At 39.3% G+C, this 57,671-nt stretch carries 48 protein-coding genes and 1 pseudogene (2 of these 49 running past the window's edge); 10 read left to right on the forward strand and 39 right to left on the reverse strand.

Annotated elements, in window-relative coordinates:
* Window positions 1–21 carry the 5' portion of a sucrose phosphorylase gene (gene gtfA, locus KQP93_RS18025; RefSeq protein ID WP_217877218.1) on the reverse strand. 1,452 nt of this gene lie to the left of the window's left edge, so only the first 21 of its 1,473 coding nucleotides appear in the window; it begins with the start codon at window positions 19–21; the stop codon falls past the left edge of the window.
* 138 nt (window positions 22–159) lie between these two features.
* Between gtfA and KQP93_RS18030 the strand changes: the two genes are divergently transcribed.
* From KQP93_RS18030 to KQP93_RS18040, 3 genes are all read left to right on the forward strand, one after another.
* Window positions 160–1,380, forward strand: a complete 1,221-nt coding sequence (locus tag KQP93_RS18030; RefSeq protein ID WP_217877219.1) for an MFS transporter — start codon at window positions 160–162, stop codon at window positions 1,378–1,380.
* Window positions 1,381–1,532: 152 nt separating this feature from the next.
* Window positions 1,533–3,932, forward strand: a complete 2,400-nt coding sequence (locus KQP93_RS18035) for a TonB-dependent siderophore receptor (protein ID WP_217877220.1) — start codon at window positions 1,533–1,535, stop codon at window positions 3,930–3,932.
* A gap of 188 nt (window positions 3,933–4,120) precedes the next feature.
* Window positions 4,121–5,206 carry a methyl-accepting chemotaxis protein gene (locus KQP93_RS18040; RefSeq protein WP_175081686.1) on the forward strand — a complete coding sequence of 362 codons (1,086 nt, stop codon included), beginning with the start codon at window positions 4,121–4,123 and terminating at the stop codon, window positions 5,204–5,206.
* Window positions 5,207–5,262: 56 nt separating this feature from the next.
* On the opposite strand, the gene KQP93_RS18045 is transcribed toward KQP93_RS18040, so the two are convergent.
* Entirely contained in the window at window positions 5,263–6,474 is a 1,212-nt protein-coding gene (locus KQP93_RS18045) for a sugar efflux transporter (protein ID WP_254907773.1), read from the reverse strand.
* A gap of 222 nt (window positions 6,475–6,696) precedes the next feature.
* Between KQP93_RS18045 and KQP93_RS18050 the strand changes: the two are divergent.
* Window positions 6,697–6,882: pseudogene (locus KQP93_RS18050) on the forward strand (catalase); the annotation flags it as partial.
* Between the two features lie 110 nt (window positions 6,883–6,992).
* On the forward strand, window positions 6,993–7,379 hold the full coding sequence (locus KQP93_RS18055) for a hypothetical protein (RefSeq protein WP_217877221.1): 387 nt from the start codon (window positions 6,993–6,995) through the stop codon (window positions 7,377–7,379).
* 83 nt (window positions 7,380–7,462) lie between these two features.
* On the opposite strand, the gene KQP93_RS18060 is transcribed toward KQP93_RS18055, so the two are convergent.
* From KQP93_RS18060 to KQP93_RS18070, 3 genes are all read right to left on the reverse strand, one after another.
* Entirely contained in the window at window positions 7,463–8,971 is a 1,509-nt protein-coding gene (locus KQP93_RS18060; RefSeq protein ID WP_217877222.1) for a trehalase family glycosidase, read from the reverse strand.
* Window positions 8,972–8,980: 9 nt separating this feature from the next.
* On the reverse strand, window positions 8,981–10,231 hold the full coding sequence (locus KQP93_RS18065) for an MFS transporter (protein ID WP_217877223.1): 1,251 nt from the start codon (window positions 10,229–10,231) through the stop codon (window positions 8,981–8,983).
* Between the two features lie 101 nt (window positions 10,232–10,332).
* Window positions 10,333–11,340 carry a LacI family DNA-binding transcriptional regulator gene (locus tag KQP93_RS18070; RefSeq protein ID WP_217877224.1) on the reverse strand — a complete coding sequence of 336 codons (1,008 nt, stop codon included), beginning with the start codon at window positions 11,338–11,340 and terminating at the stop codon, window positions 10,333–10,335.
* Between the two features lie 267 nt (window positions 11,341–11,607).
* Between KQP93_RS18070 and KQP93_RS18075 the strand changes: the two genes are divergently transcribed.
* A complete protein-coding gene (locus tag KQP93_RS18075; protein ID WP_217877460.1) occupies window positions 11,608–13,866 on the forward strand; it encodes a TonB-dependent receptor in 2,259 nt (752 codons plus the stop codon).
* Window positions 13,867–13,942: 76 nt separating this feature from the next.
* Here the strand turns inward: KQP93_RS18075 and KQP93_RS18080 are convergent, their stop codons facing one another.
* On the reverse strand, window positions 13,943–17,095 hold the full coding sequence (locus KQP93_RS18080; RefSeq protein WP_217877225.1) for a M1 family aminopeptidase: 3,153 nt from the start codon (window positions 17,093–17,095) through the stop codon (window positions 13,943–13,945).
* Window positions 17,089–17,958, reverse strand: a complete 870-nt coding sequence (locus KQP93_RS18085; protein WP_217877226.1) for an ABC transporter ATP-binding protein — start codon at window positions 17,956–17,958, stop codon at window positions 17,089–17,091. Before KQP93_RS18085 ends, KQP93_RS18080 begins: the two co-directional genes overlap by 7 nt.
* A gap of 592 nt (window positions 17,959–18,550) precedes the next feature.
* On the opposite strand from KQP93_RS18085, the gene KQP93_RS18090 reads away from it, so the two are divergent.
* Complete coding sequence (locus tag KQP93_RS18090) at window positions 18,551–19,774, forward strand: sensor histidine kinase (RefSeq protein WP_254907774.1); 1,224 nt, start codon at window positions 18,551–18,553, stop codon at window positions 19,772–19,774.
* Window positions 19,767–20,435, forward strand: a complete 669-nt coding sequence (locus KQP93_RS18095; RefSeq protein WP_217877227.1) for a LytR/AlgR family response regulator transcription factor — start codon at window positions 19,767–19,769, stop codon at window positions 20,433–20,435. Before KQP93_RS18090 ends, KQP93_RS18095 begins: the two co-directional genes overlap by 8 nt.
* On the opposite strand, the gene KQP93_RS18100 is transcribed toward KQP93_RS18095, so the two are convergent.
* From KQP93_RS18100 to KQP93_RS18110, 3 genes are all read right to left on the reverse strand, one after another.
* Window positions 20,432–21,031: an SGNH/GDSL hydrolase family protein gene (locus KQP93_RS18100; RefSeq protein ID WP_217877228.1), complete on the reverse strand. Its 600-nt coding sequence runs from the start codon at window positions 21,029–21,031 to the stop codon at window positions 20,432–20,434. The two genes, KQP93_RS18095 and KQP93_RS18100, sit on opposite strands and share 4 nt — an antisense overlap.
* Window positions 21,031–21,555 carry a DsrE family protein gene (locus KQP93_RS18105; protein WP_138624998.1) on the reverse strand — a complete coding sequence of 175 codons (525 nt, stop codon included), beginning with the start codon at window positions 21,553–21,555 and terminating at the stop codon, window positions 21,031–21,033. Before KQP93_RS18105 ends, KQP93_RS18100 begins: the two co-directional genes overlap by 1 nt.
* Before the next feature lie 209 nt (window positions 21,556–21,764).
* The gene (locus KQP93_RS18110) at window positions 21,765–22,229 is read right to left on the reverse strand and encodes a flavodoxin family protein (RefSeq protein WP_217877229.1); all 465 of its coding nucleotides are present in this window, start codon (window positions 22,227–22,229) and stop codon (window positions 21,765–21,767) included.
* Window positions 22,230–22,305: 76 nt separating this feature from the next.
* Here KQP93_RS18110 and soxR point away from each other — a divergent pair, with 76 nt between their 5' ends.
* Together soxR and KQP93_RS18120 are read left to right on the forward strand one after the other, a co-directional pair.
* Complete coding sequence (gene soxR, locus KQP93_RS18115; protein ID WP_217877230.1) at window positions 22,306–22,761, forward strand: redox-sensitive transcriptional activator SoxR; 456 nt, start codon at window positions 22,306–22,308, stop codon at window positions 22,759–22,761.
* A 57-nt stretch (window positions 22,762–22,818) separates the two neighbouring features.
* A complete protein-coding gene (locus KQP93_RS18120) occupies window positions 22,819–23,421 on the forward strand; it encodes a hypothetical protein (protein WP_254907775.1) in 603 nt (200 codons plus the stop codon).
* A gap of 36 nt (window positions 23,422–23,457) precedes the next feature.
* Here KQP93_RS18120 and KQP93_RS18125 read toward each other — a convergent pair whose 3' ends face one another.
* From KQP93_RS18125 to tssL, 29 genes are all read right to left on the reverse strand, one after another.
* Entirely contained in the window at window positions 23,458–24,624 is a 1,167-nt protein-coding gene (locus tag KQP93_RS18125) for a lipase family protein (RefSeq protein WP_105181749.1), read from the reverse strand.
* Window positions 24,625–24,654: 30 nt separating this feature from the next.
* The gene (locus KQP93_RS18130; RefSeq protein WP_217877231.1) at window positions 24,655–25,170 is read right to left on the reverse strand and encodes a DUF6795 domain-containing protein; all 516 of its coding nucleotides are present in this window, start codon (window positions 25,168–25,170) and stop codon (window positions 24,655–24,657) included.
* Between the two features lie 140 nt (window positions 25,171–25,310).
* Window positions 25,311–26,069 carry a hypothetical protein gene (locus KQP93_RS18135; RefSeq protein WP_217877232.1) on the reverse strand — a complete coding sequence of 253 codons (759 nt, stop codon included), beginning with the start codon at window positions 26,067–26,069 and terminating at the stop codon, window positions 25,311–25,313.
* 44 nt (window positions 26,070–26,113) lie between these two features.
* On the reverse strand, window positions 26,114–26,380 hold the full coding sequence (locus KQP93_RS18140; RefSeq protein ID WP_217877233.1) for a hypothetical protein: 267 nt from the start codon (window positions 26,378–26,380) through the stop codon (window positions 26,114–26,116).
* Between the two features lie 82 nt (window positions 26,381–26,462).
* Window positions 26,463–27,062, reverse strand: coding sequence for a hypothetical protein (locus KQP93_RS18145; protein WP_217877234.1), 600 nt, complete (start codon window positions 27,060–27,062; stop codon window positions 26,463–26,465).
* Window positions 27,056–27,829: a ChaN family lipoprotein gene (locus tag KQP93_RS18150; RefSeq protein ID WP_217877235.1), complete on the reverse strand. Its 774-nt coding sequence runs from the start codon at window positions 27,827–27,829 to the stop codon at window positions 27,056–27,058. The genes KQP93_RS18145 and KQP93_RS18150 overlap by 7 nt, the downstream gene beginning before the upstream one ends.
* Window positions 27,830–27,956: 127 nt before the next feature.
* Window positions 27,957–28,403, reverse strand: a complete 447-nt coding sequence (locus KQP93_RS18155; protein ID WP_217877236.1) for a hypothetical protein — start codon at window positions 28,401–28,403, stop codon at window positions 27,957–27,959.
* Window positions 28,404–28,410: 7 nt separating this feature from the next.
* Window positions 28,411–29,283, reverse strand: a complete 873-nt coding sequence (locus KQP93_RS18160) for a hypothetical protein (protein WP_217877237.1) — start codon at window positions 29,281–29,283, stop codon at window positions 28,411–28,413.
* A 147-nt stretch (window positions 29,284–29,430) separates the two neighbouring features.
* Window positions 29,431–30,279: an immunity 49 family protein gene (locus KQP93_RS18165; protein WP_254907776.1), complete on the reverse strand. Its 849-nt coding sequence runs from the start codon at window positions 30,277–30,279 to the stop codon at window positions 29,431–29,433.
* A 21-nt stretch (window positions 30,280–30,300) separates the two neighbouring features.
* The gene (locus tag KQP93_RS18170) at window positions 30,301–34,911 is read right to left on the reverse strand and encodes an RHS repeat-associated core domain-containing protein (protein ID WP_217877238.1); all 4,611 of its coding nucleotides are present in this window, start codon (window positions 34,909–34,911) and stop codon (window positions 30,301–30,303) included.
* Window positions 34,911–35,753 carry a hypothetical protein gene (locus tag KQP93_RS18175; protein ID WP_217877239.1) on the reverse strand — a complete coding sequence of 281 codons (843 nt, stop codon included), beginning with the start codon at window positions 35,751–35,753 and terminating at the stop codon, window positions 34,911–34,913. The genes KQP93_RS18170 and KQP93_RS18175 overlap by 1 nt, the downstream gene beginning before the upstream one ends.
* 2 nt (window positions 35,754–35,755) lie before the next feature.
* On the reverse strand, window positions 35,756–36,745 hold the full coding sequence (locus KQP93_RS18180; protein ID WP_217877240.1) for a hypothetical protein: 990 nt from the start codon (window positions 36,743–36,745) through the stop codon (window positions 35,756–35,758).
* Between the two features lies 1 nt (window position 36,746).
* Complete coding sequence (locus tag KQP93_RS18185; protein WP_217877241.1) at window positions 36,747–37,037, reverse strand: PAAR domain-containing protein; 291 nt, start codon at window positions 37,035–37,037, stop codon at window positions 36,747–36,749.
* Window positions 37,038–37,057: 20 nt separating this feature from the next.
* Entirely contained in the window at window positions 37,058–37,414 is a 357-nt protein-coding gene (locus KQP93_RS18190) for a hypothetical protein (RefSeq protein ID WP_105181736.1), read from the reverse strand.
* A 1-nt stretch (window position 37,415) separates the two neighbouring features.
* Window positions 37,416–39,269: a type VI secretion system Vgr family protein gene (locus KQP93_RS18195; RefSeq protein ID WP_217877242.1), complete on the reverse strand. Its 1,854-nt coding sequence runs from the start codon at window positions 39,267–39,269 to the stop codon at window positions 37,416–37,418.
* A 71-nt stretch (window positions 39,270–39,340) separates the two neighbouring features.
* A complete protein-coding gene (locus tag KQP93_RS18200; RefSeq protein WP_105181734.1) occupies window positions 39,341–39,820 on the reverse strand; it encodes an Hcp family type VI secretion system effector in 480 nt (159 codons plus the stop codon).
* Between the two features lie 224 nt (window positions 39,821–40,044).
* Complete coding sequence (tssH, locus tag KQP93_RS18205; protein ID WP_217877243.1) at window positions 40,045–42,648, reverse strand: type VI secretion system ATPase TssH; 2,604 nt, start codon at window positions 42,646–42,648, stop codon at window positions 40,045–40,047.
* 19 nt (window positions 42,649–42,667) lie between these two features.
* The gene (gene tssG / locus KQP93_RS18210) at window positions 42,668–43,648 is read right to left on the reverse strand and encodes a type VI secretion system baseplate subunit TssG (protein ID WP_217877244.1); all 981 of its coding nucleotides are present in this window, start codon (window positions 43,646–43,648) and stop codon (window positions 42,668–42,670) included.
* A complete protein-coding gene (gene tssF, locus KQP93_RS18215) occupies window positions 43,645–45,471 on the reverse strand; it encodes a type VI secretion system baseplate subunit TssF (protein ID WP_217877245.1) in 1,827 nt (608 codons plus the stop codon). Before tssF ends, tssG begins: the two co-directional genes overlap by 4 nt.
* A complete protein-coding gene (gene tssE / locus KQP93_RS18220; protein ID WP_105181921.1) occupies window positions 45,468–45,953 on the reverse strand; it encodes a type VI secretion system baseplate subunit TssE in 486 nt (161 codons plus the stop codon). Before tssE ends, tssF begins: the two co-directional genes overlap by 4 nt.
* 13 nt (window positions 45,954–45,966) lie before the next feature.
* Window positions 45,967–46,734 (reverse strand): type VI secretion system accessory protein TagJ, encoded by a 768-nt coding sequence (locus KQP93_RS18225; protein ID WP_217877246.1) that lies wholly within the window; start codon window positions 46,732–46,734, stop codon window positions 45,967–45,969.
* Window positions 46,735–46,736: 2 nt separating this feature from the next.
* Window positions 46,737–48,263: a type VI secretion system contractile sheath large subunit gene (gene tssC / locus KQP93_RS18230; RefSeq protein ID WP_217877247.1), complete on the reverse strand. Its 1,527-nt coding sequence runs from the start codon at window positions 48,261–48,263 to the stop codon at window positions 46,737–46,739.
* A 27-nt stretch (window positions 48,264–48,290) separates the two neighbouring features.
* Window positions 48,291–49,784, reverse strand: coding sequence for a type VI secretion system contractile sheath large subunit (tssC, locus tag KQP93_RS18235; RefSeq protein ID WP_217877248.1), 1,494 nt, complete (start codon window positions 49,782–49,784; stop codon window positions 48,291–48,293).
* Entirely contained in the window at window positions 49,781–50,284 is a 504-nt protein-coding gene (gene tssB, locus KQP93_RS18240) for a type VI secretion system contractile sheath small subunit (protein ID WP_217877249.1), read from the reverse strand. Before tssB ends, tssC (KQP93_RS18235) begins: the two co-directional genes overlap by 4 nt.
* A gap of 12 nt (window positions 50,285–50,296) precedes the next feature.
* Window positions 50,297–51,403, reverse strand: a complete 1,107-nt coding sequence (gene tssA, locus KQP93_RS18245; RefSeq protein ID WP_217877250.1) for a type VI secretion system protein TssA — start codon at window positions 51,401–51,403, stop codon at window positions 50,297–50,299.
* 159 nt (window positions 51,404–51,562) lie between these two features.
* Complete coding sequence (locus KQP93_RS18250) at window positions 51,563–52,354, reverse strand: PP2C family protein-serine/threonine phosphatase (protein ID WP_217877251.1); 792 nt, start codon at window positions 52,352–52,354, stop codon at window positions 51,563–51,565.
* Window positions 52,347–53,075, reverse strand: coding sequence for a type VI secretion system-associated protein TagF (gene tagF, locus KQP93_RS18255; protein WP_217877252.1), 729 nt, complete (start codon window positions 53,073–53,075; stop codon window positions 52,347–52,349). The genes KQP93_RS18250 and tagF overlap by 8 nt, the downstream gene beginning before the upstream one ends.
* A complete protein-coding gene (gene tssM, locus KQP93_RS18260) occupies window positions 53,057–56,557 on the reverse strand; it encodes a type VI secretion system membrane subunit TssM (protein ID WP_217877253.1) in 3,501 nt (1,166 codons plus the stop codon). The genes tagF and tssM overlap by 19 nt, the downstream gene beginning before the upstream one ends.
* A gap of 10 nt (window positions 56,558–56,567) precedes the next feature.
* Window positions 56,568–57,671, reverse strand: the 3' portion of a protein-coding gene (tssL, locus tag KQP93_RS18265; RefSeq protein WP_217877254.1) for a type VI secretion system protein TssL, long form. The gene runs 174 nt beyond the window's last position; only the last 1,104 of its 1,278 coding nucleotides appear in the window; its start codon lies beyond the right edge, outside the window; the stop codon is at window positions 56,568–56,570.

Here is a 57,671-nt window from a genome sequence, read left to right on the forward strand (position 1 = left end):
TTGCACTTTATTGTTGATCATAATTGTTAATACCAAGTTGAAACTTAATCGATTAAGATATATCTTTAACCACGACAGCAAATTATTCAAGCAGTTTTTATAGTTTTTATACACTAATATACATAGTAAAGGCGCAGACCTTTAGGTGGGGATACAACAATGAATAGAACACACGATCCTTTGCAAACCATTAGATGGCTGACATACATGATGTTTTTTATGTTTGCGATGACCTCTGATGCGGTTGGTATGATCATTCCTGAGCTTATCAATGAATTTAATTTAACTATGACCCAAGCCAGTGCATTCCATTATGCACCGATGGCACTCATTGCATTCAGCGGCCTATTTTTAGGTTTTTTGGCCGACAGTTTTGGGCGCAAGCAAACCATCATGCTGGGACTCGGCATATTCACCATTTGCTGTTTTCTGTTCGCCGTTAGCAGTAGTTTTAGCATATTTGTAGTGTTACTTAGCTGTATTGGTCTTGCAATTGGGTTATTTAAAACCGGTGCTTTGGCGCTGTTAGGTGATATTTCTAAAAACAATTTAGAGCACACCAAAACCATGAATTTGGTCGAAGGCTTTTTTGGTGTTGGCGCCATTGTAGGCCCTGCCCTTGTCAGCTTTTTAATCACCCAACAGGTAAGCTGGACCTACCTTTACGTTATCGCTGGGGTTTTATGTTTAATTTTAACCTTAATTGCTTGGCGTGCAGATTACCCTAAACCTAAAAAGCTTGAAGAGCACGCAAAACCAGCCTCTCTTGCAACCACAATGAGTATGATGAAAAACCCTTATGCACTGGGTTTTTCGTTAGCGATTGCCCTTTATGTTGCAACCGAAGTGGCTATTTATGTATGGATGCCTACTCTACTTGGCGATTACAACGGCCCATGGCAATTACTGGCAACTTATGCACTGACTTTATTTTTCATATTACGCGCTGCTGGGCGTTTCTTAGCGGTGTGGCTGTTAAATCACTTCAGCTGGCAAGCGGCGATGCTGTATTTAAGCTTAGGAATTGCACTGTGTTATCTTGGTTTAATCTTCGGCGGCGTTGATTGGGCGGTATTCTTACTCCCTTTATCTGGGCTATTCATGTCGATGATCTACCCAACTTTAAACTCAAAAGGTATTTCTTGCTTCGCGGTGCAACAGCACGGTGCAGTTGCTGGGGTTATTTTGTTTTTTACCGCCCTTTCTGCGGCAGCAGGCCCATTATTAATGGGTGTGATCAGCGACTACTTTGGACACATTCGTTACGGCTTTTATCTAGCAACAGGTTTCGCATGTTTACTGTTTTTAGCCATGCTATATAACTACTTACGAAACCCTGCTGAGCAAGCTTTAGCGCAGCACAGTGCATTGAGCCACTAAATAAAAATCGTTAAAAATCAATTATCGAACATAAATCGTGCAAGTTTTTCGCTAAAAAGACTTGCACTGTGTAAAATTATTGTTATCTTTACTTAATCGATTAAGATAACAATTTAGACAACAAACCATCTGGGATTGAGACGAGGCACATTATGACAACACACAAACATGCCCTTTATACATTAAGCGCGCTTGCATTAGCAGTAAGCCAAAACTTACACGCAGAAGAGCAAGCACAACCTGAGGCTAAAAAAAGCGGCCTTGAAACAATCGTTGTAACCGGTGTACCACGCCGTACAACCATTATGGCATCAAGCTCATCGGTTAGCAGTGTTACATTAGCTGAAATTGAAGTATCAACACCTCGTTCTACTGCAGAAGCCTTCAGAACAATTCCGGGTGTACGTTCAGAATCTACGGGCGGTGAAGGTAACGCGAATATCGCGGTACGTGGTTTACCGGTTGCATCGGGCGGTGCTAAATTCTTGCAACTACAAGAAGATGGCTTACCAGTTATGCAGTTTGGCGATATTGCCTTTGGTAACGCAGATATTTTTATGCGCTTAGATTCAACAGTGCAAAGTGTTGAATCAATCCGTGGTGGCTCAGCATCAACAGCAGCAAGTGACGCCCCAGGTGGTATCATCAACTTTATTTCAAAAACGGGTGAGAACGAATCAGGCAGTGTATCAACCACTGTAGGCCTTGATTATGACTCTATTCGCACAGATTTTGAGTATGGTACGTATTTAAACGACAGTGTGCGCTATCACATTGGTGGCTTCGTTCGCCAAGGTGAAGGTCCACGTGAAACCGGTTATACATCAAATAAAGGTGGCCAAATTAAGGCAAACCTAACTAAAGAGTTTGATGCCGGTTATGTTCGTGTTTACTTTAAACACCTCGATGATAAAAGCGTAGGTTACCTACCTATGCCAATGTACTCAGATGGTGATTCAATTCCAGGTTTCGATGCGCAATCTGATACGCCGCATTCAGCGCTTTTCACACAAACTCTGCGTTTAAACGGTGATAACCAAATCAGCACAGGTGATATGACCGACGGTATGAACCCAGTTGTTACTTCAGTAGGTTTTGAAGCGGCATTTGATTTAGAAAACGACTGGCGTATCGAAAACCGCTTTAGAACATCATCAGTAAGCGGTAACTTTATTTCTCTTATTCCTGCTGAAGTTGCAAGCGCAAGCTCTATTGCTTCTAGTATTGCTGGTGATGGTGCATCGCTTGTTTATGCAAATGGTGGCTCAGCAGGCGAAGCCTATGGCGATGACGATTTAGCAATGCGTATTCACACATTCGATGTAACGCTCAATGACATGGGTTCAATCGTTAATGACCTTAAGCTAACTAAGTCGTTCTCTGATGAGACCAGTGTTACATTTGGTTACTTTGCATCAAGCCAATCAATTGATATGTCGTGGCTTTGGAACTCATACGTTATGGAGTTAGAGGGCGACAATGCAGCTTTACTTGACGTTTACGCTGCGAATGGCGACAGCTACTCAGATAATGGCTTGTACGCTTATGGTACACCTTACTGGGGTAACTGCTGTCAACGTAACTACGATACAGAATACGAAACACGCGCACCTTACATTAACTTAGCCACTAAGTTTGGCGATTTAAGCATTGATGCAAGTGCTCGCTATGATTCAGGTGAAGCGCGCGGTAACTACGCAGGTGCCGTAACATCAACAGTTGATATGAATGGCGACGGTACTATCTCAATTCCTGAGCAAAGTGTTGTTGGTATTGATAACGCAAATCCAAGCATTGTTAACTACGACTGGCACTACAGCTCATACTCAATTGGTGCGAACTACCAAATTGATCCAAGCTTTGCGACTTTTGCCCGTTTAAGTAAAGGCGGCCGCGCAAATGCAGACCGCTTACTATTCGGTAAAGTAGAAGCAGATGGCTCGGTTGCAGAAGCGGATGCAATTGATGAAGTAAACCAATACGAAATCGGTGTGAAAAAACGTTTTGATTCACTATCAGTATTTGCAACAGCATTCTACGCAGAAACTGAAGAGCAAAACTTCGAAGCAACATCACAAAAATTCTTTGACCGCGAGTACGAAGCAAAAGGTATTGAGGTTGAATCAACCTACTACGTAGGTGATTGGGATTTCCGTGGTAACTTTACTTGGACAGACGCAGAAATTGCTAAAGATGCGTTATCGCCTGAGTTAGTCGGTAATACACCACGTCGTCAAGCTGACCTTATTTACTCACTAATGGCAACTTACAACTTTGACAAAGGTGCTGCTGGCCTAAGCTTTATTGGTACAACGGATGCTTACGCACAAGACAGTAACGACCTTGAGTTTGATGGCTATACGCAAGTGAATGGCTTTGTAAGTTACAATCTGTCTGAAAACTTAAGTCTATCGCTTAACGTGAACAACCTGTTCGACACCGTAGGTATCACAGAAGCAGAAGAAGGCTCTGTACCAGATAACGACATTATCCGCGCCCGTACTATTAACGGCCGTACAACGTCGCTTACTTTAAAATACTCTTTTTATTAATTACTCTCCTCCCTCGTTTTAGCCCAGTTTTTACTGGGCTTTTTCGGCTTTAATAACCAATTTTTTCTACTACACTTAATCAAATAGTCGTAATTAACCTCTCTCTAATAAAAAACACTGATAATAAGTTAATACTTTGATCTATAATCAGCATGGGTAGGTATTAACCATATAAATTAGGAACATACATGTTTGTCTCTAGCAAAAGCCACTCTTTACTCCAAGATCAATACAACGCGCTATTAGCTGAAGTTGAGGCACTTAAAGCCGACAATCACGTATTACGTGACGAAAACGAACGCTTAGAAGCAAAATTACATCAGCAAGCTGATGATGCAGACCAACTGTTCCTTGCCAACTTATTGAATAGTTCGATTGAATGTATCACGCAAATTGAGGGCGTACGCCAAACTGTACTCGACTCATACCTTGTTATCGAAGAAGAAAGCCAAGTTACTTTACAAATAAGCCAACTATTAAATGACTCAAATAACGCCCTGCAACATATTGTCAGTGAAATGGCGAGTATGGCAGGCAAAATGGGCAGCATGACCAGTAACATTACGGGTCTGTCTGATATGGCCGATAGCATCAACACCTTTGTATCAACCATCTCTAAAATCTCTGATCAAACCAACTTACTTGCGCTAAATGCCGCAATCGAAGCTGCCCGTGCTGGTGAGGCTGGTCGTGGGTTTAGCGTTGTTGCCGACGAAGTTCGTACACTTGCAACCAACACCAATAAATCAGCCCAAGAAGTATCTGATCTGGTAAAAGAGATCATCAATAAAACTGGCGAAACGGTGACCTCGGTTGAAGATATCCAGCAAAATAACACTCAGCTTTCAACCAGTTTTGATACGCTAAACAATGACTATGGTTCTATCATGAATCACTGTAGCTCAATGAAAGAAACCATTATTAATGCAGCCACACGCTCATTTGTGCAAACCGTAAAACTAGACCACATTGTTTGGAAAGGTGAAGTTTACTCAGTTGCCAATGGCACAAGTAATAAGTCGATTGATGACTTTTCAGATCACACCATGTGCCGATTAGGTAAATGGTATAATTCAGAGCAATCAAATGGCTTCAAACAACATAACGCATTTCGTCAATTAGAAGAGCCACATCGTGAAGTTCATCGCAATGGGGTTGAAGCTTTAGTCATGCTGCAAACTGGCAATAAAGACGCGGCTATTAATCACATTAATAAGATGGAAGCAGCCAGTGAACGAGTCATGCATTTACTGGATCAAATCGCTAATGGCTAATACCTAATTACTAAATGTAATAAAACCGAGCTACGATGCTCGGTTTTTTTATCAAGTTACTCAACTAAGCCTTCTTGCAGCACTGGCATAACAGCTCCTTGCTGCTCTTGGCGCTTTACATAGCTAAACAACATTAAGAATCCAAGAGCTAAACTTGCAGCTAGCATAGAGCCAAGGGTTGCAAACCTAAAACTATAAAACTGTGCAACAACCCCTGTTGCCCCTGCCCCGCACATAACACCCAGTTTAATGGCGTTCGTGTAAAACGCAGAGGTAAACCCTATTCGCTCGGGGAGCTGATCTTGTAATACGGTTAAGCCAATTCCTGCAAATATACCGTAAAACAGGCCGTTCAATACTTGCAGAGCGATTAAATGCCATACTTGAGTGGCAAAAAACACTCCTAAATAAAATACAATGGCACAACAAAATGCCACCGCAAGCATCGCGACTTTACTGTATTTTTTAGCAAGCTTTGCCCCATACAGCATGATAGGTATTTCTAACAGTGCCACTACACCCATAAACAGCCCGGGCGTATGTTCAGCAAATCCTAGTTCAGTAATGCTATAAAGCGGCAGTGCCGATGAATACATAATATTACCCGTTGAACCAAGCATAATAGCTAAGCCCAACAACCAAAATGATAAACTCGCTGCGGCTACAGGCTCTCTGCCGTTTTGCGACTTTTTAGCGCTGTAGTCAGGAATAAACTTAAATGCAAAGATAAGTGCAACCAAGGCACACACCGCAGCAAAGTAAAACGAGCGACTAAACTCGCCTCCAGCGGCTAACAAATAACCAAGCGGCGGGCCGCCCACCCAAGCAAAGGAAATAGCAGCACGTAAACGGGAATTAAAACTGGTAATGTCGATGTTCTGTTGACGCCCCGCCCATTGCCTTGCCACGGTCATCATTTGCGGAATTGCCGCATTGCCCATCGCAAGAAACAACACACCTGCGAGCAAGACTTGCCAAAATGCAGTGGCATTCGCAAAGGTCACTAACGCACACACCATACCTGATACAGCCACCATAAATAATTTTCGCGCACTGGTGCCTTTATCAGCCATGCCACCTAACCACTGACTAATAACTAACCCAGTAATGGTGACCGCCACCATATAAACACCTAAATACACGGGCGGTGTTTGCAGCCCTTCGACAATGAATAAGCTCATTAACGGGTTAACAAATGCTCCCATTAACCCTGTTAGCATACTTAGAAGAATAAAAATTACACCATGCTGTTTAAGCAATGCTTTCACTCACAACCCCACATTAATACGACACGTGAATAGATATTTAAAGGGCGCAAATTATACACAGTTTTAGCGAAAACTTCATTTTGTAATACAAATTAAATTAAGCCCATAACTGATTGTTTCTATCATCATGATAGAAACAATCAGTTTTACCAAACCAAAACACCTTCATATAATGGCTGCAACAAAACGCCAATGCCTTGGTGACTTTTGAAGAGGTTTATTATGAAATTTAATCGCACACTGACTTTAAGCGCACTTGCTCTTGTAATCAGCCTTCCTGCATCCGCTGCTACACTTACCAAAGACAATGGTGCAGCTGTAGGTGATAACCAAAACTCTATTACAGCTGGCCCGCGTGGCAGCGTTTTACTTGAAGACGTTCATCTAATTCAAAAACTGCAACGCTTTACTTACGCAATATAAAAAAGCGAAACAATGAGAAGGCACTGAGTTGAACTTTCGGCTAAATTACCCATCAAAATAAATACTTATAGCATTCAGTTAATTAAGTATTATTTATGAAATGGATTACTTTCTCCAAATGCGCTTATTCTCTTATTGTTTTAGCTGCAATGATTACCCCCGTTATCACTATTGATAATTTTGACAGTTCAAAAAGTCTGCCAATTGGCTTTGTTTTATGGGGTATTTCGCCCTATTTATTAATGGCGTGGATGGTTGAACAGAGTAAAACAAGACTGACACAAATCGCTTCGTTTATTGTCACTATAATGTGTGTCTTATTTGGTACTGTGACCTTAAGTTCAATCTATTTTTCTCATGATGCACAATCAGCGCTGGTGTTTCTTTTTGCTCCATTATGGCAATGGCTGGGATTATTAATACTTTGTATTCCATTATATTTTATGAATAAATACACTCAACAGTCTCAAGAAACGAAATGAATAAAAAGAACACTATAATAGTATGTATGGACTCAGCCACACTTACTAATAGTTTAAAGTAATATACGAATATCTGGCAAAGCTCAAAGTTTATCATTGAGTAGTTTGTAAAAACGTGATGTTACGCCATTCGTCCAGCCAAACCCTTGTTGTACAGTGTATTCGCCACCACCGGCACGGCTGACTAATTCACACACATTGTACTTTTCAAGTAGGCACTTATCCTCTGCAAAGCGCATTTCGATCATACTCAGCCAGTTTTTCATGATCGCCTGTGCCTCGCTGACAAAGCCATATTCAATTAAACCTTTTACAGCGAACCATTGCAGCGGCGCCCAGCCGTTAGGGCTATCCCATTGCTGCGGTGTACTACACAATGTTGTCACTAAACCACCGGGCTTTAAGAACTCACTCATCAGCTTTTGCTTTACTTGCATGGCCTGTTGTACAGATGCAGCGCCTACAAACAAAGGAACAGCCATTGCCATTGAGTCAACACTGCTTTGCTGATTGAGTCGAATGTTGTAATCACGATAAACGCCCTTCTCAGAATTCCAACAGTAGGTATTAATTGCATCTAAGCGAAGTGTAGCCAGCTCAGCGATTGACTGACTCTTTTGTTCTTCACCAAGTAAACGGTAAAATCGAGATAACGTATGCTCTAAGTTATACAGTAAGCTATTCAAATCTACCGGTATAATATTGGTTGTTTCAATGCTTTTTAGGTCACTATGATCGCTCAGCCAACGGCTACTGAAATCCCAGCCAGACTCGCATGCAGCGCGAATATGTTGAAAATAACTTTGTTGCTGCTCAGTTGTTAGCCCCTCAGCGTCATGTAAATCTTCTTTTAATGACTCAGGGCGAGGTGTTACCGCACTATCCCAATAGCGGTTTAAAATAGACTTATTGGGCATTTTAACAACACGCCTAATGGCTGGTGTTTCACCACTAAGGTCGTTACAGCCTTGCATCCAAAATTGATACTCAGCTTCAAGTGCTTTTACGGCGTTTGCCAGCCAAGTTAAGTCAGCTACATGTTTATATTTAGCATCCCATAGCAACGCTAACATTAACGCCAAAACAGGTGGTTGCGAGCGAGAGCTATAATAAACACGGTTACCATTTGGAATACAGCCATTACGTTCTTGTAGATCTATAAAGTTATTAACCATGGCTTCAATTGTCGTCAAGTCGCCACTATCTTCTAAACCCAAGGCTGTAAAATAACTATCCCAGTAATAAATTTCTTGGAAACGACCACCCGGCACAATGTAATCAAATTCAAGTGGCATCAGTGAGCTTGCTAAATCAGTATCAGCATTGCGATGCAAATGCGGCCATAAATCAACAATATATTGCTTAACTGATGTGGTATCTAATTTAGCTGTTGGGATAGTCTGGTCAGCAAACACAAAGTTCGACATAACAAATTCACGCAGCTCATCACCTCTTAAAGGGCCGACGAGTTGATACAACTCACAAGCACTTTGCCAAGATAAATTTGGCACTGCATCGGCAAACATTTTTGAATCAGCAAACACTTCTGCAAGCTGTACGTCTTTAAATAATTGGCTATTAACGAAGTTCATGATAATCCCTTATTCTGCGCTTGAGGTCACTTGATACTGTGGATTTAGACTGATTTTCTTAAAAATTGAAACAGTGATTAATAGCAAGGCTATTGGCACTAATGTGAGATAAAACGCATGCTGACCGCTAAATTTATCGAATACAAAGCCCGTAATAATTGAGCCTGTTGTTCCACCTAATGCTGAAAAAACCACAATTAAACCTGTCATAGCCGCATGCTTGTGCTTAGCAAGTGAACTCAGCATCACAGAGTTAAGTAACGGGTAAATCGGTGCCATAAAAAAGCCAATCAACGGCAGCATGTATGCTGCAAAAGGCACATCAAACACACTTTTCACTTGGCTACCATCAACATCATGAGTCAAAGGCAGCACCAATAATACGAGCACACCCATGGCGACCAAACAGCCCATTAATAAACTAAACCAACTAATAAATCTAAGTACTTGCCCTGCTACCAAACGACCAAGCGCTAACGCAGCGGCAAACAAACTAGCCAGTTGAATACTGACATCAACAGGTAATTTTAAAACTTGGTTATTAAAGGTCGGTAACCAGGTGCCCACGCCTTGCTCTATAAGTACATACATAAATGCACTAACAACAAAAATAAGCACCAGGGGTTGGTAAGTCAGCTTTAACATGTCAATAAAGTCACGTAGCTGAGATTGCTGATTAGTTTTTAGTTCTGGCGATTTTATAGGTGCCGCAATCACAGAAACAAACGCTACCGCAACAATCGCTGCAAGCAAGTAATAAACATTCAACCAGTGGCTACTTTGCGGGTTGTCAGCGTCAATAAATAACGCAAAAATCCAGTAACCTGATAACACCCCAAGCATAAACACCCCTTCAATGGTGTTTAATAACGCTGAGTGTTTATTAGCATTATCAGTCACTTGACCAATAACAGAATAAACAGAGATTTTCATTACAGCAAAGCTGCAACCAATTGCTGCAAAGAGCGCTTTTAATACCCAAAAATCGGCAATACTCGGAACAACCAAGCACATCACTGTAACCAGTAATAAAGCGCCAAGCATGGCAATTTTATAGCCTAAGCGAGGGATAAATGACGCCACTAAAAATGACACTATGGCAATACTTAGATCCTTAAATCCTTCAAGAACAGACGCCTGAGTTTTGCTTACATCTAAGCTATTGATTGCTTGTAAAATAACAGTGCCCACACTATTGAGCATAATAGCAAATACAAAATAGCTGCATGCCAACGCGATAGTTATTCTTATAGGATTCATTCACTTCAACCTATGATTATTTTTATTCAGTCTAGTTTAGGGCAAAATAAAATGCAAACGTTTGCATTTAAAATTACACATATTGCTAACATTCGATAGGCTTAGCGCTGACTCGACTGCCTATTTACTAGTTCTATTTCAACAACTTGAGACTCTGTAGACTGCCCTGCTAACTGGGCTAACAATTTTTCAACAAGAATAACTGAAGCACGTTGGGTATTTTGTTTAATACTCGACAAAGACGGATGACTGATATCTGCCATGGCAATATCATCAAAGCCCACAAGGGCAACGTCATTTGGAATACTAATGTAACGTTCTTTCAAGGCTTTCATCGCACCAAAAGCCACCATATCACTACACGCCATAATGCCATCAAAGCACAGCCCTTTTTCTACCAATAATTGGTTAATTCCTTTGTAAGCTGCGCTACTAGTAATATCGATAGAAAGCACGTGAGGCGTGACTTTCGCTTCAGAAACAGCATCTAAGTAACCACGGTGGCGTTCACTAATTTCAGCGTGCCCAGGGTCGCCTAAAAACAATATGTTTTTAGCGCCATTTGCCAATAAGTGCTCAGTTGCAAGCCGACCACCAAAATAATTATCGCTGCCAACAATTGGGTAGCGACTGGGTGTTTTTGGGTCGCCCCATACAACTAAAGGGACGCCAGCATCCGCTGCTGCTTCAATATTTGCTTGGCTTTTACCTTGACCGACCACAATAATGCCATCGGCGCGGCGGCTATTGATAAAGTAATTAGCCCAATCATCACTGGCCATAAATGAGTTAGAAAGTAATAACTCTAAGCCGAATTTATTTAATGCTAAATTTATTTCACCAACAATTTTAAGTAAGAAAGGATCGTTAATAGACTGTTCTGTATCACCGTCAAGGTTAATAATAACCGCGATAACATTAGTTTTTTGGGTGCGAAGGCGGCTAGCAGCTGTGTTTAAACTAAAGTTATGTTTTTTTGCCAATTGTTGAAGCTTGTCTCTAGTTTCCTTTTTTATCAAAGGGTTATCATTGAGTGCACGGGATGCTGTCGACGTAGAAACACCGGCTAATTTAGCAAGATCGGCTAACTTTAATTTTCTATCGTTCATGATACTGAAACACTGCCTTCCTTTAAAACATATGCTGGCAATATACCATCATTTTGGCTAAATCGCTGCGCCAATGAGCATAATATTTTTTCAGTAAGTAAAAACTGGCCACCTCATCCTGTGTATAAAAAAAGGACAAAAAGTTCAAAAAACAAATTGCAAACGTTTGCATAAATCTTTATGGTTTAAAAAAGCAAGGCATTAACAATTGCAAAAATCGTTTCAATAACTTGCTTTACACACAAAAGGAAATGGGAACACACAATGATGACAACAACATATACTCGCAGTGCACTAGCCTCTGCAATCCTGCTAGCAATCAGCGGCCAAACTGCAATGGCCGAAGAACAGCCGCAAAAATCAGCAAATGAAAAAGTAGAACGAATTGTCGTATCGGGCACACCTGCCGGTATCGGTGTTCGTAAAATCGACGCTGGTTACGCCGTGACAAACATTGATGCCGATCAAATAGTTAAACTATCGCCAAAAAGTACAGCTGACTTGTTTAAAGCCGTACCAGGTGTGTGGGTAGAAAGTTCAGGTGGTGAATCTGGCGCAAACGTGTTTGTGCGTGGTTTTCCCGGTGGTGGCGATGCGCCATTTTTAACATTGAGTCTTGAAGGCTCACCAATTTACCCTGCGCCAACTTTATCATTTTTAGAAAACTCGTCGTTATTCCGTTTAGATGAAACCATTGAAACGATGGAAGCACTGCGCGGTGGTCCAAACCCTGTTGTATCAAACGGCCAGCCTGGTTTAACAACGAATTTCCGTTTAAAGCGTGGTGGTGAATACACCGAGGGTGTTTTCAAATACACGACCTCAGATTATGACTTGCAGCGACTTGATGCTGTGGTAAGTGGTGAGATTTCTGATGATCTATACTTTATGGTGGGTGGTTATGTTAAAAGCTCACCAGGTATTCGTGATGCGGGTTTCACATCAGAAAAAGGCAGCCAGTTCACAATTAATATCACCAAAGAATTAGAAAACGGCACCATTAATTTATACACCCGTCAAACAGATGACCACGGTGCTTGGTACTTACCAACACCACTGAATGTTGACGGTATTGATGCTGAATACACGCAACTAGGTACTTTAAATCGCCAAGCAACTATTTACACAGGCCCAAATAATGACGAACGACAAATCGACTTAGGTGAAGGCCGTGGTTGGAAAGGTCATGTTTCTGGCGGTAGCATCAAACTTGAATTTGATAACGGCTGGAGCTTTACAGATCGCTTTAACTTCACCAAAGGTGATGCAAACACGTACGGCTTAGTACCGGCAGGCTCTGCAACAACAGTGGGTGCAGTGGCTGCTAACGGTGAGACAGCAACAGGTGCTGTAACTGGCACAGAGTACGATGCAGACACTGCGGTTCAACAACTTGGCCGTTGGGTAGTATTAAAAGAAATTAGCGCATTCACCAATGATTTAGCATTCGCTAAAAAGCTTGATAACTTATCACTGGCCTTTGGTTATTACACAGCCAGCACATCAGCAAATGACTGGTGGAGCTTAGGTAACACTGCGTACCACGTGCTTGAAGCAGGTGGCGAAATGCTAGACGGCATCGAGTGTAATGCAAGTGTTGATGGTTGTGGCTTTAACTACGATATCAATTCAACAGGTGATGCACGCACCAATGCGTTTTACACAACGGCTCAATATAAATTCAACGATGACTTTACACTTGATGCAGGTATTCGTTTTGAAAACCACGAGGTGGAATACTCAGTTGATGAAGATCTAGATGGTGTGATCACTCAGTCTGTTCAATATGATGAAAGTAAAACATCATGGACAACGGGTATTAACTACTCAATTACCGATGATATGGGGGTATTTGCTCGCGTAAACCGCGGTTATAAAATGCCTTACTTCGACGACTTCCGCGATAACTTTAGTGCATATGAAGGTGGCGAAAAGCTAATTAAAGAGGTAACACAAGCCGAGTTTGGTTATAAACTATTAACTGATAGCACCGACTTTTACGCAACACTCTTCACTAATGAAGTAAAAGGTGACACCTTTGTTCGTCGCCCTGGTGTACCAGCTGAAATCTTAACCAACGAAGCATACGGTATTGAGCTTGATTATAACTACAACCACGAATCTGGTTTCTCCGTTAACTTAAACTCAACACTTCAAGAAACTGAAATCACAGAAAGCCCAGGCAATGAAGGTAACGAAAGCCAACGTCAGCCAAAATGGCAAGTACGTGTAACACCAAGCTATGACTTTGAAGTAAGCGACATGTATGCAACCTTATACGGCACAATCTCAGCAGTTGATGATCGTTGGGGTGACAACGAAAACACAGTTGTGTTAGAAGGTTACGAAAAAGTAGACATAGGTTTAATTGTTGAGCCTATGGAAGGTATTAAAGTACAGTTAGCGGTTGATAACTTAACTGACGAGCAAGGTATCACTGAAGGTGACCCTCGTAATGCTGATGCACCAAATGGTCGTTACATTATGCCTCGTACTACACGCTTAAGCATTAGCTATGAATTTTAGTAATAACTCCCTAATCCCTTGATTGTAAAATCAATACCCAAGCCACAGTGTTTTATAACCTGTGGCTTTTTTGTTTTTATACTTCCAAAAAAAGTTTATTAATTAAGCCTTTATCTTGATCATTAAGCTGTTCTTGTAAAGCTCTAATAAAATCCATTGACGTTGCTGGTCGATTAGGAAATGCGTATTTTTGCCATACTGACTTTAAAGCAGCCACAATCACTGCATCCCCAAGTTCATTCCTAAGCTTTGCAAATACAAGAGTGGCTTTGGAATACTGATCGTAACTTTTTGATGAATCTACCAACGCTTGCTTTGTCGAAATATCTAGCCTAGAAGCTTGTTGATATCGCTGAGTTTCATATTTGACTAATGCATCGACAGCCTTTTTTCCATAACGCTTTTCAATCACCACTAGCTCTATATATTTAGCTAATGATTCAATCAAAAAAGCACTATCTTCAGAAACACTATTGCCAATATCATGACCAAACCATTGATGAGCCGTTTCATGTACTGCACGGCGGTAACGTTGATCAAAACCTGCGCCCTCAATTGGTTTAGATCTAAAACCGACTTTATTATCAATCAAAATAATTTCAGGTAATGCGTACCCTGTCCCACCAAAACCTGTTGCGTCAATCAAACTAAGCTTTGAACCTTTGTACGCACTAAGATTATTCTTAAACCAATAAAGCGTGTCACTCATAGCTTGTAAGTTTACTTTTACAGCATCTTGATTAGCTTCTGTTGCATTTGATTTAGTATAAACCTGTAACTTCACCCCCTCATAAATTAACTCAGTTGCTGCAAATGGAAACGATAACCAAGCAGGTAAGTTGTTAATTGGCACTGTCGTCTTAAACTTAAAAACGGCTCTATGCCCTTCAACAATATGCTCTGTATTTTTACCTTGTGAAACGACTTGATAACCTACTGCGGTGGTAACTTTGCTTTTCATGGTAATACGTTCATAACTACCTGGTACTTGATATGTAGCATTAAAAAGCTTTGAAGGCGGTGTTTTAACATACAGTGGAAGACCATAATCCATCCTTAACTGCTCATCATTTAGTTCATAGTTTCTTTGATATCCAAGCGTCGGTAATAGCGGTACTGAACGAATATAGCTAAACTCAGGCGTTATGATTTGATGCCCTTGTGTGGGCCATAATTTGGCCTGCTTTACTCCAAATTGCGTTTTAAGTTGTCTTGTTTCGAATGGCTGAAGTGCGGGTTTAAACTCGTAAATAGCTTGATTCATTGATGGATAAAATGCGACTTGCTCAGCTCCTTCTATCTTAATATCTGCCCATTGATAAAAGCCTGCGCGACCTATCAACACCTGTTTTATTGGTTTTTTGTGAGGGTTAGTAAAAGAGTAAGTTAAGTTAAATTGGGCTGTTTGCTTATAAGGATAGAAATCTATTTCTGCATCAATATGACTCACTTTTGGCTGAGCTTTATGTTTCCAATCAGCAAACATTTTTTCATAATTTGATTTAAATGTTTCTCGTTTATAAGAGTTACTTAGTGGCTTTTCTGAAATTAAATTAGTATGTAGCTGCCAAAATAAACTGATAGCCAAAACTGCAGGTGTTAACAGCCAAGCATCTTTATTTTTAAAAGCCCTACTCCCCATTCCTGTGCCACGGTGATTAAAAGCCTGACTAACAAGCATTACACTAAGTAATAATACTAGCCACGCGCGGACATAAGGCCAGTAACTACTTAAACTTGCGCGATAGCCCCAAAATTCATTAGCTGGCTGCAATGGTGTCCAAGCTACACTCCAAAACGTGTGTGTTAGCCCAAAGTAAGTCATTACTGGAGTAAATTTAAGTAACAAAATGGCAAAAACCACTAAAGATGCAATGAGATCTGAACGCATTAAATTGAAAATACATACAAATATCGAAGCAATAATAGCTAGCGGCAGTCCCATTAAAGCTAAGGTATAAATATGTTGATAAGCGTCAAAGTCACTACCAATAAAAAACTCAGCTAATGATGCGCCAACAAAGCCAACAAACGAAAAAACAAACACCAAACTCATTATTGCCAAGAGTTGGCTATGCAAAATCGAAGCTGTCTTAATAGGCGCTGCCGCAATTATCTCTGCTACATTATAGTGCCTAGCATTACAGCTAAGTTGCCAACTCCATAGAGCCACCAGTAAACACCCTAGCAATATATACATATCAAAGGCATATTGATTAACAGCATCAATGCTGGTTGCTTTTATAGCACTCATTGGTTCTGCATACTGAGAAGAGGATGCAACACTATTAAACACCAACCCTAGCCATAAAAGTAACAGAATGAGCGTTATTGGTTGTTTTAAAATATTTAAAATTGCAGCTTTATATAGCTCAAATAGAATAGAGCTTTGACGAAATGTAGGCTTTACCGTTTGATATTGAGTGTTAGGCCTAAGGTCAGACTCAAGACACCGTTGTTTAGGTCGCTTTGGCTGTGAATATGCTTGGGGATGCGAGCTAACAGCATAAGTAAAAATAACAAATGCCAGAGTAAAACAAATAAATCGATTAGTATAAAAGGGTGTATTTTGTGACTCGCTAAAACTTGCTATTACCGTTGTATAAGCAAATGGATCTAACCAGATAAATAGTTGATAGAACGTTTCGTTTAGTACATTACTTCCTGCCAAAATTGGATTACCCGTTATACTCGCAACGAACAAATAAGCTATCCAAATGCTTGCAAAAACGGCATAGATAATCATTGAGCTTCGAAACCTTTGACAAAGCCAAAATGCCAAAGCAATAAGTAAAAAACAGTTTATAAGTAGAACAAAGCTACTATAAAAAATTGTATAACCAAGTATTTGCCAACTAAATCCATTATTTTGAAAATCTACGTAACTCATAACCAACGTACTGCTTAATGAAACCATCACTAATAGACTTACAAAACCACCTATTCGAACATAGTTTTTTTGTCTTGAACTTACTGATGCAACAGCAATAATTTCGTCCATATGAAAGAGGTGATCACGTAAGAAAATTGCTGGCGATAATGCTCCAACCAATAAAACCAATTGCATCATGTGTAATGACACTAAATGCAATTGATACTGCTGTAGCGGGTCAACATTACTTGTTGCAAGCCCTGAAGAAAGTGAAAATGCAAAACTTGGCGCAATAAGCAAGCACACCCAAACTGTTGGTTGACGAAAAAGATACTTTAACTCATTAATTATTAACATAATTCGCCTCTTCGAAATTTTAGTTCAAAGAAGTACTTATCTTGTAATGATTCTGTCGCCAAAACAGCTCCTATAGTTGGGCGTTCTGCGGCATAAACTCGAAAGACGGGCTCACCATATCGATAACTTTGGCTCAGTACTAAAGCATCTTTTGGCAGTACGCTTGGCAAAGTTTTTAATACCCATACTTTACCTTTGAGTTGGCTTACTAAGTTATCAATATGGCCACTTTGGATCAGTTGACCACCTTTAATCATCGCCACAAAGTGACATTGGTTTTCTATGTCTTCCACTATGTGTGTAGAGAGCAAGATCAGTCGATTCTTACTCATTGATACTAATAAGTTATTGAGACTCTCTCGCTCAGCCGGATCAAGCCCTGCTGTAGGCTCATCTAAAATAATTAATCTAGGATCACCCAACAATGCTTGAGCAATACCAAAGCGTTGTTTCATTCCCCCAGAAAAGTGACTGACTCTTTTATTTGCATGTTGAGTTAAGTTTAACGCAGTAAGCAGCTCATCAATCTGTTGCTTTGTCTTTTTAATTTCAAGCCCTTTTAAAATGGCTATGTGTTCAAGTAGTGCTCTACACCCCATATGTGGGTAAACACCAAATTGTTGTGGTAGATAGCCAAGTTGCCTACGTAACTTGTCAGGTTCTTTTAATATATCTAAGCCACTAAACTGTATACGGCCAGAATTAATGGTTTGCAGGCATGCAAGTGTTCTCATCAAACTAGACTTACCAGCGCCATTTGGCCCCAGCAACCCTACCATGCCACTGGGTAACTCAATGGTTATATCGTTAAGTGCTTGAGTTCCATCAGGGTATGTTTTCGAAATATGCTCAAGTGTTAGCATTTATTGGCTCCTTAATTAGCACAAATCTAGATTAAGGAATGGCAAAGCTCGCTGCTATGAAGTAATGATCAATGAGCCAAGTTTGATGATGAAAGCAAAAATTCTTATTTCGTCATCAAAAAAAGAACTTTCATCAAAATGTGGGTGAAGAAAGAAATAAAAACGTTAAGCTAAATCTATCATAACGCTTAATCAGTCTGTTAAGCCCTCAGTTTCCACATTATTTAGAAATTAGGGTAATATATAAATATTATAAAAAACAACAGTGTAACGTAGCAAAAATAAAAAATGAACGGAGTAGATTTTGCTGGCAACTATTAGCTATTTATCATCACCTAAAAACATAAAAAGCATGGTTGCTCTACTACCATTAATCGCTGCGATACTACTTGAAAGCCATATTCGTTATCTTTCGCTGAGAATTGATTCACCAAGTACTTATCTAACTGTAAATTTACAGCTAATTTTTGAGTGTATCCCTTTCTTAATCGCTCACTGGGTGGCATCTCAGCATTCTTTAAAGCAAGCTTCATTGTGGTGGTTGTCTGGGTTTATTGGTTACCCAATACTCACTTATCTGTTAAGCAACAGCTTGCCAACTTATGATAAATGGCATTACTTACAAGAACAATGTTGGTTACTTTGCAGTCTAGCAAGTTTACTTTGGCTTTCATCCCAACGTTTTAAGAAAAACCAAAACTCTAAATTAACCAGTTGGATTAGCTCATTATTTACATTAAATAAAGTTGTTTTTGTTATATGTTTTGGCTGGGCATTTGTCATGGCTGGCATACTTAATAGCCATGAAGCCCCTCTGCTAAATCAGCCATTCGCATTGATATTTGATACGGAAAAACTACTTACAAACTTTTATCAATTCATTTGGTATTTTTCTCAGCTTTTGGTCTACGCAATTATCGTTCACGGCATTTTTTTATTTAATCGTTACATTTTAATACGTCAACTATTAGCCAGATATGGAGTGCTCATTTTTGTATCTGCATGCCTAATTAGCATGGTTATTTTCACACCATTATTTGTCGCTATTGTGCTCACATTACCAGTTAATGACTTACCTTCATATGTTGCCAATTTAACTCCTGGAGGCAACCAAGATATTATCAATAAGTACAATTATCAGTTTATGTTTTTATTTTTAAGTATCTCGACTCCCATTATCTTGGCGTTTGAACGCCAACAGCACCACCATAAATTAGAAGAAGTTGCCAAACAGCAAATAAGAACAGAACTAAAGCTATTACAGCAGCAAATTAATCCGCACTTTTTATTTAATACATTAAATAACTTATATGCACTTGCATTAACAAAATCAGAAAAGACACCTGAATTGGTATTACAGTTGGCTGACTTACTGAGATACACTGTATATGAAGGGCAAAAACCATTCGTTCCACTCGAAAAAGAACTAAATTACATTAAAAACTTTCTTGAACTGCACAAGATAAGACATGCAAATAATTGTAGATTTAACCTAGCATGGCCTGAAACTAGTCACTCTCTTTCTATAGCACCACTGCTTCTCATCATTTTAATTGAAAACACCATAAAGTACGGTGTTGAACACGCACAAGAAAACGCTGAAATAACGATAAAACTAACCTTAAACGACAACGTTTTAACTTTATATTGTGAAAATAGCATTCCTCGCAAAAGCGATAACGATAACACAGGCATGGGGCTAAACAATTTAAAGCGCCGTTTAGAGCTTCTTTATCCAGAAAAACATACTTTATTGGTGCTTAATCAAAATAGACTTTGGCAAACCACCCTCTCTTTGGAATTATCAAATGATTAAAGCAATTATTGTTGATGATGAACCACTTGCTCATCAAGTAATTCTTCATCATTTAGAGTCTCATTCAGATATCAAAGTAGTTTCTCAGCATTTCAGCGCTAAAGAGGCTTTGTACCAATTAGCAAAATCAACTATTGATGTCGTATTTTTAGATATAAACATGCCAGAGTTGTCAGGGTTAGAACTCATTCAAGCACTCGCTAACCCGCCTCAAATTATCATTGTGAGTGCTTATGAAGAATATGCACTCACAGGCTATGAGCTAAATGTTACTGATTATTTACTCAAACCTGTATCTGCAGAACGTTTACAGCAAGCAATAAATAAAGTGTGTGAGCGGATTTCCCAAACTCCGAAATGCAAATCAATTACATTAAAAATAGATCGCGAAAAACGCAAGCTTAGCTTAGATAAAATTAAATACATTGAAGCGTATGGTAATTATGTAAAAGTACACCAAGAAGACCAAACGATCCTCGCAACAACAACCCTAAAACAGATCTTAGAGCAGCTAATAGGCTCATTCACTCAGGTCCATAAATCATACATAGTGAATAGCAGCAAAGTCATAGCTGTTACAAACGAACATGTAGAGCTAGATACTGGTGATAAGCTAAAAATTGGTAAATCATTTAAAGAACAATGCAAAGTTTTACTTTAGAGAATGCATATCAGATGATCTACAAGTGTCTTATGCTGTGAGCTTGGCCAATGAACGCCTTCTGAAGAACATGGCGTTATTAATTCAAAGCAGTTAACGAAACAGCATTTGTTGCTGTCAGCAACATTTTTGAACTCTTCCACTAACTGTTTTGCTTTTAGCTCTGCACCCGCATAAATAGATTGATACGCGCCAACCTCATACACCGCTGGCGGGCTTAGTATCACTATTTTGGGCAATTCGCGGTGCAGATAGTAGTTTTTTATATCTAAAATAAGTGCTTCGAGGGCATTGGCAATATCAGCAGCCGACATTGCAAAACGGCGCTTTAAATCATTCGTGCCGAGCTGAATAACAATCATATCTAATTGATAAGCCGCTAAGTAGGGCTCTAAGTATTTAATACCCAGTTTATCGCCACTGAAAGGCGGGTCGTTCACCAGTGTACGATTAGGCTGACCAGCTTCAATAACTTGGTAGCCGGCACCTAATTTAATACCCAGTAAACTAGGCCAGCGCTCATCGGCAGCAAAGCGCTTACCATCGACGGGCGAAATACCATAGGTATTTGAATCTCCAAAACATAAGATATTCATTAGAATGGATTCAATGTGTAACCTTGCTGCTGCAACTGTGCATGCGCGGTCATTGCCGATAACGCCATTTGCACACCAGGAATAAGCTGCTGCTGTTTTACCTTCATGTGCGTTGCAGACTGCCCGCACACATATACAACGGTATTATGTGCCAACAATTGTGAGATCAATTGCTGATTTTTATTGTCACTGTCAAAGCGCTGTTTATAAAAACTGTTTTCCAGTACATCAACACTTGCGCCACCATGCACAACTAAAGCAAGTTGAATGTTCTCAGGCTTCACACCATGGGCTATATGCATATTAATGAACCGTGCTAATGAGTTCATTTTGTTATTCTGCGCCCCTTTTTCTGCCGCATCAGCTACATCAAATGCCACTTTGAAAACCGTTTGATCAGAGATTGGTGCATGGTTTGGCACATCATAATAAAAACCAAAACCTTTAATAGCAGGCTCAGCTTGCTCTGCATGACTAAACGAAGATAATAAGGCTAAAGATAAACCTAACAGTGTTGATTTCATATAAGTTCCTGTTGTTTTTATACCGATTCGCTTAATTAAGTGATCTATTTTGAGGCAATAAAACCTCGTTGATAACAAGGCAAAAATTTCGTCATTTAGTTGTTCTAAATCAGAAATTTTTAACGCAGATAGCGACAGGTTTAATCCCTCAAAATGATTAAGTATTATTGCGGATTGGTATTACTCTAGCCTACCTTGTTTAAACCCGTTTAACTAGCATCAATATGCTGGTGCGCTTTAAAGGTCATGCCTAAGTAATTAAAGGTGTTTTTAAACATCTCGATAAACGCGTTAGGTGCGTGTGCAGATCCTGCATTTGAGAGCAATGAAAACTGCTTTTCACACAGTGTTCTCAGTTTTGGCCTGAGTCTTTCATCATCCATGTAATCAGTGATCCGGTCTAAAAACGCTTTAAACTGCGGTGTTGTGTTATACCAATATACTGGCGATGCCAGTACCCAGTGTTGATAATTCAACAGCGCTTCAAATACCGCATAAAAATCATCGTTTTTATATTTCTTATCGTAGCAATAAGGCGAGATAACATAATCATCTAGACATACAACATCGCCACCATATTGCGCTTTATAATCATTAACTTGTAAACTCGTGTTACCCTTTTTTCGTGCACTTGAATAAATAATTACCGTATTTGTTATTGGTTTTTGTTGCATGACTATCACTCCTTTTTTATGATGTGCGCAGCGTAAAACCTCAAGCTAACTTTAGGTCAACACCTTGGAGCAAATTATGTCAGATAAGAAACTTATTGATGCAAACCTAGCGGTTGGCTTTGTGGCAAAACGCAGTGGCGTAAAAGTTTCAACTTTGCATTTTTATGAGTCTAAAGGGCTTATTCGCAGCTGGCGTAATAACGGTAACCAGCGCCGCTATAAACCCGATGTATTACGCCGAATTGCCGTTATAAAAGCTGCACAAACCATGGGGATAACTCTTGAAGACATTAAACAAACGTTAAGCACCCTACCCGAGCAGCGCACACCCACTAAACAAGATTGGGCAGCTCTTTCTAAAGCCTGGCAAACGCAATTAGATGAACGAATTCAATACATGCAACGTTTGCGCGAGCGTGTTAACGGTTGCATTGGCTGCGGCTGTTTATCAATGGCCAAATGCCCTATCTATAACAAAGATGATTATTTAGGTGAAGAGCACAGCGGCGCTGTGCTGTTAGAAAGAGATTAAATATATAAATAAAACAGCTGTGAGATACTAAGTCAAAATAATAAAAGGAATTTAATAATGGATAAAGGAAATACCCCAAAGATTACCACCGCATTTAAAACCGTTGATAATAAAGAGCTAAAAAGTACTGGTTTTTGGCTAAACCAATTATTCCTCGTTTTTTCAACTATTTTTGGGGTTTATCTTGCAGCTCAAAGTGGCTTAGAACAAGCTTTAAAATTCGACTCATTCAGTAAAATGGAAGATAATTATTATCTTAGAACATCTCTATATGATGAAGTTAAAGATAATGCTGAACATCTCAAAAAATTTGCTATCTTATTAGCAAAAAGCCCACCTAAGTCTGAACTTGAATATAACAAGCCAACCATCGAAAAGTATATTTGGCAGACCATGCAGTATTCCCCCACAACTTTAGAAACGCCCAGTGAGTTTTTAACTGAAATTCGTCGTTTTTACAGCAAAAGTCAATTTATTATTGATGCAGCAATCAGTAGAAAAATGTCGGCTAAACATGCTTCAGAGCAGTTAAGTGAAGCAGTTGATATCATAAATAACAAGACGTTACCAAACTTAAAAAGCAGTGCATTAAAGCTACAAAGCGAGCTGAGTAAGAATGGAATACAAATAAGCTCATTAAAAGAAAACGAACAACGATAAGAAATGGGCATGCTAATCAGCATGCCCAATTTGTTATTAATCTAAACCATTTAGGCCATCTTTTGCGGCGCGATAAAGAGCACCAAGAGTCGAGTCAAAAGCCCATTTAATAACACTGTATGTTAGTTCAACGGCTTTGCTAACAACTTTGCCGGCAAACACCAACATATGACCAATGAGACCCAGTGTTTGTGCAGCAAATGAGGCTGATGCTTTCGCAATTTTATCTAAAGTTCGCGCAAGCATATCGTAAAATGTCAGGCCTGTTCCAATCGCTGCTTGGGCAGCAACAGCACTGTAATAACCAGCGTCTTTTAACAAAGTAACAAGCGCCGCACCTAATTTATCTGCCCAATGTGAATTGAATGATGCTTGATTACGATCTTCAAAGTTTAAGCGCACAGGTGTATTCAAATAATGATTTGCACGGATTGTCAGGTTGCCCCAATCATTACTATTTGCGGTATTGATGTAGCCAGGTGTACCACTGAGTTTGTGGGCAGCACCTTTTAAACCTTGCCCGCTGTCTAAACGAATTTCTTGGCCCTGATAAGGAGCATGAGAAAATGGCCATAACGGCACTTTAGTGACAGGATCGGCACCATGAGTACAACGATAAATCTTATCGATTCTGCCTGTTGCGGCTCTTGAAAAGTTATCTAGACCAACACGAGGAGAGCCAAAAGTATACAGCTTTACAGGTAACGAATATTCAGCTTTGATCCAATCTGCCGCTAACGTTGCAAGTGCACCACCTAAGCTATGACCAACTAAATGTACGCACCCTGTTACTTTGTCTCGTATATTTGCTGTAACAAACTCTTGCAGGCCCGGCTTCATGGTGTAAAACGTTTTATTAAACCCCGCATGAACCATACTACCGTTTGAACCACCACTTAAACCGAAGTTTGCATCTGTTAAACCATCTCTTAAAGAGGCTGTGCCACGAATGGTGATAACAGAATCACCTTGAAACTCATTTTTTCCGTGTGCAACTAAACCAAAGCCTGTGCTTAAACCAAATAAATGAGAGAAAAACCCACCCGACACACCTTGTACAGCACTTGGGTTAATTGAGAAATTAAAATTATTTCGCAAAGATGCATGCAATGAGTGGTTAAGTAAATTAGTTGTTTTAATACTTTTTGCTTTATAAGCAAGCTCAGCGAGTTGCACCGCTTGAGTAGGCGTCAAGGTATTCATATAAGTTCCCTTTGTATGAGTCGTGTTAGGTTAAAGTTTACATGATGTATAAATCGCAAAAGTATGGCTTGTATCTTCTTCGATAGGAATATCGTATGTTTCTGGCTCTTTAGAAATATCGCATTCTAAATCAGCAAGTAATCGTTTGAGGGTTTGACTATTTTCATGAAGTGACACAAGTGTATACCACAATACTATTCCCTCTGGCGTGCCATTCTCTAAATAAATGTGCTGTACCAATGAGTCATTATCGAACATGTTAGCTGGCTTACTGGTTTTAATTGTTTTTTCTGAAAACGTAAAATAGCCCTGTTCATCAGTTACTGTTTCGTCGATATATTCATCACCGTAAGTAAGCGAACGCATCACTTTGGTATTTGCAACAGGCTTCCCACCATCAAATAGCTGCCCTTTAACAGGGGCAGACAAAATAAAATCACTTTTATTAAAAAAACCAAACATATTCGCAAATACCTGTGTCGTAGTGAATAAAACAAATAATGTAGCAATTAATATAGCTAACTGCCTAACCCTTGATGAGAACACACCAAGCCTCCTTGCAATGCAATTTATGGCAACAAAAACCGTATTATGCTGATTTATACATCATTAATTTACGCAGAATAAAAACAACAAAACAGGTACAAATAATAACTAAAAAACAACCTCCCTTGCAAGGTTAAAAATCAAACTTCAGCAGTAAAAAATATTACACGTATAATTTTTACGATAATAGCCACCCCAACTCCCATTGATAATATATATGCATAGAAAAAAGCAATCGCTCCGCCAGAGGGGTCATTTATTTTATTAATTTCCATATACATAGAGCAAAAAATAAAAAATATGACAATATTTATAAACAAGCCAAGAATAAAACTGCCATCAACGAGTGGTGATATACCTATTAACGCTGCAGCAAGTATCAAAAAAGTACCAGATAATGCTGGCTTTAATTGAAAACGAAACTCGAGTACTTTAAGTGAAAATGTAAAAACCATTAAACCTAAATAGTAAAATGAAGGCCAAAATAGCTGATAAAACGGCTCAACTTGCTGATCAGCATCAGCAATTGTTGGCTGAACTTCTGATGAGCCTGTAAATAATGAAATTAACCAATATATAACACCAAAAATAAGCAGCCACGACGTCACAAAACGCAAAGTTAGGATGAGATCCAATGGCCTTTTGCCCTTTGATTCTAATGTTTTAGCAAGTGTTAAACCTAATAGTGTGACGCCACTTAACATCCCAACAGCGAACCAAAACTGCTCCATGTAAAAATAAGCAACACTAGGCGTGATACCCAAAAGACCAAAGTTAAATAGCATGACTGTCGAATCTTGCGAGTCTTCATTAAGATCAACTTCTTTTGCAAATAACGCAAAGTAAACAAACAATGGCTGTAACAGCAGCATTAAAATGCACGCATTCATTAATGACATAAACCATCCTTATACTTTGTTTACCTAAACTAAGATTTTGTAGCTTACTGATTAATTCGTTGAAAATAAGGCTTAAGCTTTAAAAGCCCTGACTCAAGTTCAAACTTTTGAATATTTGGATTGGTAGATTTAAGTCCATTGACAAAATGGCTGTGGATCATCGTAGCCATACCCTCAAAACCCGCTGGCGCACAGGCCACCAAGTCTTTTAATAAGGGTTGAATAAGAACCTGATGCTCTTCGATTAAGTCCGGTTTGTTATAAACATCGTTGACTAGTTGAGTGAGTGTTTGTTGATGTTGTCGTTCCATATTGTTTCTATAGCGCATTTAACTGCGTTTATAGCTCCTTTTAGTTCTAAAACCTTGATTAGATAAACCTAAATAATTACATTCATTGACTACATTGTGTTTTTGCATAGTCTCTCAACTCTCTCGCCAGAGCCTCTGAACCATTCCCTTCACTGTGTTCTAGCACATATTCCGCATGATTAATTACGCTCGGCCAATCTTCAAGTTTTGTATAAATTTTTGCCAGGTCGTAATGGATCCGTCTTAACAAACGAGGCGAAGCATCTGTAGCTTTTTTGAGGAATAGTTCGTATAAGCGAGCCGCTTCAGTTGGGTTATTTTCAATGAATAAGCCACCATCATATAGCCATGCTAACTTACGAATAGCCTTGATTTCATCATTAGCTGCACGTTGTTTTACTTCATGAACGTAACGCGAGCCATCTCCTGTATGATACCCAATATAAAGCAACGCTTCCCAAGCTCCGAGTTGGTAGGCTTTCTCACACCAGCTTTCAAGTTCGTTAACTGCATATTTCAAACTCTTTTCGCATTGACGCATTGCAGCCCCCTTAGATAAAGCAGGGTCATTAATATCAAGTTCGGTCCATAAAGAGCCCGTTACCGATTTACTCTCGGCATAGGGAGTAACTGTGCTCAAAACTAAAAGTGCTAAAAGTGCTAAAAGTAGATGTTTTACCATTTTAAAGTGCCATCTAGGTTAACTCTTTTTTCTGGAATATGAACCTGAAATGCTTTTACAGCATGCTTATAAGGGAAGCCTTCACGCGAAAAGTATTGTTGTTTAAGTGAATTAATTTCTGCAGAACTACCTTCACATTGCCTTTGAGATAAGCAAGTTATTCCACCTATAAAATCAATAAACCTTATACTATTCATGCCCTTTTCTTGCACAATAGTGTCAAGACCAGGCTCATAGTCTGTAGCTTGTACGGCATGCCAGCGATGCATAAAGGCAACTACACGATGTTGTTTTGAGGCATTTAAAACCCCTATTATATTTTCAGCCCATATTTTATTTCGACGAGTGTGGGTACTGAAACAGTCTCCCTTTTTATATTGGTCATATTCACATTCCTTATCCATTTGCTCCATCAATTCATAAGAAATATCTAGTGCAATTACTTTCAAACCAATGCCTCTAGCAGCCTTAACCAGCTCGCCATAGGCTTTAGGTACTAAGTAGCCCCACGTCCAATTCTCATTTAAATATTGCTGAATTACCTTAAAGCCCATTCCTGTACGTTGATAAAAATCTATTTTTTCTTGCATAGAGCGAGGTAGCATTTCCATTGCAAAGTGAGTAAATCCTGCTGCTTTTAATTGTTTAAGAGCCTTAATTGCCTCATATTTAAAACCAGCCGTATTATGGCTCGATTCACCCAGCATTAGTAAACGGGCATTTCCCGCCATTGTTTTATAGTTAACATCCGTGTTTATTTCACTCATAGTATTTCCCTATCCATTAATTAAAGCTCTTCAGTGAGCTCTTTGTTATCAAACAATAAATTTGTTCCATCACTCCTTTTGAGTGATTAATTATGTTTATTACAGCTAGCGTCGATTCGGCCGCAAACTATTCCTCCACCTCTAAACGGTGACACTCAAGTGGAGAAAAATCTGTATTCTCAATATTAATTGAACAATTCATATTAACTACATTCTGGCTCAACAAAGAGAGTTCTAAGTCAAATGTCAAAGTTTGTGAATTAACATTTAAATTGTAGATATCTAAAAATGTTAACTTTTTAAAATCATGTGTCACTTTTAACGCTTCATCATACACGTTACAAATATTCTTTCGTTTGATAAGCGCATTACTACCCGCTTCTAAAATCTCAAGTCTTAAACAAGGGAACTCGCTATCAGGATGAAATTTAAGCCAACGAAACAAATTGTCATTGACTCTTAATACATTCATCTCAATAACATCAAGGCTGACATACGTTTTGTCATCATTACTTAAAGCGTCGGTACAAAAAAAAGTAAAAATCAAACAAACGCTAATAATCAATTGTTTCATCATACACCTAAGAATTTATGTATTTTATGCGTGCCTGCTGTCTAGCAAGCGGTACACCACTCCAGTTAGCACTTTTATTAATTTCTGCTTTGAAGGAGGTTAAGTCATTATTCGCAACATGTTTTTGTAAAACTTTACGGCTAGCTGGGTGGTAATCTCCTCTAAACCTTAAATCTATCAGGACATTTTTTATCTTCGGGTTTAAATTTAACCAATCTGTTTTTCCATATGTTTGACGAGTAATCGTTTTATTACAAATTCGCTGTATATCAACTTCCATTTCTTTATAAACAATTTCAAATAGCTTTAATTGCACCTGTGCTGATACTTCAAAATCTAGTAAATCATTTTCTATAACAAATTGCTGAGCAGCATTACCCATTTTTCCTGCCGCGAGCGCTATGATATTAGCAACTTTGTTATCAACACCCGATTGAATAAGGTGACCACTAACTTTGGAAGATGTTTTATCACGCATATCGTAACCCCGACCGATGGTTAGCCCAGATCTATTGGATGGAACATGGAAACAGCGGCTATGATATACCCCGCCCTCAGTACCCTCAGCCTCCCACGTCAAAATACCGAAGTTAGGATTTGTTATTGAAACTTTGGTGTAAGTGCTAGACAAAAATTCAACTAACTTTCTAAAAGTTCCTCGATTGGCAGAAACAATACCGTCTGGCTTACCCATTTTAATAACTTTTTTCTGGAAATGCTCAATAAGGTCAATATAGTGATGGTCAACCTTATTATTCGTAATCGGAGATAACCCCATTTTGCGTGCGTAAGCATTCAAAAGTGAACGTATCAGTTGTACGTCAGCTAATTTATTTGCTGATTTTAATCCAACACTTGCAGTCATATTTAAGTTAAACATGAAGTTCCTTTTCATTATTGTTATGCCGTATAAACTTACGGTTAAATGTAGTCAAGCATTCATCATATGAAATGCGTGCGTGCTTGCTTGTTTGTTTTTATGTTTTTATGTTTTTATGTAGCTACTTTTAAAGCTTATAAGTGAATATTAAAAATAGGTTCCTTCGATTAAAAAGCGAGGTAGTGAATCACTTTCAACCGTTACAGCATTACCCTTATCTCGCCACATACATGCCATGCCCAACAGTTGAAGAGGTAAAAATGATTCAACCGGGACAGTGTCTGGGCCACTTGCATTTATCCAATATTTTTCTTGCAGCTGAATATTTTTTGCAAGCGTTTCATTGAAGTCAAACCCAATATCGGTAGTAAGTGCTGCAAACGTTTCTAAATACCCCATTGCTATGCCCAGTGCCCAATCGTTACCTTGATCTAATGCCATTTTCATACACTGGTTGAGTAACGATGGATAATTATCTTGCCTGTGATGGAAAGCTTGAAATACTTCGACTAACTTATATGAAACAGGCCCTGCTTTTGTGGCACTTTGTTTCATAATTTCAACGGGGAAGTTCGCTAAGCTATCCATACTTTCGGAATCGCGCGTGATCACAGCTAAAAAATAGGCATCAAGCCACTCTCCGGGGTTTGCATAACCCGCTTCGAGCATACCTTTACCGTTCCAAGTCACTGCAGGTAAATCGAATATCTTAAACATTATGTCTTGCTCGGGATGCTCTGCGAGCTTCAAAAAAGCTGCGTACATTTTAGATGCATAGCGTAAACCTGATGCAGACTCTTTTTCTATTTCATTGGTTTGGACTTCCCAAGTGAGCCAGCGAGAAAAACCAATATATAAATTTGAAAAGCTTAACAAATTATCTCTTCGCTTTATTATATTTGTAGGAATTTTCTTCATTCTTCTCTTTGGAGATTCTAGCCATTCATCAAGAGGTATACTTTCAAAACTAGGTTTGTAAATTCTTTCTATTTTCATTTGTTAGCCTGTAAATTCTTTTTAGCCAATATCAAATTCTGAAATTTTAACTTCACTAACAGTAGAGTTATCATTTGTTTTTGTTATAGGGGTCTCAATGTGTAAATATTTAATATCATTACCATCTTCCTCCGCCTCAATTATTGCCGATGCTGCCGTCCTATCAGTATTGCCATTAGCCGTACTATTTTTATCCATATTCTCAGTAATTGCTTGCGCATACTTTGCAGTGCCTTGCTGATAATCCTGATCACCAATTTGCTTCTTACCCAATGGGCTTTTGCCGCCTTTAGCCTCAACGATTATTACATCACCTTCTGCATTTTGGTAAACCATATCAAAGTTTCCAGAAACCGATGTAGAATCATCTAAACTATCTGGGTGAATTCTCTCATAACCTGGGTAATTAGCTTTTACGGCCATGTCGGCTGCCTTTTCACCAATTTTGGCTGATTGCTCATTCACTTTCGGGATTTGCTTGTTGTATCCGTCGGTTTGACGCGCGAACTTATAACGCTCTTTTATTGCTTCATCTCGTGCATCGCAATGCTGTTGTAATTCTTCTTTTTCTTCTGGCTTCAATATATAGGTTTTATCTGAGTTTTCTTTCTTTTTAGCCGTCACCAACGTTCTTGCTGTATTTTCTTTAATGCGCCCTTTCGTTGCCCATTCTTCATTAACGGCCTTACCATCAAACTCATGCATACCTGCAAATTCTTCGATAGTAAGTTCCATTTCTTTAGTTTCTCCGGCTATATTACGGTGAATAGTAATGGTATTGTCGACTTCATTCATTGCCTCTACGGTGTAAGCATAATTAAGCTTGTTCACACCATCTGGTTTCTGAACTTTTAACTTACCCTCTGGATCTGTAATTGCAGCACTATCTATCGCACTTTTTAGAATTTTATCCTTCGCTGTTTGATCAATCCCATTCCCGACTAATGTATCTAACATTGCAGATAACTTTTCTTGCCCTTCTTTACATAACAACCCAAACGGATCCACCCAATTAACCGGATTCGGCGCGTATTGATAGTGGTTTATGCCACCCACTAAGCCAATGGGGTCTTGGTTTATAAAACGTTGTTGCTTTGGGCTGTAATAACGGTAGCAGTTGTAGTGTAGGCCGCTTTCTTCATCAAAATATTGCCCTTGAAAACGTATTGGCTGAGTGAAGCTGTTTTCTTTATTAAAGTCAGCATCGGCTTCTGGTTCTTCATAGCCATACACATCGGCGTGGTTTTGCCATACAACCTCTGCGTTTTTATTAGTTACAAAACGTGGGGTATTTAGTTGGTCTAGGTGGTAGTAATACAATTCACCTTGTTTAATCAGTGCGACTGGGTGAAATTGATTGGGTAAGTTGATGTACCAGGTATACTCGCCGTGCTGGTATTCACCTATTAGCTGGTCGTTATCCCAAATATAATCAATCTTGCCATGCTCAGTCTGCTTAGCAATGCGACGACCCAGTGGGTCGTAGTCGTAATGTGTTAGCGTACCGTTGTTGTTAAAGCTGCTTAATTGGTTGAACGCATTGTATTCACGGTGCGTTTTTATGCCTTTACCCGTTTCACGAACTTGGTTACCACAGTCATCGTATTCAAAATCGCTATCGCCAAAATGGGTTAACCTGTCAGCATCGACTTGGCTATGTGTAACAGCATCATTAGCTTCTTGTTTATTGACTGCTTCATCATGCTGTACTTGGGTTTGGCTAATCGGGTTACCAAAGCTGTCCCACTGAAATTGCTTGGCGGTTTCTGGCGCTTGTGTACCTGACTTTGCATCAGCTAGATTTTGCTGAATTAACTGGCCAAGGCTATTGTATTCAAACTGTGTATTTTGGCAGCTAATGCCTTGTTCTTCACGCGCAATGAGTTGATTAACCGCATCATATTGATAATCACAGCTATCAAATAATGTGTGCTCTGGATGCGATAGTTGCTGCTGCGTTAAACGCCCAAAAACATCAAACGCCTGATTAAGGGTAACCTGATTACCGAAACGTTGAGTTTTGATATTATTTTGGCTGTCGTAGCCAAGCTCGACGAGTTTTGCTAACTCACCATCCGCTCGCTTTACCTGTATAGCACTTAACTGACCAAAACTATTGTAGTTGTAATAAAGGGTTGTTGAGTCTGGCAAGGTAAGAGACTGTCGTCTGCCATAGTCATCGTAGCTGTATACAAGTTTATGAGTCTGAGACTGGTTGTGAATTTGCTCAACACTGAGTAGTCGTCCGCCTTTATCAAACGACTGTTTAATCGTTGATTGCTCATTATGAGCACGCGCTATTTTACCCTCTGGCGTATAACTGTAATGGTTAGCGTTATTAACTATGTGTTTATTTGTGGCTAGACTTGCGTGCTGCGAAATAACGCGGCCTAGCTTATCACGCTTAATATTTACATGGCGTTTGTCGCTTTGCGTGACAGCCACTAAGCGATTACATGCGTCGTACTTAAATTGCTGCTCAGTACCATCAAAACCCGTGATTTGTGTTGGGTTTTCGTTTGCATCGTAATTAATGCGATAAATATGGCCGTCACTACGCTCGATTGCGGTTAAATTTCGCTCTTTATCATACGTTAAATGCAGTGCGCTGCCATCTGGCTGGATCACGCAGTGAGGTTGGCTTAGTCCCTCAAAGTGCTGCTCTGTGGTATCACCATTACCGTTTTTCGAACTAACTAATCTACCAGCATCATCATAAGAAAAAAGCTGTTGTTGTTTGTTATCAGGGTTACTTTGCTCGAACGCGGTTGTTTCAACTAGTTGCCCTTGCTCATTATATTTATATTGAGTAAGCAGACCGGCTTGGTTAATGGTTGCGTTTACACGACCGAGGTTATCGTAGCTGTAACGAATGAGCTCATCATTGTGCTGCTTTGCGAGTAGCTCACCTTGTTCATTCCATGTGTATTTTAATACATGACCGTTTGGCGTGACATACTGGGTCAAATTACCTTGTTTGTCGTAACTGTAAAGTGCTATTCGCCCATCTGCTTGGGTTTCACTTTGTAGTAACCCTGAGGCACTGTATTGACGTTTAATCTTCTCGCCATTTGGCAAAATAACAACGACTTGTTGACCAAGTTGGTTATAGCCAAATTGAGTGCGGTTACCATCAGCTTGGGTGACTGATTCAAGTTGGCCGTATTCAGTATAGGTATAAAGCGTTTGATAACCTAAGGCGTCTGTTTGCGCTACTTTTTGTCCAAGCGAATTGTAATCATAGCGTGTGATATTACCATTGGCATCAGTGTGCTCAATCAGCTTACCTTGCTCATTGTGTTCAAAGTGCTCTTGGTTGCCGCGTGAATCTATACTGGTTGTTTTATTGCCTTGATACTCGAACTGATAGCAATAGGTGTTGTCATCACCCCACTGTTTAATACATTTGGCATCATAACCATATGAGTCCCACTCAAAGTGATGACTAAAACCGCTTGCTCTAGTTCGCTTTATTAGTAAATTTGCAGCGTTATACTCATAACGCTCTTGTTCAGCAAATTGGTTTGTTGCCGCCACTAAGTTTGACTGTTCATCATACTCATAACTGGCTAACGGCTGTTCTAAAAGAACTAATTTTCCTTGTTCATTAGTACGATAAGCGTGCACCGTTTTGAGCAAACCGTGCTTATTATATTTCAGTACACAGCCGCGTACTTTGTTTACTTCAATACGTTGTAAACGCTCCATCGAATCATAATAAAAACGGGTGCTTTGACCTTTTTCATTGATGATTTTTTCGAGCAACCATGCTGATCCACCCGGCATAAACGTCAGGTGTTTATCATCTGGTGTTACTAATACTTGCTTGCCATTCTCTTTATAATGAAGCACCAAGTTACTACTTAACTGATAACTCGATTGCCCCGGCTTCACTTTTTCAAACTTATGAGTCGCACCATGTTCGTCGTGATACTCAAGCCAGTAGGTGCCCTTTTTCTTTGGGCCCACTTTCGGCGGTGGTAGGTAATGCTCGGTTAATTGCACTAAATAATCGTGACGCCAGCCATTACCCAGTATTGTTTTTTGATTACAGTGAGACGAACGATATAACCGACGCCACGTTAAAGGCCTATTTGCGGCTAATGAGAAGTCAGTTAAAGAAAGAATTTCTTCGCCTGTTAGCATCGAAACCGGGTCTGAACGGCATTCTTGTTCTGTTATAGGCGTTTCACTTGCGGTTGTGTTACTGGCACTGCCCTTATTGCTAGCAGGAGCTTGTGTTGCTTTTTTGGCATTACTTGGCACAGCCGAAGACGCTGAACTTCTACTTTGCGATGAACGAGTATTATCACTGACTTGAATGGTGCTTTTTACTTGCTGCTGGTAGCACGTAATGGCACCTGAGGTTAAAGCTTTTATCAAAGCCGATGCAGTTTCGCGCGCTGTTGCTTGCCTTGGACAATTAATACCAGCAACATTTAACAATTGAATAAGATCTAATCGTTTAGCAGCATCGCCACTTAATACCGCGCCAACCTCAGCTACAAATTTGTAGGCACTATCCGGCGTATTCGTTGCGACAGCAATAAAACCACTGGGGGCTTGCTGTTTAGCTAACACGAGGCAGATGGGATAACGTGTTCCCTGTAACACAACTGCTTTACTATCCATTAGTTGCACATTTCCTTACTTATCCATAAGTATGACGCGACGGCTTGGTACTTGTTGTACTCTTGCGAAATTATTAACGCCTGCCCAAAACGCTCAGCATAAAGGGCGCTATTTGTCAGGCTTCCGAGGTTTACAACCCCTTCTATTGCTCCCATTTTGCCTAATTTATAATTAGGAAGTTGGAACATCGTTTGTTCATTAATTTTTTTACTTAAAACAGGTAAATAACTTACCCAATCGTCACTTTCTAGGCCATTACCTGGAGCAAATACTAAATCTATTTTTTGTTCATTTAGTGATAAAATACGTTCAAGCTCTGCATGTATAGGCTGATGCTTTGCTATATCCACAGAAGAACACATGCTCGTAGATTGCAACGCCCAGCCTACCTGAGTAAATTCAACATATGCCTTACAAGCCGCTATCCCTAAATATTCAAAGCCGTTATGCTTTGAGGCTTTAAACACACCATCAATTGCAATCACATTAAAAGCACTAAAATTTAACTCTTTAGCTAATGCAATCGCACTGTGTATAGCGTTTGCGCCTTCAAAAATCATCTGTTCGACAGCAATGCCATAACGCTGTTGAAGGCTGTTTATAAATAGTGTTTTATGATCAGTTTGAAAAGGCAGTGCCGGTAATAACCAAATTAACGGTTGCTGCACGTCTGACTCTTTCAATACTGACTTTGCTTTTACAATACAGTCATAAATAAAGGCATCAAATGAATGCCAGATTTGCACTTGCTCATGACCCGAGCTCCCCTCTAGTACTAATACTTCTGGGGCTACTTCATAAGGTGTATCAAACTGCTGTATTGAAATTTTAAATGCACTCAATGCTAACTCGCTTGACTATTTCGACAGTCATATTTAAGCGCATTTAAAATTGTAATCACCTGCCAACTAAAAAAATCAACACCTTGCAGGCTTGCTACACTGACAGGCCTATTCATCGCAAAGCTATAAACCAGGGTTTGATCATTAAAGTTGATCTTTTGCTCTGGCCAACTCAATGCAAATTGGCGCTGAAAATCAACAGCGGCTTGCTTACAATCGCCAGCCTGAATTTGAGTATCAAATGCAACTAATTCATCGAGCTGACTACCTAAGCAGCGTTTAATACCAGCAACAAGATTCTTGGCCGACCTCACTTCAGTCAACAGCGCAACAGCCATGGGGACATATTTTGTTGCCCCAGTTTGCAATAGCACCACAATAGCTTGCTCTCGAGTAAACTGTTGGCTCACATAGTTGCAAACAAAATTCATTCTCTGTGGGTCTAGCAATAATAGGTACACAGACATTAACGGTGAATTAATCATCGCAGCCTTTTCAAATGCGTTTACTGTTTCTTGCATTTCAGGCATGTCTGGGAGCTGTTTTACAGCACGTTTTATTGCTTTATAAATAATCGCCTGTGTATCTGAATTACCGTACACATTTGCCCAATTCAAAAAGTCGCTATTGGCTGGCCCACTTATTGTTAAGCTTTTCTCCAAAAGCTTATGTTTTAAAAGCGTAAACTCATGTCGGTTTAATAACCCCAAAAACCTCTGCTTTTGAGAGTTCGACATTAATAGCAGCACAACCAAGCACGCTTCTGCAATGTCATCTAATGACGTTTCTTGCTGTTTTAACGTCTCAATTTCTTCAATAATGCGTTGCACCATTTCAAACTGTACATTGCTAGCACCCTGATATGCTTGTACTTTTAAAGCTAACTGCTGACGAACTTGGTCAATAAACCCAATGCTATAAAAAGCACTTTGCTGCATCACATTTAAATTTGAAAGAGCTGCTTTATGCTCATTTAAAATGAGTGATAACACCTTATCCACCAATTAAAACTGTTGGGTTACCTAAAACTATTTTACCGCCATGAGAAGTACTGTCTCCCATTCTAGCCGCAGGTTTCCCATTTATTTTAACTGTGCCAGAACCGCTATTAATGCTATCTGGTGGGCCAACACATACAAGCATGTCGCCTTTTCTTGCGGCAGGCATATTGCCTATTAATACATTGGCAGAACCAGCCACAATGGGTCCACCTACGTGAGGTACCTGTGCCGTGACTTTTGGACAAACATGCATATGCCCTAACGTTGAAGCGGGTTTTCCCATAATGCCTTCCTTGTTTTAGGCTATTCGTTTAAAGGAATAACTTGTAACTTATTTGTGCACACGAGTTTTGCTAACTCCTGCGCTATTTCGTCGTACGAAAGATCATTTATTATTGAACTTGTTTGTGTAGCGTATTGATAAATATGCGACAACACATTGCTACTATTGAGTACAGGGTGAAGGTTTATAAAAAATTGCTCAGCAAAATAACCATCAAGGCTCTTAAAATAATCTATTGGCAAGTTCAAAAACGGATCATCAGGGCGATTTACACAAAGACACACCAAATGAGGAAGCCCATAACGGCAATAAACGGTAAAGCCATTACTTGCTGCGCCATGCACGACACCTGGTTGAAACGTATTATGTAATTCCATGCTAGTTCAACTTGATCATGCCAGCAGAAAGGGTAATTGCACTCCCATCAACCTTTACGTTACTGCCTTTAATATTGATATTTGTGCCTTCGATAGAAATATTCCCGCTACTACTCATAGTAATTTTTGCCGATCCGGTCTTAATAACGATTTCTTTCCCCGCTTCGATATTGAGTGATTTACCCACTTTCAGCGTGTCATTTTCACCAATATCGACGGTGCGATTCACTTTTACTTTGGCATCATCGTTGTTGCCCACTTCAAGAAAACGATCATTATCAATTTTTTCTTTTTGATCATTTTTTACATACAGCTGCTTATCTTTTTCTGCTTGCATGTAAACAAGTTCATTGCCTTTTTTATCTTCAAAACGCAGTTCATTAAAATTATCTGCACCACCCTCTTTTGTTGAGCGTGTCTTGATACCGCTTTGTGTTTTATCTGCAGGTAATGCATAAGGAGGCATTAAGTCAGCGTTGTATACTGCACCACTAATAATTGGCTGATCAGGGTCACCATTAATAAAGTCGACTAACACTTCTTGCCCTACACGAGGAAAGAAAAATGCGCCCCACTTTTTACCGGCCCAGTTTTGTGCAACCCTGATCCAGCATGAACTTTGCGAGTCTTTTTTACCTTCTCGGTCCCAATCGAACTGCACTTTCACACGTCCGTATTGATCAACCATAATTTCATCTGCGCTGTCGCCCGTCACTATGGCTGTTTGCACACCATGAATAACAGGCTTGCGCATGCTGTGCGCTGCACGATATGGCACATCTTTTGGTACACATTCAAAGTGATTGGTAAATACTTCTTGCGCGCCAGATTGCTGAGCACCCGATTGATTTGGCACCGTAATAGACGTTAGTAAAGATGTGATAGCAAATGTTTTACCTTCTAGGCGCGGGTCTTCATGTTTTTTAAAGCTAAATAATTTACCCACCGAGAATGAACGGCAATCACTTCTACCGCTACTTAACTTCATATTACGCTGTAATGATTCAAGTTGAACGGCTGCCAAACCTGCAGCTCTTGGATGGGTTTCGGCTTCAGCGGTATATTCAAAAATTTCAGCAACTGACTGGGTCGGTAAATTTGCTTTTTTGTGATCGCCATCTGGGTATCTTGGTGGTTGTTTAAAATCATAGCCAATACGCTTGTAGCTGCCAGGCGCTATGCTTAAACCACCTTGCCATTTATTAATGTGGGACTCACTGAGGTGACCAGAAGTAAACTCAACTTTTGCTTCTGCGCACTCTTCGTAAGCTGTTATATCATCAGCGAGTACAAGCGTATGGGCACTGTTACTATGCTCGAAAAAATAAAAAATACCTTCTTGCTGAAATAAGCGTTGAATAAAGTCAAAATCTGACTCTTGGTACTGAACACAATACTCGTACTTGGGATACGTTTTAGTTGTATTATCTTTAAAAGCGACACTGTGTTGACCAAACAAATCGGCAAAAATATCTTTTATTGTTTTCTTTTGGAAGATCCGACTGTTTTTGCGGTTTCGCATTGATGCTGCGAAAGGAACAATAGTGGCGTGGTAATCTATATAATTTTTTTGCTCATCAATATCAGCAGTGCGGCTACCATTAGAGACTAATTGGCTAACTATGCCATGAAAATAACGCTCACCAGCGCTATCGGCATTCTTTACTTTAATAGAAACAGGTTTTCCCACCAGATCTTCATGCGCTATTTGTGTGCCTATAGTGAACATATTCACTGACATCACAAACAAATCAGACATAGACTCTTGCACCACCAGCCGAGTTAAGTAAAGCGTATCTTTACCTGCTGGGGTGTTAATCTGAATTACATTGTTATCTTGTGTTGCTTTTTGCATTCCATGCTTCCTATTCCTAAAGATCAAAAAAGCTCTGAGCAAAACTCAGAGCTATTAGGTACTGCAAAAAATTACATTTGCTGACCTTTAACACCGCTGTAACCATAAACAAGTGGTGCAGTGATGTTATTTTTGTCGTCAGTAGGAGTAACAGTCATCATCATTTCTGTGTAGCTGATAGTGATTGTTTCAACTGGACGGTCATTTTGAACAGATACCGAGTAGCTAGAAATCATTGCATCTGTAAGTTCGATTTTCATGATTTCTTCAACTTTATCACCTTGCTTAGTGATGTGGAAAACAGCCGGTAGGCCTTTACCAATTGTCGCTTCTTTGAAAAGGTCTGGAGACGCTTTATCTTGAAGTTTAGTGATAGTTACATCACCTAAGCGAGTTGAGCTAGATTCACGGTCCATTGCTGTACCAGTGTGTGCTGAAATTTCACGACTAACGTTCCAATCTAATGATAAAACTGTGATTAAATCTTTAAAAGACTCAGCAGTAGTTTCGCCTTTAATTGAACCGTATTTTAAATATGTATTTGATTGCATTTGATAATGCTCCTTTTAATTTATAAATAATATCCATTACATTGGATCATTTACTTTTGGTTTCCCAAAATTCCTTTGAAATCATTATCTCTAACTGCGCAACGAAAAGGTCTTCAATATCCTTTCCCTAGACGAAGACAATGTCTCAATGTTCCATCAACTAATGAAGACGGACAAATTATAATCCGACTCCAAAAAAGAAACAAGAAACTAATTTAAATATATTAATTTATATTAACAACAAATAAATCATCATTTAAATCTAATGATATACTATTGATTTTACTACCACTAATAAGACTATCAAGTAAAGATTCAGATAATAATGGCAAGACATTATTTTGCAATAATGCGTGAATATTTCTTGCACCCGAACCAGAGTCATTACAATTGTTAACTATATAATCTACAACAAGATCTGAATATAAAAAATAAGATTTGTAATTTTTGTTAACTCTATTTTTTATTTTACTTAATTGCAGTTTTGTAATTTCTGCAAGAGTTTCTTTATTTAGTGGCAAATATGGTATGACATTGATGCGGCCGAGGAATGCAGCTTTAAATACTTCAAGTAAATCACTTTGAATAGCCTTTTGCAGACCCTGAACGCTTGGCGCTGTTTCTTCGTCTTCAAATAAGCTCATTGTTGTTTCAGTACCCACATTCGAGGTCATAATGATAATCGTGTTTTTGAAGTCGATATCTCTACCTTCTCCATCTTTAATTGTGCCTTTGTCAAACACTTGGTAAAAGATGTCATGTACACCTGGGTGCGCTTTTTCAATTTCATCTAGCAAAATAACACTGTATGGCTTACGTCTGATCGCCTCTGTTAATACGCCACCCTCGCCGTAGCCTACATAACCAGGAGGTGATCCAAGTAGTAACGATACTTTATGCTCTTCTTTGTATTCTGACATGTTGATGATTGTGATGTTTTCTTCACTGCCATACACTTCATTCGCTAATGCAAGTGCCGTCTCTGTTTTACCAACACCACTTGGACCCGCTAGCATAAAAATTCCATTCGGGCGGCTTTCGTCAGCTAATTGCGCTTTAGATGTCTGTACAACTTTTGCAATTAACTCCAACGCATGATCTTGGCCAACAACACGCTCTTTCATTGTGCTTGCTAAATTAAGAACACTCTTCACATCATCTTCATGCATCTTGCCAACAGGGATACCAGTCCAGTCAGAAATAACTTGCGCAATTAACTCATCATCAACCTGCCAATGCACCATGTTCGAATCATATTTGGCTAAGCTTTCTTTGCATTGTTGAAGCTTTTCAATTTCTGCACTTGGCTGTTCTGTTTCATCATTCAAGCCAGTGATGACTTCCTTTACATCTTTAATAAGTGACATTTCATTTTCGAATTGCGACTTCAATGGTGCAAGCTGCTCAGTAATTTGCTGACACTTATTTGTTAAACTCTCAAGCACCTCACTGTGATTTAATCCTGTGCGTTGTTCACGAGTTAACATATTAATTTGCGACTCTATTTCTGAGCGTTCATTTTCAAGCGTTTCGATTGAATTAGGTGTTGATGCTTGGCTCATTGCAACCCGAGCGCAGGCTGTATCAAGTAAACCAACAGCTTTATCAGGAAGTTGTCTGCCTGTAATGTAGCGGTGTGATAAATGCACTGCGCTTTCTAGCGCTTGCTCGGAAATGAACACATTATGGTGTTTTTCCATAACAGGCACTAAACCACGTAACATCGCAATTGCTTTTTCTGGTGTAGGCTCTTCCACTTTAACGACTTGGAATCGGCGAGCCAATGCTGCGTCTTTTTCAAAGAACTTTTTATATTCAGCCCATGTTGTGGCTGCAATTGTTCTGAGTTCGCCGCGAGCTAGCGCCGGTTTTAAAAGATTTGCAGCATCATTTTGACCAGCTTGGCCACCACTACCGATCATTGTGTGCGCTTCATCGATAAATAAAATAACAGGATTTGGGGTGTTTTTAATTTCCGATATTAAAGACTTTAGCCTATTTTCGAATTCACCTTTCATACCCGCGCCGGCCTGTAATAAAGCGAGATCTAGGGTGTGAATTTTTACATTTTTTAAAACATCTGGAACACTGCCTTGAGCAATTCTTAGCGCTAACCCTTCAACAACTGCGGTCTTACCTACCCCAGCTTCACCAGTTAGAATGGGGTTATTTTGTCTACGTCGAGTAAGAATATCGACCATTTGTCTAATTTCAAAATCACGCCCCAAAATTGGATCTATTTTTCCTGCTTTTGCCTGAGCTGTTAGATCAACTGTAAATTGATCTAAACTCGGCGTTTTAGAACTTGTAGATACCGATTTTTCAGCCTGACTATTTGCCACAGGGCTTTGTTCTTGTGACTTTGCGACCATTTCAGGCCAAGCATGCAATAATTGCCCTGCTTCTATCTTATTAAACTCTTTACTACAACGACTCACTAAACTTGCTAAAGTGTCATCTTTTACCAGCGTGTAAATTAAGTAAGCACTACGAATTTGTGTATCTGTAAAATCAATGCTCGTACTAAGCCACGTTTGCTTGAGCAAACTGGTCACATGCATCGATAAACTCGGTGATGAGTTACAACCCGTTTTGTGCATTTCTAAAGACTTATTCAAATCATTTTTTAACGAGTCTCTATCAATATCGTAAGCGCTCAAAATAATTCGAAAATCATCAAGTTGTTGCTCAAGCATCGCTAGTAACCAATGCTCTAATTCAACAGTGAAGTGACTTCGGCTATTACAAATTGCAACAGCCTGTTCAAGACTCTTTTTGCACTCTGGGCTTAGTTTTTCTACGAGTGTATTTAGCGTCATTGTAGACATAATATTTCCTTGTATTTATTTATCCTTTGAACGAAAGTTCAGAGACTTTGCCATTTTGAGCAGCGTTTTCGGGTAACAGAAAACTATTACAGCCTAATTGACATCGTTCTTTTAATAGTTGCTTTGCACCAAGCTTATAAAAGTTTGCTTTTACTATCAGTGCATGCTGAATTTGATTACCAACAAAATCACCCACAATTTGATGGGCTAAATTCCAGAGTTCTTGCTGTGGTAGCAGACGGGCTGTTTGGTGCTCATTTTTGGGCTCGATAATAACTTCGATCTTTGTTGATATATCCCAAACTTGCTTGCCTGCAATCGCATCAATACCAAGCCTTGCATGTTGACCTGCAAAGCCCCCACTATTAATGCGCGTTTGCTCAGATTGCTTTAACGGCTGCCATTGGCCTACAAATTGGTTTATGCTGACATCACAGTCTAAATAGAAAGTTAAAATATTTCGCAGATCAGCAATATTTCGTGTTTTTCGACTGAAAAGACCACTGAAATAAAGCTGATGAGGGGCATTGCCCCCACTCAAAAGTGCCAAAATTTTTGTGTGGTTATCTTGATGGCTATTAGCAAAATTAAGTGCGGGTTTATACTTTTTCCAAGCTCGGTAGTACAACGAAATCAAACGATGATTAAACATATCGTAGAAATCTCTCATTGTACTGTCTTTATAACGCAATCGCTGCATCACCAGTTCACTATAAAAATGTGGCAAAGCACCAGAGCAACCGGTCATCCCCATAAATGATATTTCCATATCAAACTGAGTGATCCCTGCAACGTTTTTAGCAGGTTTTAATTTAGTTATCGCATTACCCGCAAAGCCAAATTTTTGTGTTGAACTAAACTTGATCAGCTCTAGTTTTGGCTGACAATCATAACCAACTTTTCGGTATTGCTGGGCCGCACTCGACAACTGAGACTCGATCACAAACACGGCTTTGTAAAAATCTATTTCTGTCGCATTCTCGAGCAATTGTGCAATCATAGTAGCACTCCGGAACCTACTCTAGCTGGCCACTGATGATAAACTCGATCTTGTTCTTTTAACTTGAGACTTAAGCGTGTAAAGCTATTAATTGATGCAAATTGCGAGAAAAAACAATCAAGAACTGAAGCAAAAAAGAACACCCCACTACCAGCGTAATCATCATTTGCAAACGTAATTTCAATGTCAGTTCCTGCTGCAAAAGCAACTCGACCGTTTTGCACGACACGTGCAGTTGCAGGTTCAATTTTGACGCTATAGATGTTATCAATCATCCCTTTTGATTGGGGTGTTGCTTTAAAATCATATAGCCTCAATGTTTCTTTTAATTTCTCTGCACTTTGCTCACCACTAAATGAATCAAGAGTCAGGTGATTGATCAATTGCCAGCGAGTATTACTGCCAAGCACAGGTCTTACCGCATGAGTTGGTGCAACTAAACACCTAATTTTTTTTATTACATCGCCACGCTTTGGCAATGTAAAACCAAGTTCATCATCACCAAATGGTAAACTAGCTGGTAGATTACGATTACTGCATTGAGCCCGCGCTGTTACCACCGTATTTCCCTCACTGAGAGTTTGCGCACTATTTTCGAAGCCACCATTTACTAATGATAAATAGGTTTCGGTTCCCGCCTCAGCATAGCCACCAGCCCAAAGTGCAGTTTCTCGTCGAGTATGCCAATAGAGATCTTTATGCTCTTGATATTTAGGGTGTGTTTGCGCATAAAAAGGCGTCACTATCTGTTTATTCCCCTTATGGTCAAATGCAACCACCTCTTCAAGGCTAATAACTTCAGATATTTCAGAGTCGATATAACGTGGTGCGAGTTTATACTCATATTCGCTTAGCTCTGGGCGGATCGGTTCAAGTTCTTGTTCATATAAATTTATGATTGGCGTGCAACCCAGCAAGAACATGTCTTTATCTACTTGCTTCTCCAACTCGCTAGACTCAACATCTAAATAAAAATAAAGTGTTGTTGCACTAGCATTGCGAGGAAGTACCGAGCGGATATTTTGTAACTCAAAGAACTTAAACTTTTCAGGGAAAATAAAGTTTTCGACTAATAGCCTATATGCTGATGATGAGCGCATTGAGTAAGGAACAACAGCTTCATGCTCCTCAAATCCAACTGATTTTAAATGAGTTTTCGAGAGGTAATGCACTCCCTCATCACCATTGTCTACTGCTATTCCGATGCAATGTTTAAACAAGAGTTCATATACTTTGAGCGCATAATGCCATTGTCCATGAATATAAACTTTTAGATCATTTAGCTCTGTTTCATGCAATGAAACGCCATCATACTCACCTGTCAGTTGTAACTTAAATATCGCTTTAGCAGGTTCATTAAACTTTGGTTTAGGCGCAATAAAAGGACTGTTATCAAACTGGGCAGCTGTTATCTCTACGGGCCACAAATTGGTATCAAAACAGCTTTGAAATTTACACTGTTTCATTCCTTCTACATTGGTTTCAAGCTCACTCCCGCGAGGAATAATGACCCCTGTCGTTGATAGGTTTTCTGATTCTAGCTTTACAATTGATAATGAAGGGATAGGCGCTTGGTAGTCTGGATAGAGTTGACCTAAAAGGGCATCCGTTAACTCAGGAAAGCTATCATCAAGTTTTTGCCTAATGTTGGCAGTTAAAAATGCAAATGATTCGACTAACCTTGAAACATGGGGATCTTCTATTACTTCGTCTGTAAGTTTTAACCTGCCTGCTACTTTTGGGTATTTTTCTGCAAAGTCTTTCCCAAGGTGGCGCACATACGCTAATTCACGATTGTAATATTTTAATAATTCATCATTCATAGTGAAGACTCATAGATTTTCATACCTAAACTAACTGGCTCAACTTCAGAGTTAAAACTAATGTATTCTGGCTCTGGATCGGCATACAACAAGGCATTAATTCTTAGGTTTAATACTCGGTTAAGGGGTAGTTCTTCATCAACTAATACTTCAACTTCAATAAACCTAGGCTCAAATCGTAAAATCGCATCTCTAACTTTTTCACACAATGCTGCTCGCCCTTCATGCGAACTTACAACCATGCTCGAAAAATCAGGCAATCCATATGATAAACAGGATGTTGCAAGCTCACTGTATTGACTTGGCCATGTATGCCACTGGATCCGAGCATTTAGCAACGCCTCGATATCTCGTCTTACGTAACTTTTTAAAAGTGATAAGCTGATACCATCCGTTCGCTGTGGCGAATCCTGTACTTCTGGCTCATCATCTATCAAACGATCTAAAATCGATGCTTTGAGCGGCTGTTTGCTTGCAATCATGAAAATTTCACACTCAATTGGTGAAAGAGCCAAGTTCAGACAATAAGACTGCTTCATCATTTATAAACAGCATTTTCATTCCGCGTCCTAAGTACATTTCTTCACTTAATTCTTGCCATTCAGTCACTTGGCCTAGTTTTTCTATTTCACTCTTTGAGTGTGGATAAACAACTGGGATATGAGCTGTACCGACAGGTCCATCTTTGATAGTGACCTCAACACGAAGCCAAATTTGCTCAACGATTGACTCTATTGGTTGAACTTCAAATTTTTCAATTTCATCAAAGCGCGCTAAATAAAACTCACCGTTGGTCCCCAAAATTTCCAAAAATGGGTTTAGTGAATCATCGATATCTCTGATTGCAGTAAGTTGCTCATTTGCTGAATTGGTTCTGAAAGACTCAACTTTGGCTGCTTTTTCAGTTGTCTCTTTTAAATCTTCTTCACGTAAAGCAATATGCATCTGTAGAAATATCTCATCGAGTTCATCTGCTTCATGAAATAGCTTAGGAGCCGCTTTACCTTCATAAAAATCTTGTCGTGCTTGCTCGGCCCTGATTAAGTGTCTTAAATTAACAGCACCTACCGCAAGTTCTGGTGATTTAGTCACCATAAAATCTAATTGTTTATCCGCTTTTTCAAGTTCACCATTAACACACAACAATTCCGTATAAGCGCTGCGAATATCAAAATTAAGAGGATCATCTTTTAGTTTTTGTGCGCAGTACTCTAATGCATCAGCTAATTTTCCATTGCGAATACACTCATGGATCTTTTTCATTTTTATTCCTTTATTTGATGATGAGGACTTAGTTCAGTCACTAATTTGATACTTGATACCATTTGATCAAGCTGAAAATGAGGTTGTAGTTGTAAGACAGAAAAGTAGTGGCCTGGCTTCGATTTATTTTCAGTCACTTTCACTTTCGCATTTGCCAAAGGATACTTACTTCTTATTTGCTCTGAGGCAGAATCCGATGCTGTTGTGTAGTTATTAACCCATGCTTGCAAGCCTTGTTCACAAGCTTGAGCTGTACTGTAAGAACCAACCCGATCACGTGCTAGGAGTTTTAAATAGTGAGCAAAACGTGACACACATAAAATATATTGCAGCATAGACGATAAGCGGGCATTTACTGTCGATGCTTCATTATCGTAGTGCTTGGCTTGCTGAGCCGAAGCATTACTATAAAAAACCAGATGCTCAGTATTAGTCACGGATGATGCTGGTATAAACCCAAGTTCAGAAAATTGCTTTTCTAATTTACTGGTCACAATCAAATCTATTGGTGGCTTGGCTTCTTTTCTGTATACATCAGTTGAAAAGTAATTTTTCGTCAACCCGGTAACGATACCTTTAGATATTTTACCTGGTTCAATGCCTCTTATTTGACCAAACCAACCACTTTCAGCATAAGCACGCACTAAAGTCGACACAAATTGGTACGCGGCGTTTCCCCATAACATGTCTGTTTCTGGTGTTGTTATTTTTTCTGTATATAAAAAGTCTAAGTGACGGGTACCGTCGTTTTTATAGGGAGCTCTGACTAAAACATGCGGCAATACAAGACCAACAAAACGCGCATCTTCCATGGCTCTAAAGCTACGCCACTTTGTATATTCGACCTGTTCAAATTGATTATATAAATCGAATTGGTAACCTAGATCAGTAAAGCTGTTTGTACCAAATAAGCTTGCTGACACAGCAGTAATAAATGGCGAAAAGGAGGCTGCGGCTACTTTCGAAATTTCTTTTAAGGTGTCTATATCGTTGTAAATTGTACCCGGTGCATTCCCGTTGGTAATTTCGTAATCACCAATCAATACACCAAAGGGCTCTCCGCCAGGGCGGTCGAACTCATTTTGATAAATTAATTGAAAGAAGCTACTTTGATCAAAATCGATTGCCTTATTAACATCTCTCGATAATGTATTCCAATCACAATCTAACAGGCGTAACTTTACTTTTTTTTCTTTATCGCTAAGTTCTGTTTGTAAAGTTAACCACCATAAATTGCGCCAGCTGGCTTCTAATTGTTGAAATGTTGAGTGATGTAAAATCTGATCTAATTGCTCAGATATAAGCGAGTCTATTTTAACAATGGTCAGTTGCAAATATGAAATGATTGACTCTTTATCCCACTGCAATGGTGAATCAGAAGAGCCTTCAAGCCATAATAACAGAGCTTTAAATGTCTCTTTTTCATTTAGAAAGCGTTCCAATAAAGCGCTATTTTCGAAGATATTTGACGCTGTATTATGAGAAAATACAGCGTCAGCTCCTATGAATGAAAACTCTTCACAATTCATTTTGCATCATCCTTAATGCAGAAAGGGTTAACCAATCTCAGGGATTTTGGCAACCAATCTAAGTGATGACGTTAACTCTTCCATTTGTAACCATGGTCTTAACCACGCAACAGCATTATAGGCACCAGGTTGACCAGGAATTTCTTTAACTGAAACTTTTGCATCTGCTAAAGGATAACGTGCTCTGATATCTTGACCACCACCCTCTGTTGCATTTACGTAAGATAGAATCCAACGATTTAACCAAGATTCAACGTCTTCTGCTTCCATGAAGCTACCGATTTTATCGCGTGCCATTACTTTTAAATAATGAGCAAAGCGAGAAGTAGCCATGAGGTAAGGCAAGCGAGCTGAAATAGCAGCATTCGCAGTTGCATCAGGCGTTGAGTAAACTTGCGGTTTTTGACAAGATTGTCCACCAAAGAACACAGCGTAATCTGTATTTTTATAATGACACAGTGGTAAGAAACCAAGCTTACTTAACTCTGCTTCACGTCGATCAGTAATACCAATCTCTGTTGGGCATTTAAGATCAGGATCACCATCATCACTCGTGAATATATGGGTAGGTAAACCTTCTACTTTACCGCCGCCCTCTGCGCCACGAATAGCAGTACAAAAACCATATTGAGAGAATGCTTTTGTCATATTCGTCGCCATCGCATAGGCAGCATTACTCCAGCAATAATCACCGTTATCAGTACTTACAGAGCGACCGGCAAGTTCATCAACTTCAAATTCTTCATAGTTGAATTCTTCAACAGGTTTAGATGCTACACCGTAAGGTAAACGAGATAAAAATCTTGGCATTGTGAGGGAAACAAAGCGAGAATCATCGCTGTCTCTAAATGAGCGCCATTTAGTGTATTCAAGAGATTCAAATACTTTTTCAAGATCTCTTGGTTTAGTGAGTTCTTCCCAACTATCAAAACCAAAGAGTGAAGGTGATGATGCCGAAATGAACGGACAGAAACCAGCAGCAGCAACGTTTGACATTAAACCAAGAGTTTCAACGTCTTCAGGGTGATTAGTAAACTCAAAATCACCAACAATAGTACCGTAAGGTTCACCACCTGGTGTACCAAACTCTGACTCGTAGATTTTTTTAAATGTTTGGCTTTGATCAAACTCAACCGCTTTACTTAAATCTTTATGAAGCTCTTTCTTCTTCATATTAAGCACACGAATTTTTAAAGTTGAACCAGTATCTGAATTCATTACCAAGTGATTCAAACCACGCCATGAACCTTCTAATTTTTGAAAGTCTTCATGGTGCATAATGACGCTGAGTTGTTTCGATATTTTTTGGTCGATCAACTGAATCGCTTCATTGAAAGTCACTGTCATGTTTTTATTCCACTGAACAGTGCCCTTTAAAGCTTCTTCAGTTAAAGTGCGTAACAGCTCTTCTGCTCGGCTTGCGTCTGTTTGTTTAGTTGCGCCAATCGCTTGAGTTAATAACGACGTTGACTCTGTCGTTGTTGCTGTGTCTAATTCTTGTGCTAGTGTTTCGGTGCTCATTTTTCAGACTCCTCTAACTTTAGCTCTTTGGCAATTGAATCAAGACTCGCCGTGTTGCTTAACACTTCTTCTAAGACATTTTCTAGCTCTTCTGAGCGGTCAATCTTAGTCATTAGGTCTCGAAGTTTATTACGTGTTTCCATTAGGTTACGTAATGGTTCAACTTGATTTACGACAGCTGCAGGCTCAAAGTCATCGATACTTTTAAAGTTGAGGTCAACACTAAATTGTGTGCCGTCATCTGTTAAAGTATTATCAACATCTAACTTTAGAGAAGGGCTCATTTTCTTTAAAACATCATTAAAGTTTTCTCTATCGATTTGAATAAAACGACGGTCTTTTAAAGGTTTTAATACTTCTTGATTATGACCTGAAAAATCGCCCATTACCCCAACCACAAAAGGCAGCTCTTTTTTTACAATTGCACCTTCAGTTTCAACGTCATAGGTAATATGTACTCTCGGTTTACGTACACGTTTTAATTTGTCATGGATACTCATTCAAAACTCCTTTTACTCGGTTTCTGTTTCGCTAACTTTGATGCCAGACAGCTTAAAGTATCCGGTCCTAGCATCACTATCGGTTATTAATTCATTTAATAATTCTGGTAGCGATAATTCGCTCCATCGAATAACTTGCTCAATGGTATAAGACATAGGTGAATGTGGCTCTGTCTTTCTAAAAAACTGTGCAATTTCTTGCAACTTGTTTATCGCATTTTCTCGGCTATTGATTTGACTATCATTTCGAGAGGGATTCTCACCTACAGATATTTCGCCTTCAACCTGCTCAATTTCATGCAGTTCTTGTATCGACTTCGCTTCAAGGGACTTAAGTTTGTCTTCACCTAAATGTAAAACTGCATTTAAGCATTCCTCGAGTGCTTGCTTAATATTTGAAGTAGGCTGCGATTGCTCTGTAGCATTATCAAGTGAACTACTCAAAGCACTAAATTCTGCAAGCGCCTCTTCAATGCCATTTTTTATATCGAGGAAAAACTCTGCTGGCGTTTCTTGGGCACTTTTCTCTATCAACTCAAAATCAATAGCCCCTTGCGCTATTTTCTTCTCTCTTTTCTCTTCATTGAGTCGAGATATATCGTAAGCTTGCTGATATTCCCAATAAGTAAATGGTTCGTAGTTTTGGCTATCGGTTAATGCAATACTTTTGATAGGGATGATCAAAGCCCCATCCCCCGCTACACCATTTAATCCAACAAGGGCAGAGACTTTGTCAGATATCTCATCACCTTCATCAAGTGATGGGTAGAGCGCCTCAAAGTGATGACTTATTAGTTCATGTGCAACGCGAAAGCCAAATGCCAAGCCCTTAAAGCCATGTACACGGCATAACGCCTCTATAAACCAAGCTAAATATTCAATGTCTTTACTTTCTGATTTTAATGCGGCACTACATTGATCCAACAAGGGCTGCCAATCACGCGCAAGAGAAGCGATGCCTTCGTCATCGACGAGTGCAAGTCGTTCAGCTGCACGTAACTGATTGCGCATATCTTTTAAGGAATAATACGTTGAGGTAGGAGACACATCAGATCTGGGCTCAATGCCCGCGAATGCACCTTCACTAATAGGAGCTATATATTCATCAAATATAAACATTCCATTGCCTTAAAAATTCCTTTTACACCTAAAATAGAGACGACGTAAAATAATACATCCCTTATTTATAATTTCAAGCTACAAAACCATTAATTAAAATTAAATTACAAAAAATAAAACAATAAAACAAACCACCATCCACATTTATTAAATAATAAGCTATTTACCCAATAACAAGGGCACAGTTAAATCATTATTAATTAATGTTTTACTATTATAATTTTCCAACTTTTCATTTTTCACCAAAATAAAAGTAACATTATCTCTTGCACCACGCACAAGAGTGGAATGAATTAAAGCCATACCTGAGTCAATGATATTTTTAGGTTCCAAAGCAATACTAATTTCCGAGTCATTTAATTCGCCGGTTAATCCATCAGAACAAAGTAAGAAGATATCATCAGTTAATAAGTCGCCTTCTACAAAGTCGACAGACAACTCATTTTGCACCCCTACCGCACGTGTAATAACATTTGCTAAAGGGTGATTTATTGCTTCTTGCTCTGTGAGTAACCCCTCATCAATTAAATCATTAATTTGGCTGTGGTCTCGAGATAACTGTAACAACCCATTCGCTCTGTAAAGGTATATTCTGCTATCACCTACCCAAATTGCTGAATACTTATTATCTTTAAAAAACAGTACTGTAACTGTTGTACCGGCCGTCTTGTTAGCCAAAAAGTCACTGCTATATTGGAGCAATTTTGTGTTGGCACTTTTTATCGCCTTGATCAACACCTCGGTCGAAATTGATGACGCAGGCAATTCTTCGACTTCAGCCTTAATAACGTCTACCACTAGCTGGCTTGCAAAATCGCCTGCTTCATGGCCTCCCATACCGTCCGCAACAACCCAAATGTTATACTTATTAAGCTCTATATAAGCATCTTCGTTTAGCTCTCGAACGACTCCGCGATGAGACACGGCATAACTAATAAAATTTTTATTCACACTCACTTACCTGGGTATAATTCCATTCCCAATGCTGCCAACGTCCATCTAGCATTGCAGCCACCTGATTTACAGGTGGTAGGCCTGCTGTCACAAATACAACAGGTTTAATATTGATAGAGCCGTGAGTCCACCATACGCTGTACTCTCCATATTTATTGAGTAATAGCGAATGCAATACATCATTTAGTGTCTCAGCACCCAATTCATCTCCTTGAAACTCAAATACAGCAGCAGATTTATTTTCATCTGGAGAAAGACTTTTACTGAACTTTTTAACTGGTGAATGACTCGTTTTAAGCGTATTCAACACCTTTTTCTGCCAAACACTCAAGTCAACACTGTCATCAAGTACAGATAACACTGCATCTTCATAATCAAGCGAAAGCTGGTTCGAGTTTAACGTAGCGATAGGTGTGCTATCGCGCTCAACAAGAACTGTAAAGGGATAATGACGACCTACAGCATCGACACTTGGCAAAAGTGTTCCCGCTTTTGCACTTTCTGTAATTAAGTTTTCAGATAATGCAAAGTGCCATACAGGACTTGTTAAATAACGCTCTTGCCACTGAGCACCCAGCTGTTCTTTACTTACTGCTATTGCAGCCTGTAACCAATGCTCCCAATTTTCTGAAAACTGTTGGCAGATCCCTTCTTGCACAAAGTCACCCAAAAATGGAACCTTGCCCAAATAGCCAATACCTATAGCCTTGTCGGACATGAAAAACTCTCTATACTTGCGTTCCAAAATGGATGTCTAATTGAGTTTGGTAATAATTCAACGGATGCATTATTACCTTGCAGTGAAAAATGCAGCTCTAAGTCACTCTGAGTTTCTGCCCGTTGAGCCTTTAAATCATCTAACATTCGATAGAAAGACCATTCGCCACTGTAGCTAGTATTGATAGTCCTGCCACCATAAGGTGGTGTAAACACAATTCTGGTTTTACTTTGGGCAACGTCTCCTGGCCAAACAATACTTTTTACTTTCGGTGGACCATGACGGTAAACCATTGACTGGCCATCAACTTCGATCATGAAGCTAGAAATTGTTTGGTCGAGTTTTATCGGCTTTAAACCAAACTCTATGCGTGGTGTATTACTGTTGCCATCGAAGAATACCTCACGAATTCTGGCTGCTTGCTCAAACATTTTAAGTGCGGATTCGCTTACACCTATGTTCTTTTCAAATCGCCAAGGGCTCTTACTGGTATCGACACTGGGTGCAATATAGGTAGTAAAGAAGTTATCAATTGTGCCCTTAGGACCAAAAAAGTCAGAGAAATCTTTAAGGTTAATTTCTTTATCTGAGTGAGGCACCAACGGGTAACGCCCTACGATTGCTGCATTGTACTCACGTAAAACACTGCTTCTCCAGATTTCGTTTAAGTGCTGATTGGCACTTTTTCTTGTGATGTTTGACGTATCTTGGCTTATATTCAACAACCAATTACTGGCTGGATAAGGCAGCCCTTTACTTTGAAACTCAAGCTCGCTCAGAAACTCTGGTTTATTTTTACCACTTAATTGGTTCTTTACAGAAGACTTAAGTAACCCACCACGGTCAAGTTGGTTTAAGTAAATATTTAGCTCTCTTAAACTTGCTTGAATTGTCTCAAGTTGCTGTGGTTCAATTTCTAAAATATCACTAAATGCTTCTTCTACTTGATAGCCTGGAAGCTTCACCTCAAATTTCGGTGTTTCATTGGGTAAGTAACGCTTAAGTCTATTAGCCTTAGTATGCATAGCGACTTCTGCTGCATTTGCAGCCACTTTGCCGGCAGCCTTTTGATTTTCCGAAATAGGCAACTTAGTCAACTGAACATTTTTTTGAACAGTTGTAATAATATTTTTTATTGGCGCTTCTGGTCCCGCTAAAACATTAGTAACGCGAACACCTTCTGTTGGTGAATTGAACTCATTTAAAGTCAGCTCATCAACAAACGAACGCCAGTAATAGATATAATCTTGAAAATACTTTTGCTCTAATTTCTTTTCGATTTCAGCTTTTGAGATATCGTATGTGTTTGCAGCTTCTTCACCGTAAACCCAACTACTTGCCATCAAGTTACCCAACATCTTGCTTTTCTCGACATTAAAAATGCCATGATAACCATTGTAGGTATATAGACCTGGGATACCTTTCATCGCGACTTCAGGGTTTTGAAAACTAAATTCTCTAGCACTTTCGTAACTTATAATGTCTGTTAATTTTATTGGTGGAATGCTGCTTTCCATAAAATCAGCTTGCAGTCTTTGATAAGCTCTTTCTGCAATTGGCAGTTTTGTTAATTCAGCTCGCGCAAGGCGAACAGCTTGATGATCAATTTCTTGCCCAGAGAAACCATGATCCAGTAATGCTCGCGTATGAGCCATAAGATCACTGCGATTAGTTACGTTTACATCCCCCGGAAGAGCCCTTTCGTAATAGGCACTAAACCAGGCAAGTAAATCATCTTGATTATAATGCTCAGGCTTAAATAACATCAGATAGCTGCGTAATGTCTCGTATAAATAACTCAAATAATCAGCTTGTTGCTCCATCTCAGATGTTAGCGCATTGAGTAAAAATGGCTCTAAGTATGTTTTTAGTGAACGCAAGTAGGCACTTTTTGAAGCCTCTGTTAGCTCTTCTACCTTACTAAAACCATAAGCCTCAAAGTCTTCAGCATTAATTTCGTTAACAGGGAAATTCTTTAGCTTGTTAAAGCGCTGATTCAAAACAAGCAAATTACTTTTATCTACCGTATTTTGGTCTAATACTTGATATTCAGCTAGCGCTTGATTTGTTTCATCTATCAAATCACTATTCCATGAAAAGCTAACAAACCAAGAAATACTTAATGCTATCAGTGTAATGCATGTCACAGCTAAGCATGACAAGCGTAGCCACTTGCTTTGCTTTTCATGATGTTTGTTGGTACTTGCTAAGTTTTGCTCAGGAAAAATAACGCTTTCTAATAAACGCTTTATAAAGAAGCTTCTCGTTTGATTGATATAGTCTTTTTTCGTTGAATTTTGTTCAGTCAGCAAATTAGAAGGTGTTCCTTCTTGCGTTGCACTGGTAAGGTATACACCACGAAATATTGGCAGACTTTCATAGGCATTTGGTGTAAATATTTCTTTTAAAAAAGAGTAGCCTACACTTTGAAGCGCACGAAGTTGCTTTGGAAACTCAAACACTTTTGAACGGTTCGTTAGATCATGTTCATTAATCAAACGTCGATTTAATAACGAGGTTAAATTTGAAATTAACCCATGAAATTCTTTGTTAAACACTTCTATTTGATTGTCAGAATCTGCATCAAGTTCAAAAGTAACCCCCCAAACTTGCTCCGTTTCTTCATCACTAAGCTCACTAAAAAATTCTCTAAAGCCTTCAACTAAGTCGACTTTTGAAAAAATAACATAAACGGGAAAAGTCATGCCTAGCTGCCCTTGAAGCTCCTGCAGGCGTTGTTTTATCGCACGGGCATGCAAGTTACGCTCTGTTTTAGTTTGGTTCATCAGTTCGGATATACCCATACTGATGATCACCCCATTTACAGGTCGTTTGGGGCGGTATTTTCTAAGTAGTCCTAAAAACCCTTGCCATGCTTTGGAGTCATGTAAAGCATGGCTATTTTGTGTAGTGTAACGCCCTGCGGTATCAATAATCACAGCTTTGTTGGTAAACCACCAATCACAATTACGCGTACCACCAACACCGTGAATTAAGTCAGTACCTAGCTTCTCCTTTAAAGGGAAATCAAGACCTGAGTTATTAATGAAGTTTGTTTTACCTGACCCCGGTGGGCCAATCATGATATACCAAGGAAGCTGATAGATATTACGACCATTAAAAAGCTTAGCATCCTTCAATAACTCAATCGCCTCAACCATACGAGTTTTTAAGGTTTTAATCTCTTCTTGGACCTCATCTGCTGAATTAGCATCAACTTCAATCAGCTCTTCAGTCATGCTAGTATTTCGCTTGTTTTGATTTCTAAACTCAACTAGTTTAACAACCGTATATACTAGTAAAATTGCTAAAACAGTGATGGCACGAGCGGCGACACTTTCAAATGGTTTATAATCGGCAATTGCAATCAGTGGACCACCAAACCAAATAAGTAAGAAAAGAGCTAGAAAGCCAACTACAATCATTACCTTACGAGAAGTAGCAGCGTACATAGCGCGCTTGCACTTTTGAATAAAACTCATCACAACTCCATTAAAACAGTAAGTCGATTTCAATTCGGCGGTTTAATGCCTTATCTGAATTCGTATTGCTCACTAAAGGCTCTGCAGAACCTTTTCCTTCTGGCCATAACCTTCCCATTAAGCCTGTATTCTTAGCCATTGAATTTGCTACTTGTGTAGCTCTAGCTAAGGATAAATGCCAATTAGAAGGATACCGATTGGTACTTATTGGACTATCGTCGGTATGACCTGTGATTAAGATTTTGCCTTTTGTCCCTTCAAGGCTAAGTGCTAACTTCTCTAAAATTGGTTGGAAAGATGGCAAAAGTGTTGCTTCACCAGAGTTAAACAAACTTTCGTTATTTATTGTTATTCTGATTCTGTCTGTTTGTTGCTCAACGCTGACTATGCCGCGTTGTATTTCTGTGTGTAATAACTGAGTTAACAAGTCGAGTTGCTTACTTTTATTACCTTCAACTTGTGAAGATGACAAAGGATGAACTAACTTCAAATTTTCAGCCGTTGCGTCAACTTGCTCATTAAGACGCATGTTAAAAAACAAATATACCGCAAGTGCAATTAAAGCAAGAACCGATATCACAACCCAGAGCGGAATTTGGTTTCTGAGTTCTACACCTGCTGCAACACGGCTTTTCCAGCTAGGTGTTAAAAATTGACTATGCGGCCCGTCCAACTGATTGAGGATGTGATAAATTCTATTGCGGTAATCTTCTAGCTTACTTTCACCGCTTGCCGCTACTCGAAACTTCCCCTTAAAACCTAAATTTAAACAGTGGTATTGTAACTCTAGAAAGTTTCGATTCGTTTCTGGGTGTGCTAACGCTTCATCAAGCAAAGTAAAAAAGTATTCACCACCAAACGTTTCTTTATGAAAAGTGGATAATAAGCTCTCTTCAGCCCACTCCAATGAACTCCACTTTGCATTTAATACTGCTTCATCAATTGCAGCGCACAAACAATAACGCGCATTACTGATAATCGTCAGCTCAATTGATTTTGCACGTAGATTCGTTTCAAAGCGCTTTATCGATTCAATAGCACGATGCTTTAGAGCCGCTAAACTGTCAATTTGCGACGACTGATTAATAAAAATGATCAATGATAAGCTATCATT

Origin of the sequence: Pseudoalteromonas shioyasakiensis (assembly GCF_019134595.1) — a bacterium.
In the GTDB taxonomy this organism is placed as follows: domain Bacteria; phylum Pseudomonadota; class Gammaproteobacteria; order Enterobacterales; family Alteromonadaceae; genus Pseudoalteromonas; species Pseudoalteromonas shioyasakiensis_A.

What these genes read in the sequence shown, in the direction of transcription:
- KQP93_RS18030 (WP_217877219.1), top strand. Translation starts at nt 160, where the DNA reads ATGAATAGAACACACGATCCTTTGCAAACCATTAGATGGCTGACATAC.
- KQP93_RS18035 (WP_217877220.1), top strand. Translation starts at nt 1,533, where the DNA reads ATGACAACACACAAACATGCCCTTTATACATTAAGCGCGCTTGCATTA.
- KQP93_RS18040 (WP_175081686.1), top strand. Translation starts at nt 4,121, where the DNA reads ATGTTTGTCTCTAGCAAAAGCCACTCTTTACTCCAAGATCAATACAAC.
- KQP93_RS18055 (WP_217877221.1), top strand. Translation starts at nt 6,993, where the DNA reads ATGAAATGGATTACTTTCTCCAAATGCGCTTATTCTCTTATTGTTTTA.
- KQP93_RS18060 (WP_217877222.1), bottom strand. Translation starts at nt 8,971, where the DNA reads ATGAACTTCGTTAATAGCCAATTATTTAAAGACGTACAGCTTGCAGAA.
- KQP93_RS18065 (WP_217877223.1), bottom strand. Translation starts at nt 10,231, where the DNA reads ATGAATCCTATAAGAATAACTATCGCGTTGGCATGCAGCTATTTTGTA.
- KQP93_RS18070 (WP_217877224.1), bottom strand. Translation starts at nt 11,340, where the DNA reads ATGAACGATAGAAAATTAAAGTTAGCCGATCTTGCTAAATTAGCCGGT.
- KQP93_RS18075 (WP_217877460.1), top strand. Translation starts at nt 11,608, where the DNA reads ATGACAACAACATATACTCGCAGTGCACTAGCCTCTGCAATCCTGCTA.
- KQP93_RS18080 (WP_217877225.1), bottom strand. Translation starts at nt 17,095, where the DNA reads ATGTTAATAATTAATGAGTTAAAGTATCTTTTTCGTCAACCAACAGTT.
- KQP93_RS18085 (WP_217877226.1), bottom strand. Translation starts at nt 17,958, where the DNA reads ATGCTAACACTTGAGCATATTTCGAAAACATACCCTGATGGAACTCAA.
- KQP93_RS18095 (WP_217877227.1), top strand. Translation starts at nt 19,767, where the DNA reads ATGATTAAAGCAATTATTGTTGATGATGAACCACTTGCTCATCAAGTA.
- KQP93_RS18100 (WP_217877228.1), bottom strand. Translation starts at nt 21,031, where the DNA reads ATGAATATCTTATGTTTTGGAGATTCAAATACCTATGGTATTTCGCCC.
- KQP93_RS18105 (WP_138624998.1), bottom strand. Translation starts at nt 21,555, where the DNA reads ATGAAATCAACACTGTTAGGTTTATCTTTAGCCTTATTATCTTCGTTT.
- KQP93_RS18110 (WP_217877229.1), bottom strand. Translation starts at nt 22,229, where the DNA reads ATGCAACAAAAACCAATAACAAATACGGTAATTATTTATTCAAGTGCA.
- soxR (WP_217877230.1), top strand. Translation starts at nt 22,306, where the DNA reads ATGTCAGATAAGAAACTTATTGATGCAAACCTAGCGGTTGGCTTTGTG.
- KQP93_RS18120 (WP_254907775.1), top strand. Translation starts at nt 22,819, where the DNA reads ATGGATAAAGGAAATACCCCAAAGATTACCACCGCATTTAAAACCGTT.
- KQP93_RS18125 (WP_105181749.1), bottom strand. Translation starts at nt 24,624, where the DNA reads ATGAATACCTTGACGCCTACTCAAGCGGTGCAACTCGCTGAGCTTGCT.
- KQP93_RS18135 (WP_217877232.1), bottom strand. Translation starts at nt 26,069, where the DNA reads ATGTCATTAATGAATGCGTGCATTTTAATGCTGCTGTTACAGCCATTG.
- KQP93_RS18140 (WP_217877233.1), bottom strand. Translation starts at nt 26,380, where the DNA reads ATGGAACGACAACATCAACAAACACTCACTCAACTAGTCAACGATGTT.
- KQP93_RS18145 (WP_217877234.1), bottom strand. Translation starts at nt 27,062, where the DNA reads ATGGTAAAACATCTACTTTTAGCACTTTTAGCACTTTTAGTTTTGAGC.
- KQP93_RS18150 (WP_217877235.1), bottom strand. Translation starts at nt 27,829, where the DNA reads ATGAGTGAAATAAACACGGATGTTAACTATAAAACAATGGCGGGAAAT.
- KQP93_RS18155 (WP_217877236.1), bottom strand. Translation starts at nt 28,403, where the DNA reads ATGAAACAATTGATTATTAGCGTTTGTTTGATTTTTACTTTTTTTTGT.
- KQP93_RS18160 (WP_217877237.1), bottom strand. Translation starts at nt 29,283, where the DNA reads ATGTTTAACTTAAATATGACTGCAAGTGTTGGATTAAAATCAGCAAAT.
- KQP93_RS18165 (WP_254907776.1), bottom strand. Translation starts at nt 30,279, where the DNA reads ATGAAAATAGAAAGAATTTACAAACCTAGTTTTGAAAGTATACCTCTT.
- KQP93_RS18170 (WP_217877238.1), bottom strand. Translation starts at nt 34,911, where the DNA reads ATGGATAGTAAAGCAGTTGTGTTACAGGGAACACGTTATCCCATCTGC.
- KQP93_RS18185 (WP_217877241.1), bottom strand. Translation starts at nt 37,037, where the DNA reads ATGGGAAAACCCGCTTCAACGTTAGGGCATATGCATGTTTGTCCAAAA.
- KQP93_RS18190 (WP_105181736.1), bottom strand. Translation starts at nt 37,414, where the DNA reads ATGGAATTACATAATACGTTTCAACCAGGTGTCGTGCATGGCGCAGCA.
- KQP93_RS18195 (WP_217877242.1), bottom strand. Translation starts at nt 39,269, where the DNA reads ATGCAAAAAGCAACACAAGATAACAATGTAATTCAGATTAACACCCCA.
- KQP93_RS18200 (WP_105181734.1), bottom strand. Translation starts at nt 39,820, where the DNA reads ATGCAATCAAATACATATTTAAAATACGGTTCAATTAAAGGCGAAACT.
- tssH (WP_217877243.1), bottom strand. Translation starts at nt 42,648, where the DNA reads ATGTCTACAATGACGCTAAATACACTCGTAGAAAAACTAAGCCCAGAG.
- tssG (WP_217877244.1), bottom strand. Translation starts at nt 43,648, where the DNA reads ATGATTGCACAATTGCTCGAGAATGCGACAGAAATAGATTTTTACAAA.
- tssF (WP_217877245.1), bottom strand. Translation starts at nt 45,471, where the DNA reads ATGAATGATGAATTATTAAAATATTACAATCGTGAATTAGCGTATGTG.
- tssE (WP_105181921.1), bottom strand. Translation starts at nt 45,953, where the DNA reads ATGATTGCAAGCAAACAGCCGCTCAAAGCATCGATTTTAGATCGTTTG.
- KQP93_RS18225 (WP_217877246.1), bottom strand. Translation starts at nt 46,734, where the DNA reads ATGAAAAAGATCCATGAGTGTATTCGCAATGGAAAATTAGCTGATGCA.
- tssC (WP_217877247.1), bottom strand. Translation starts at nt 48,263, where the DNA reads ATGAATTGTGAAGAGTTTTCATTCATAGGAGCTGACGCTGTATTTTCT.
- tssC (WP_217877248.1), bottom strand. Translation starts at nt 49,784, where the DNA reads ATGAGCACCGAAACACTAGCACAAGAATTAGACACAGCAACAACGACA.
- tssB (WP_217877249.1), bottom strand. Translation starts at nt 50,284, where the DNA reads ATGAGTATCCATGACAAATTAAAACGTGTACGTAAACCGAGAGTACAT.
- tssA (WP_217877250.1), bottom strand. Translation starts at nt 51,403, where the DNA reads ATGTTTATATTTGATGAATATATAGCTCCTATTAGTGAAGGTGCATTC.
- tagF (WP_217877252.1), bottom strand. Translation starts at nt 53,075, where the DNA reads ATGTCCGACAAGGCTATAGGTATTGGCTATTTGGGCAAGGTTCCATTT.
- tssM (WP_217877253.1), bottom strand. Translation starts at nt 56,557, where the DNA reads ATGAGTTTTATTCAAAAGTGCAAGCGCGCTATGTACGCTGCTACTTCT.